Genomic DNA, 57671 nt, shown 5'->3' with positions numbered 1-57671 from the left:
CGCCGCCATCATCGGCGGCGCGATCGGCTGCGCGATCGGCGTCATCCCCGGAACGGCTGCGCTGGTGATTCCGTTCCTGGGCCTCGCGGGGCCGGTGGCCGGGTGCATCGGAGGTGCGCTGATCGTCGCGCCCCTCGTCGCGCTCGCCGGCACCATCGTCGTCGGCGGCGGCGCCCTGGTGGTTCTGGGCATTCAGTACTTCAACACCATCAACAGTCCGTTCGTCGCACCGGAACCCACGGCATGAGCGGCCGCTTCGCACGGAACCTGCGGGCCGTCACCGGAGCAGCGTTCCTCGTCGTCGCGGCCCTCGGGATCTCCGCCGGGACCGCACACACAGCTCCACTGACGCAGCAGGATTCGTCCGACATCGGCTACGAGGCGCACGCCGAGGGGGAGTCCGTCGTCACGTCGATCGACGCGGGCGCCTTCCGGATCACCGACACCCGGGAAGCGATCGAGGTGGTGGACGACAGCGGCACGGTGGTGGCCGCACTGCCGCTCACGATTCGGGTCGGCGACGCCGTCTATCCGATCGACGCCGACCTCGACGGGCGGACGGTGACGCTCACCCCGCAGGTTCCCGCCGACGTCGCGTCGTCCCTGAAATCGGTTGCGCAGGACGGATTCGACACACAGGAAGAGCGTGACGACTCGGCGCTCGCCGACTTCAACAGTTACCTCGGTTACGCGACGCTGATCGGCGGCCTGATCTTCGGTGTGATCTTCGGCGCCGTGGGTCTCGCGGTCGGGTGCGGCCTGTTCGCCGTGACCGTGATCGGCACGCCGGTCGGGTGCCTCGGTGGGCTGCTGGCGGGTTTCGCCGCTGGCGGGCTGGCCGGAACCATCTTCGTGGGCGGCGCCGCACTGGTGATCCTCGGAATCCAGTACCTCGTCACCATCAACACGCCGTTCGTTTCGCCCGCGCCCGAGCCCACCGCCTGATCAGTTCCCGCGCGCTCGGTAGCCGTCGAGGAAGGTCGCGACCCCGTCGGTGACGATGGCCGACACCTCGTTCGCCGAGGGGGACGGCGCCGTGGCGAAGTGGTCCGCGAAGACCTGGGTCGGGATCGTGACCCACTCACGGCCGAGTGCGACGAGGTCCGACTCGAGGTCGTTCACCTCGCCGAGGTGCCGGTCGATCATGTCCGTCTGACTGTCGGCCACCCGCGTCGCGCTGTCCTCGATCACGGCGAAGAACAACTATTCCTTGCCCTCGAAGTGGTTGTAGATCGTGCGCGTGGAGACGTCGGCCTCGGTCCGGGCCCGGGTGGTCCGGCCCAACGCGGCCTGAGTGCGCGTCCGACGACAGCGGCCCGCCTCCCGAATGGGAAGCGGGCCGCTGTCGCAGGTGGAGTGCGTTACGAGGTGCGCACGCGCAGACCCGGGTTCTCGGCCAGCACCTCGTTGATCGGGGTGGCGAACAACTCGGGGCTCTCGCCGAGGACGAACGTGACGACGTCCGCGACCTGGCAGATCGGGTACTGCCCGACGTTGGAGGCGCTCGAAATTCCGAGTGCCAGCGTGCCGGTCACGATCGTGCCGCCGCTGTCGCCCTGCAGGGCGCACATGCTCGTCGAGAAGCTGTCGGCCAGCGTGCGTTCACCGACCGAAACGGTCTGCGCGACGGACGTGACGACACCGCACGTGAAACCGGTGGTCAGACCCGACTTGCACACCGGGGCGCCGACAATCGGGTCGGCCGTACCCGTGATGGCGACCGGTGCTGCGCCGGGAACCCGGACGCCGTTGTTCTCGAAGCGGTGTGCGGCGCTGTCGTCGGCCCGGATGATCGAGTAGTCGTGGATGTCCAGGCTGGTCTTGGCGAAGGTGCCGATCCGCGGACCGGTGCCACCCGGGACCAGGGAGAACGCCTCCGACGCCTCCGAGGTGCCGGCAGCGTCCCGGTTGGGGTCGCAGTGTCCTGCCGTAATGTTCACCGGACCGCCCGAGCTGTCGGTGCCGTTGAAACCGAGCGAGCAGCGCAGTCCGACTCCGCCGCCGAGCGAGCCGTACGCGTCGCCGCCCAGCAGGGCGTCGGCGGGGAGCGGTTCGGCGATGGGGGTGAGGTCGGTGGACGGCAGCGGAGCGGCCGTGGCAGGCGACTGCACGACGCGTGCGCCCTTCAGGAAGTCCGGAAGCTGCAACCCGCCCACGTTGTCCGCACGGAGCACGAGATCGTTGTTCACGATGTCGATGGCCACGCCGCGAACGAGATCCGCGACGGCAGGCGGCTGGGTGTCCAGCCACCCGTCGAGCGACTTCACCTGAGCCTGCAGGCTGCTCTCGCTCTGGGCCACATCCTTGACCTGGAAGCCGGCCTTCTCGGCCGCGGCGACGGCGGCGTCCTTGTCCGCACCGTCGGCGAGCCCGACGATGGGGGTGCCGGCATTGTCGAGCCACGTTCCGGCGAACGCATCCGGGAACTGGGTGCGGGCGATCTTCGCGAACTCGGCCAGCTTCTGGCCCAGTTCGGAGTGCTCCAGGTACTGGTCCGGGCTCAGCGACAGATCACGCTGGATAGCGTCGATCAGTTCCGCGGGAAGCTTGGCGGCCTGGTCGGACACTCCGGGCTCGACCGGATCGGCCTGAGCGGAGGCGGCGACCGGACCTAGGAGCAGCAGCGCGGCGGAGCCGAACACGGCGGCACGACGTGCGATGGAGCTTCGCATGGGGGCCTTTCTGATGTTTGTTTGTTCGCAGTTGCCTCGCGGGCGCATACGAATACGACCCCCCGACAGGTAAGGCCGTACACAGTCGGAGTCGACTATATGGGTTCGCCCCGTCTATTCCCACCTGTAACACTCTCGGTGGACGGCGCAGCAGGACAAAGCGGACACCACCCCTGAATGCACCTGTGCCCGGTGTCCGAGAGCAACGGACACCGGGCACCGGGTGGAGCAAGGGAGAACTAGTCGGAGATGGTGCGCACGCGCATCCCGGATCCGATGGTGTCCACGATGTCCGCGACCGGGATGCCCAGGCTGGCGGTGCCACCCTCCGGTGCCAGCACCAGGTTCGCCTCCGTGCAGTTGGGGGCGCCACTGGCGTTGGAACCACTGGTGATACCCAGCGCGAGGGTTCCGGTGACGATGGCGCCGCCGCTGTCACCCGCGAGAGTGCAGGCCGTGCCGGCGAAACCGTTGACCACGCGGCTCGAACCGTCGGCGACGAACAGCTGCGTCTCGACGTGATCGGCTGCCACCACGCCACACGTGAACGACGACGTCTGACCCGACTTGCAGATCGGGGCGCCGACGACGGGCCGGGCGGTGCCGGTGATCTCCAGCGTGGTGCCGTTCGCGCCGCGAACCGCGGGACGGTCCAGACCGGCCTTGACGCCCGCCTCGTTGAGCTTGATCACCGAGTAGTCCAGCTTGTCGGCCGGGTTGCCCACCGACGACTTCGAGAACGCGCCGATCTGCTGGCTGTCGTCGACGTTCTGGTGGTTGGGGAGGAACACCGGCGACGGCTGACCCTCGGCGGGGTTGCAGTGTCCGGCGCTGATGTTCACGGCCTGGCCGCTGTCGTCCACGGCGTTGAAGCCCAGCGAGCAGACGGAGATCTCCGAGATCGGCGTCTTCGGCAGCTCACCCGCGGTGGTGATGTAGGTGTCACCGGCGAGGGGGCCCCGCTCCACCGGACCGCCGCCGCCGGGGCTCAGCATGACCTTGACGTTGGCGAGCAGCGTCGGCAGGTTCAGCGCCTGGCCGATGGGACTGTTGACGACGTCGATGACGACGCGGTTCTCGAGGACGTCGATCGACGCGGAGTTGACCTGGGAAGCCACGTCCTTCGGCAGTCCCGCGATCCAGCCGTTCACGTCGGAGAGGGTCTTCTCCAGGCCGTTCGCGGACACGGGCGCAATGCGGGTGTCGTACCCGGCCTTGGCTGCGGCGTCGGCGGCCTCGTCCGTGGTGACCGCGACGACGGGCTGACCGTCGAGGCCGATCCAGGCCCCGGCGAAGTCGTCGGGATGCTGCTCCCGGAAGTCCTCGGCGTAACTGCCCAGCTCCTGTGCCTTCGCGGCGCGGTCGAGGTACTCCTGCGGGCTGATCTTCAGGTCGCGGGTGATGGCCTCGACGAGTTCGGCCGGCAACTTGTCGGCGCTCAGCTGAGTGGTGTCGGGCTGCGTAACAGGGTCGGCCTGGGCGGCAGTGGAAAACGGAAAGAGAAGAAGCATTGCCGAGGCGCCTACAACAGCGGCGCGGTGCGCCAGCACGTTACGCATGAAATCCCTTCTGCACGGAATCCGTTCACTGAGGATTCCTTCTGGGGTGGGTATCAGCGCCCCACCTTAAGCTACGGACGGGTCGGCTCGTCGGGGAGGTGTGACCGAAGCCTCACTGACCTGGACTTTTCGCAGCGGGCTTCGCGGGCGTTGTCGTGGTGGTGATCGCGGCCGCGGGTTCCTTCATCGTCGTCGTCGTGGTTGTTGTCGTTGTTGTGGTGGTGGTCGTCTCCGGCGGCGTCGTGGTCGTCGCGGCGGTCGTGGTCGGAGTGGTCTGCGGGACCGTGGTGATCGAGGGGAGGGTGATGACCGGCGTCGTCGAGGGCGGAGGCGGCGGCACGAACACGGGTGTCGTCTCCACCGGTGCAGGCGGGGGAGCGACCGGGACCGGGGCTTCAACCTCCGTCGTCACGGCCACCTCCTGCGTGCTCGCCGTCGGGAAGACCGCGGGTGGAGCCTGCGTGGGTCGTGCGCTGGACGTCGTCACCGACGCGGTCTGGGCGTCCTGGATCGTCGGGACCGCGGTGCTGCCGTTGCCGGTGAGCGCGAACGCGAGCGCCCCACCGGCCACCACCAGTGCGGCCGCGGCGACACCGGCGATGATCAGCGGCCGACGGTTCGTGCGCTTGGCGGGTGGCGTCGGTGTACTCGCGGGAGCGGACGCCTCGGTCTCGGCGGGCGGATACGCGTCGGCGGCAGCGGCCGCGGCTGCGGGCACCGCCGTCACGGCGGAGTACGCGGTGTGCATCGGGGCCTCGACGACCGGAATCGACTCGGTGTCGGCGCTGGTGTCCTCGTCGGTCAGTGCCAGCCCGGCCGCCAGCAGTGCCGCGCCGTGGGCCGGGGATTCCGGTGAAGCGGCGAGCGCCACCGTCTCCGGGATGAGAGTCGCCTCGCCCAGACCCATGTAGTCGAGGGATTCGCGCAGCTTCGTGACGATCTCCGGTGCCCAGTCCGACGGATGGGTCGCGGTGACCTTCACCGTCCCCGACAGTCCGTCTGCGGCCTCCCGGAACAGGCAGAACATCGCCGTCGCGACGAGGTCCTCGGCGCGGGTCAACGAACCCGCGTACTCGATTCCCGCGGGCTCACCGACGCGGACGAGGAAGTCGCGGACGGCGCCGGTCGATTCCGTGCCGGGGTCGCCGAGCTGAACCGTGCCGTCCGGGGCCGTGAACAGGACGGACGGGTGTTCGATCGTCCTCACATCGGTTCCGGAAGCGGTCACCACCGCTGTGGAAACCGAATCGCCGACGGTGAGTCCGACTCCGGTGGTCATGAAAGATCCTTACTGGCACGGTTCGAGGGAGTGCGTCATCGCACCATGCACAGTGTGTCGCCTGTCGCAGTCGAATGGTTACACGGGGCGCTGCTGCGCCTTCGGCGCCCGTGAGTACTTATCAACCACCCGCGGTTAATAAGTACTCACGGGTCAGGAGTCGGCGGAATACCCGTGGCCCATCGCACGCAGCATCGACAGCAGCTCCGACCGCGACCCGGCGCCCAGCCGCCGCCGGATCCGGGCCACATGGTGCTCGATCGTCTTGGCGGAGATGTAGAGGCGTGACCCGATCTCCCGGTACGTCAGCCCCTGGACGAGCAATTCGGCCACCTCGGCCTCGCGGTCGGTGAGCGATCCCGGCGTGCTCGGACTCGACACGACCGCGGAGTCGGTGCCGTTGCCCGCGGACGTCGGCTGTCGCAGGGCCCTCGCGACCTGCAGGAGAGTGGTCGCGACCCTCGTGTCGGACGCGCGCAGCGCGGCTTCACCCGCGAGGCGCGCACCGTCCCACGGCAGGCCGATCCGGTCGAGGGTGCGGGCCGCGTCCTCGACGGATGCGGCGTCGATGTCGCCCTGCAGCACACGCAGCCAGGCGCGACCGGCGGTGGCGAGCCCGGACGCGTACGTGCTGACCTGGGCGGCCTCGCCGAGCGCGCGGGCGTGGGGCATCAGGTCTGTGGGGCATTCGGCGAGGATCGAGGCCTGCACGCCGTACCAGTGCAGCGCCGATCCCCACATCGCCGGCTCGCCGAGCGTCCGCAGCAACGACTGCGCGTCCTCGACGAGGTGGGTGATCCGGGCGGGTTCGCCGACCCGGATCGACGTCAGCCACAGTTCGCCGAGCGGCAGCAGACTCAGCAGGTCCACCGAGTACTCGGCGAGCACGCCCTGCGCGCCCGCCCAGGCCTGGAGCAGTGCCGCGTTGTCGCCGGTGCGCCGGGCCAGCCCGACCCGCAGACCGTGGACGAACAGCAGATCGCGCTGCCGCATCGACGCGGCGTCGAGACCGTCGAGCCGGGACTGCGCCGCGGCGAGGTCGCCGCGGACCATGGACGTCCAGGCGGTAAGCAGCTGATGCCGGTTCGCGGTGACACTGCCGGGCTGTTCGGCTTCCCGTGCCCGGGCGAGGACGGCGTCCGCGTGGGCGAGTTCGCCGCAGTGGAGCGCGGCGAGGGCGGTGATCGCGGCGGGCGAGTCGGGCAGCACCCGTGGCCGGGACGCGCGACCGGGCAGCGACAGCGCACGCGTCAGTGAGTTCAGTGCCGCGTTTGCGGACGCGGTCACCGACTGGACGAGTCCGGTCGCGACGAGTGCGGCGCCGGCGGTGGCGGCAGTGGGGGGTGCGCCCGCGCTCGTCGCGAGGACGGCTTCGGCGTCGTCGAGTCGCCCCGCGACCACCAGGACGGAGGCGGCGAGGGAGGCGTCGGCGCCGGCCCGGTCCGCGCCGAGCCAGGCGTACAGTTCGGCGCTGCGATCGATCATGCCGCAGAACGCGGCGCCGGCGGCCGAAATCCTGACCGCCGCAGCGAGTTCCGCATCGTCGACGGTGCCGGACCGTTCGAGGACCGAATCGGCCAGCCCGACCGCGGTGTCGAGGTCGCCGTTCAGGGCGCAGGCCTCGGCGTATGCGACGATGGCGGTGTCGCCGAGCCTGCCGGCCCGGCCGGCTTCGGCATACAGCGCGACGGCGGTGGCCGGCTCGGCGAGTCCGGCCTGGGCGCAGAGGAATCGGCTCAGTTCGTCACTCGGTATGCTGGTCGCGGCGACCGCGCGGGCGACGGGCAGCGTGAGCGTTCCGCTGTCGACGTGATGGGTGAGCAGGCGGCGAGCGAGCGTGTTCAGCCGGTTCTCGCCGAGCGTCTTCGTGAGATGCGTGCGGTCCGCGTGAACCAGCGTGTCCCGTTCGTCGACCCAGCCGTCCGCGCGGAGCGCGTCCACGGCGGCACGGGCACTAGCGGGTTCGATGTCGAGTACTCGGGCGACCACGATCTCGTCGAGGTCGCTGCCGAGCAGAACCAGTGCGAGAGCGGACAGTTGGGGGCCGTCGAGCTCCGCGAGTTCCGTGGGAGGAAGCGGTGAGGGCAGCGTGGACACCGGCGCCCTATCCGCCGTTACCGAGGACGCCGGGCACCAGGCCGGTGACTCCGCCGACGACGCCGCCGACCGTGTCGCCCACTCCGTTGACGGTGTCACCCACCGCGCCGGCTCCGCCGACGATGGTGTTGGCGATCGCGGCGCCGCCGTCGGTCTGGGGAACGCTCGGGGCCGGAGCGGGGGCCGGGGCGGGTGCGGGAGCAGGGGCCGGGGCGGGTGCGGGTGCTTCGGCCGCGGGAGCCGGTGCGGTACCGGGAGCTGCGGCAACCGGTGCGGCGACGGCCGGTCCCACGGTGCCGGGTGGGACGGTGCCGGGGGCGGCGACCGGGGTGGCGACGCCGGCGGCGGTGCCGGGGACACCGGTCGCGGCGGCGATGCCCGCCGCCTCGGTGCCGGGAGTGGTGGCGCCCGTCGCGGCGGCCTCGGCAGGAACACCGGACGTGGACGCCGCGCCCGCCGACGTGCTCGACGACTGCGAGGTGGTGGAACCCGAGCCGGACGACGGTGCGATGTCGAGGGCGGTGCCGAGCGACAGCCCACCCGCGGCGAGCAGGGCGATGGCCGCGGCGGAGGCGGTGATGATCCCGGCCTTCTTCTTCCGCGACATGCCGGTGGCGGCGGGCTCGGTGAGGGTCGGTGCGGGGGTGCGGGCGGCGAAGACGACGGTCTCGTCGTCCGGCTCGACGGTCGGGGCGGCGGCGGGCGCTGCCGTCACCGGTGCCGCGGTGGGCACGACGACCGGCATCCGCGCGACGGTCGGGGCGGCGGCGCGTCCCGCATCGTTGTCGGCGGCGAGCAGGGCTGCGCCCAGGGCCGCGGTATGGCCCGGACGTTCGGCGGCGACGACGGGTACCCGCAGTTCCGCCGACAGGAGTTCGGCGACCAGCGGGATGGCGGCGCTTCCGCCGGTGAGCACCACCTGGGTGACGTCGCTGGATTCGAGGCCGGCGGCGTGGATGCTCTCGCGCACCAGCGTCACCGATTCCTGCAGGGACTCGCGGATCAGGTCTTCGAGTTCCGAGCGCACGAGCCGCACGTCGGTGGAGATGCCGGGCAGCTCGATGCCGATCGTGGCCTCGGTGTCGGAGGACAGGGCCTCCTTCGCCGTAGTGCAGCGGGTCCGCAGCCGGGTCAGGGCGGCGACCGTGTCGGGGGCGAACGGGTCGATGTCGCCGAACTCCTCGGCGACGTTGCCGAGGACGTACTGCATGGTGGCGTGGTCGAAGTGGGCGCCACCGAAGTCCTCGGACCGCACCGGCTTGCCGAGGACGCCGGTCTCCGTGCCGTGTGCGTCCGAACGGAAGAGGGTGATGTCGAGCGAGGTGCCGCCGAGGTCGTAGATGACGGTCAACGCGTCGCCGAGGGTGCCGCGGGTCCGTTCGAGCCACGTCATCACCGCCTGCGCCTCCGAGACCAGGGTGGCACCCGTGACGCCGGCCTGCGCGAGCGCGTCGGCGAGGACACCGACGGTGTACGGCGGCCAGACGGTCGGGTGGGCGACGACGGTGGTCGGGAGGCCGTGGCGGCCCGACGCGGCCTCGTGCACGATGCAGCTCACGGCGGTGGCCACGAGGTCTTCACCGGAGTAGGTCGAGCCGTCGTCGGTGAGGATCCCGACCGGGTCGCCCACGCGGTTCGCGAAGTCGGACACCGTCACCGCGTCCGGTTCGCTCGTGTCGTCGCCGAGGACGGGAGCGCGATCGGGGGAGAGGTGGAGAACACTTGCGCGGGACAGGACGGTGAGGTCGGCGGCATCCGTCACGCTCGCCCCGTCCGTGTCGACGGCGGCCACCGTATTGACCGATCCGACACCGATGCCGAGCGCTGCAGCCATGTTCCACTCCTGTGGTCCGGGCGGGCGTCACGCCGCCTGCGTCAGGCGGACGGTGCCGCCGTCGTATGTAACGGCCGAAGCCGTCGTGGTCACTCGAATTGTCGCGTGGAGCGGCCGTTTCGTTACGCCGACGCCGCTGGTCGACGGCAGTTACGGGGCCGATCCCCTAATGGCCCCCTATCCCCTAACGGGGAGGCCCCGACCCCCGATGGGAGATCCCCGATACCGGGGTCCCCGAGTAGGGGGCGCCGCCCCGTTGGGAAGGGGGCCGCCGATCCATAACGTGTATTTCACTCGCCGTCACAGCAGTTGTGGTGGCCACCCGAACTCCCCGAACCTCGACTACAGGAGAGCTGCCATGGCTACCAACGCCGTCCTCGACTTCATCCTCGGACTTCTTCGCGACGAGCAGGCTGCGGCTGCCTACTGCGCCAACCCGACCGAGGCGCTGTGCGCCGCCGGCCTGCAGGGTGTGAGCCACGCGGACATCGTCTCCGTCGCTCCCCTCGTCGCGGAGTCGGGACTGTTCGCAGGCGGCGGGGCCGACCTGGCTGCGATCGTCAACGCCGGTGCCGACGTCGCCGGTGACGTCGCGGGCGGTATCGGCGCAGGTGTCGGTGGCGGACTGGGCGGCGGCCTCGGTCTCGGCGGCGGTCTCGGCGGTGCGGTCGGTATCGGTGCCGGTGCAGGCCTCGGTCTGGGTGCCGGCCTGGGCGGCGACTTCGACTTCGCCGCGGAACTGGCTGCTGGCCTGAGCGCCGCGCTCGGTGCTGCCCTGGAGATCGGCGGCGAGATCGGTGCGCAGCTCGGCGCCGCGCTGGGTGCGGCCCTCGACGCAGCACTCTCCCTCACCGGTGGTCTCGACCTCGGTAGCGCCCTCGACATCGGCGCCGCGATCAGCGGAGCCCTCGGAGGTGCCCTCGGACTGGGCGCCGACCTGACCGCACAGCTCGCCACCACCCTCACCGCGGCGATCACGGCCCTGCCGGTGGTCGACGTGGCCGGTGGTCTCACCGGGATCCTCGCCCCCGCACTGTCGATCGGCGGCGACCTGGGCGCCGAGCTGGGTGCGGCCCTCGGTGCCGCCCTCGGAAGCGTCGTCGACCTCGGTGGCAGCCTGGACGGTGACATCCTCGCCGGCCTCGGTGGCGGCCTCGACCTCGGTGGCGTGCTCGGAACGACCCTCGGCGGCGTGCTCGGGGTCGACGCCGGTCTCGGCGGCGCGCTGGGCGGTGCCCTCGACGCGGCGATCGGCGCCGGTGGCGGACTGGGTGCGACCCTCGAAGGCCTGCTCGGCGGTGAACTGCTCGGTGACGTCGCCGGCTCGCTCGGCGGAGTCCTCGGCACCGACCTCGGCGCGGTCCTCGGTGGCGCTCTCGGTGGTGTCCTCGGTGCGGGCGGCGACCTGAGCGCAGACCTCGGTGGCGCACTCGGCGCGACCCTCGGTTCGATCGCGGACCTGGGCGGCGGATTGGACCTCGACGCGATCCTCGGTGCGGGCGGCAGCCTCGGCGGTGCGCTGAGCGGACTGCTCGGCGGTGAACTCGGAGTCGGCGGCGACCTCACTGCCGGTCTGGGTACCGCACTGGACGCCGTTCTCGGTGCCGGTGGCGGCCTCGACCTCGGTGCCGTTCTCGGTGCCGACGGCGACCTCGGTGGCGCGCTGAGCGGCATCCTCGGCGGCGTCCTCGGCGCGGGCGGTGATGTCAGCGGCGATCTCGGCGGAGCCCTGGGTGGTCTGCTCGGCGGCGCCCTCGATCTGGAGGGTGGCCTCGGCGGCGCCCTGTCCGGCGCACTCGACAGCGGACTGGGATTGGACGCCGCACTCGGCACGGTCCTCGGCGGAGCCCTCGGCCTGGACGGCGGCCTGGCCGCGGAACTGGGCAGCACCCTCGACGCCGTGCTCGGCGCAGGCGGCGTGACGGACATCGACCTGGGCGGTCTGCTGGACGGCGGACTGGGCGCCGACCTCGGTCTCGGCGGAGAACTGACGTCGGAGCTGACGACGGCGCTGAGCGGAGCCCTCGGGCTGGGTGGCGAGGCAGGCGCGAACCTGGGCACGGTCCTGGGCGGCGCCCTGGAGAGCGGCCTCGGGCTGGGCGGTGTCCTCGACACCGGCGCCGACCTGGGAACCACCATCAGCGGCGCGCTCGGCGGAGTGCTCGGAGTCGACGGTGACGCCACCGCCGGTCTGGGTGCGGCCCTCGACGCGGTGCTCGGCGCGGACGGCGGAGTCGACCTCGGCGGCGTGACCGACCTGGGCGGCCTGCTCGGCGGTGCGTTCGGTGTCGGTGGCGGCGCGGGCGCCGACCTCGGAGCGGCCCTGGGCGGAGTGCTCGGCGGCGCGCTGGAGACCGGCGGCGCCCTCGACCTCGACAGCGTTCTCGGCGCGGAGGGCAGCATCGGCAGCACGCTGGGCACCGCGCTCGGCGGCGTCCTCGGAGCCGACGGCGATCTCAGCGCGACCCTCGGTTCCGCACTGGAGACGGCGCTGGAGGCCGGTGGCGGACTCGATCTCGACTCCGCTCTGGACGCCGACCTCGGACTCGGCGCCGCAGCCGGCGTGGGCGGCGCCCTGGACGGTGCGCTCGACGCGGGCACCGATCTCGCGGGTGGCCTGACGGGCGGCATCGACGGCGCACTCGGCGGACTGCTCGACGTGGGCAGTGACGTCACGGGCAACGTGGGCGGCGCGGTCGGTGGCGGCGTCGCGGGCGGCGCGGACGCCGCGGCAGGCATCGGTGCCGGTGTCGCGGCGGGTGTCGGTGCGGTTGCCGACGCCGGAGCGGATCTGGGCGGCAGCCTCGGAACCAACCTGGTCGGCGGACTGGACACGGCCGGTGGCCTGGGCGCCGGTCTGACCAGCGGCCTCACCGGTGGTCTCGGTGGAATCTTCGGAACCGGTGCGGGCCTCGGCTCCGCACTGACCGGCAGCGTCGGCGGTGCCGTCGACGCGGTGGGCGAGGCAGGCGCCTCGGTCGGCGCGGTCGCCGACGCCGGTGCGAACGTGGACGCGAACCTCGGTGGCGCCCTGGACGCGGCGGCCGATCTGGGTGGCACGGTCGGTGGCGCGCTGGACACGGCCGCGAATCTCGGCGGAAGCCTCGGTGGCACGGTGGATGCCGCGGCCGGAGTCGGCGGTGACGTGGCCGGTGGAATCGAAGGCGGCCTGGACAGCGCGGTCGACGCCACTGCCGGTCTGACCGGTGGCCTCGATGCCACCACCGACGCGGTCACCGGTCTCGGCGCCGGATTGTCCGGCGGCGTGGGTGGCCTCGGATCGCTCGGCACCTCGGTCGGAGGCGCCCTCGACGGTGCGGTCGGCGGAGCGGTCGACGGTGGAGCCGCAGTGGGCGGTGCCGTCGACGGCGGAGCGTCCGCCGGTGGTTCGGTCGACGGTGGAGCGTCGGCCGGCGGTTCCGCCGACGCGGACGCGACCACGGACGGTGCGGCCGACCTCGGTGCGGTCGGCGGGGTCGTGGCCGACACCACCGGGTCGATCGCAGGCGGACTGGGGTCCACCCTGGGCGGTGCCGTCGACACCGGCGCCGACACCTGGTCGTCGATCGACGCGGACAACGCGTTCGGCGCCGACTCGGGCCTGCACGCGGACACCGACGGCTCGCTGTTCGGTGACACCGACTCCTCGGTGGCCACGACGCACGACGTCACGGACGTGGTCGATCACCTCGAGCCGTGATGAGACGGCGGTTCCGGCATCCCCCAGACGGGGCGGCCGGAACCGCCGTACGATGTAACGAAATCAGCCCCGGACGCGTTATGCGTGCGGGGCTGTTTCAGACAGTCGGGTGTCGGTGCACCGAACAGGTGTCCGCGCAGAGGTCGGAAGAATTGCGGGTCAACGAAGCTCATGGACAGTGCAGCCGCCGAGAAGAGCCCAGCCGGGTCCCAGTCGATGACGGCGTTGCTCGAGCAGGCCCTGGACGTGGCGAAGAGGTTCGGTCGCGGCGACCTGGCGCAGCGCCTCGACTCGGCCCGGACCCGGGTGCAGGACCCGCGGATGCGGATCGTGGTGGTCGGACCGCTCAAGCAGGGCAAGAGCCAGTTCGTGAACTCCCTCCTCAACCTCACCGTGTGCTCGGTGGGCGACGACGAGACCACCGCGATCCCCACCGTCGTCCAGAACGCCGACACGGCCTCGGCGGAGCTGGTACTCGCCGATCCGGGCGCCGACCCGATCCGGGTTCCTCTTCCGCTCGACGAGCTGAACGGCATCACGCCGGCCTCGCCCCGCGCCGAGGGCCGGGAGGTGCTGCGGGTGGAGGTCAACGTCCCGAGTCCGCTTCTCGCGGACGGTCTGGTCCTGGTCGACACCCCCGGCGTGGGCGGTGCCGGCAACCCGCACGCCGCGAGCACACTCGGGCTGATTCCGGCGTCGGACGCCGTGTTCGTTCTCTCCGACGCCAGCCAGGAATTCACCGAACCGGAGCTCGGTTTCATCCGTCAGGTCACGAGCCTGTGCCCGTCGGTGGCGTGCCTGATCAGCAAGACGGACCTGTACCCGCACTGGCGCGAGATCGTCGAGGCCGACCGCGGGCACCTCGCGCGCGCCGGTCTCGACGTTCCCCTGATCCCGATCTCCTCGGTGCTGCGTTCGCACGCGCTGCGACTGCAGGACGAGGAACTCAACACCGAATCCGGTTTCGTCGACCTGTACGCGTTCCTGCGCGAACGGGTGGTGGCGCGGGCGGAGGCGAACACGCGGCGGGCCGTGTCGCTGGACGTGTCCTCCGCGGCCGAGCATCTCACCCTGGGGATCGGCAGTGAGCTTGCCGCCCTGCGTGATCCGGCGAAGGGCGTGGCCGCGGTCGCCGAACTGCAGAAGGCGAAGGCCGCCGCCGAGGAGCTGCACAAGAAGACGTCGCTGTGGCAGCAGACGCTGGGCGACGGCATCGCCGACCTGGCCGCGGACATCGACCACGACCTCCGGGACCGGTTGCGCCGCGTCAGCCGGGAGGCGGAGGAGACCGTCGACGAGGGCGACCCCGGCAAGGACTGGGACGCGCTCGGTCAGTGGCTCGAGCAGGAATTCGCCACCGCGATCGGCGACAACTTCGTGTGGGCCCACGACCGCGCGCTGTGGCTGGCCGAGGTGGTGGCGCAGCACTTCGCCGAGACGGGTGCCGTCGAACTGCCGCACCTGGACGTCGCGAACGTCGACGGTGTCCTCGAACCGGTGGCCTCGCTCGCGGACCTCGAGGCCGGACGCATCGGCATCACCCAGAAGGTTCTCGTCGGGATGCGCGGATCGTACGGCGGCGTCCTCATGTTCGGTCTGATCACCACGATGATGGGGATGGCCCTGGTCAATCCGATCTCGATCGGCGCCGGAGTCCTCCTCGGCACCAAGGCGTACCGGGAAGACAAGGAGAGCCGGATCCTGAAGCGGCGTGCGGAGGCGAAGGCCGCGATCCGCCGGTTCGCCGACGACGCCAGCTTCCAGGTGGGCAAGGAGTCGAAGGATCGGCTCCGGTCGATCCAGCGCTTGCTGCGCGATCATTTCAGCGCGATCGCCGAGCAGGCGCTGCGGTCGATCAACGACTCGCTGCGCGGCGCGCAGGAGGCGGCGAACCTCGAGTCCACCGAACGGACCCGCCGGATCGCGCAGCTCGAGAAGGATCTCCATGTCGCATCCGAACTGAAACAGCAAGCCGCGCAACTCGTCGCAGGCGACGCGGGAGCGGTCACGGCATGACGGCCGCTCCACTTCACGAAGCCCGGGCACTCATCGCGTCCGCCCGGCAGCTGTACGCGGGCAGACCCGAGATTCGGGATCAGCTGACCGAATGTGCCCGGCGACTGGAACAACCGCTGCGCGTGGCCCTGGCCGGTTCGCTGAAGGCCGGCAAGTCCACTCTGCTCAATTCCCTGGTGGGGCAGGATATCGCGCCCACCGACGCGACCGAGTGCACCCGCGTCGTCACCTGGTATCGGAGCGGGTCGACGCCCACCGTGACGGCCTGGTATCAGCCGGACAACGGCAGCGGCGCTCAGCGTTCCGCCAACGTCCCGGTGCTGCGCCGGGACGGACATCTCACGTTCGACCTCGGCCACCTCACCGCCGACCGGGTGGACCGCCTCGACGTGGAGTGGCCGTCGTCCGCCCTGGCGCACACGACGATCATCGACACCCCGGGCACGTCCTCGCTGTCGCGTGACGTCTCGGCCCGCACCCTCGAGATGCTCACACCCGACAACGAGGCGTCCGGCGCCGACGCCGTGGTCTACCTGCTGCGCACGCTCAACGCGACCGACGTCCAGTTCCTCGGTCAGATCGGCGACCACGTGGGCGACGAATCGGGACCGCTCGGGGTGGTCGGTGTCGTGTCGCGGGCCGACGAGCTGGGGGCGGGACGCCTGGACGCCATGATGTCCGCGAAGGAGGTGGCGTCCCGGTTCGCGGGCGAGCTCGAGCGCACCGGGCTGTGTCAGGCCGTCGTCCCCGTCGCGGGTCTGCTGGCGCTCGGCGCGCGCACGATGCGTCAGGCGGAGTTCACCGCGTTCCAGCATCTGGCCGAGGTCCCGGTGGACGATCTGAACCTGGCGATGCTGTCGGCCGACCGGTTCGCGCGTGAGGACAGTCCGCTTCCCGTGGACGCCCGGATGCGGGCTCAGTTGGCAGACCGCTTCGGGCTCTTCGGGATCCGGATGGCGGTGACCCTGATCCGGTTGGGCACCAAGGACTCGCCGACGCTTTCGGCGGAACTGGTGGAACGCAGCGGTCTCGACGAATTGCGTCAGGTGATCGACATCCAGTTCGGGCAGCGGACCGATCAGTTGAAGACCCATTCGGCACTCGTGGCACTCAAGCGGGTGCTCACGGCACATCCGGTGCAGGGTGCGGGTGAGATCCTGATGTCGGCCGAACGGCTGCTCTCCGACGTGCACGGTTTCCAGGAACTGCGGCTGCTCGGGCGGCTGCGGTCCACCGACGTGGGGTTGCCCGCCGACGACGTGGCCGAGTTGCAACGCCTGATCGGCGGATTCGGGATCCAGATCGCCGAACGATTGGGCACCGACGGCGACGACTCCGTGGAGTTGCAGCGGATGCGGGCCCTCGCCGCGGTCCGGAAGTGGCGCGAACGGGCGCGCCACCCGTTGCTCGACCAGTTCACCGCGAGGGCCTGCACCGTCGCGGCCCGCAGCGCGGAAGGTGTTCTGGAGGAACTGAACACCGTCCGTCTGTAGTTCGGCTACGTCGCGGAGACGCCCGCGATCTCGCCCTCCCGGAAGGCGTTCACGAACAGCTGGTGATCCTTGCGGCTCACCTCGGCGTACGCGATGCCGAAGTCGATGATCTCGCCGACGAACTCGTCCAGCCTGCCGTCGACCACGTTCTGGATGGCGTCCTCGGTCTGGAACGTGACCAGGGTCTGGTCGCTGTCCTCGTCGGAGACGCAATGCACCTTCGCCGTCGCCCGGCCGAGGTCCTCGAGCACCGGCGCGATGTCCTCCGGTTCGGTGAGATCCGACCAGTCGAGGTCCAGTTCGTACGGGGAGAGTTCGGCGACCACGAAACCGGTGCCGCCGATCTCCGTGTAGCCGAGCAGCGGATCCGTGTGGACCTGCAACGCGCGCTGACTCACCACCGTGCGGTGGCCTTCGTGCTCGAAGTAGTCGCGGACCCGGGGTTCGTCGACGATGCGGCTCGGTGCGGCGACGTTGCCCTGCTTGAGGGAGAGCACGATGTCGTTCTCGAGCGCCTGGGTCGCCCCTTCGATGAGCACGTTGTACGCCGGGAGGCCGGCGCTGCCGATCCCGAAACCCTTCCGCCCGACCACGTCCTTGATCCGGTAGAACACAGGTCGCGCGGATCGCTTGCTGCGGGGCACCCTCTCGATGTACGTGTCCAGCGCCTCGCACACGGTCCTGCGTTCCTTCTCGTCGAGTTCGCGGACACCGCGGCCCCGCCGGAAACGCCGGTCGTAGTCCTCGATCACCGTGACGGACTCGAGCAGGTCCACCCGGGTGGCGAGGCGCGCGCTCAGCAGCAGGTCCTGGATGGCACCGCGCGAATTGTCCAGGCGCAGCGCGTACGCCTCGTCCGCCTCCCGCTGCACGTAGTGCAGGACGTGCTCGACATAGCTGCGCAGGTACGTGTCGGCGAGTGCCCGGACATCGCTCTCGGGGAGGGCCTTCTGCCAGCCCATCAGTGCGAGACTCGCGACGAACCGACGAAGATCCCAGCTGAACGGCCCCACGTACGCCTCGTCGAAATCGTTGACGTCGAAGACGAGGGTGCCCTCCGAGTTCATGTACGTGCCGAAATTCTCCAGATGCAGATCGCCGTGAATCCACACCCGGCCGGTGCGCTCGTCCGCCCACGGATCGTCGAAGTCACGCAGATCGTCGTAGAAGAGGCAGGCGCTGCCCCGGAAGAAGGCGAACGGATCGGCGGCCATCTTCCGGAACTTCGTGCGAAACGCGCTCGGGTCCGCCTCCATCAGATCGGCGAAGGCCTCGACGAGGACCTCCACGATCCGGCCCTGCCTCGTGGAATCGGCGACGTCCACACCAGCCTCCTTCTCGCGGTCCACGGGGCGCCACACGCCTCGTCACGACCGCACTGCACCACGGTAGCGTTCCCGCGCGCCCAGCGACTGCAGATACGTCCACGCATCGGCCACGATCTCATCGAGGTCCGGGTGTCGCGGCCGCCAGCCCAGTTCGGCCTGCACACGTGCGCCGGACGCGACGAGCACCGCCGGGTCGCCGGCGCGCCGCAGGGCGTCCCGGGTGGCGATGGTTCGGCCCGTCACGCGTTCGCAGGACGAGATCACCTCCCGCACACTGAACCCGGTGCCGGTGCCGAGGTTGTAGACGCGGTGCGTTCCGGGCCGGGTCGATTCGAGCGCGAGGATATGCGCCTCTGCCAGGTCGCGGATGTGGATGTAGTCGCGGACGGCGGTGCCGTCCGGGGTGGGCCAGTCGGTGCCGAACACCGAGATCTCGTCCCGTCGCCCGGCCGCGACCTGCAGCACCAGCGGGATCAGGTGTGTTTCCACGAGACGGTTCTCGCCGAGCCCGGCGTACGCGCCCGCGACGTTGAAGTAGCGCAGGCTGCACGCCGCCAGCCCGTGCGCGACCGCGTACGACGTGATCGCGTGGTCGATCGCCAGTTTGGTGGCACCGTACGGGTTGGTCGGCCGGGTCGGTGCGTCCTCGGTGATCGGCACGGACTCCGGAGAGCCGTACGTCGCTGCGGTGGAGGAGAACACCAGCCGGCCGGTACCGGACGAGCGCATCGCCTCGAGCAGGGTCAGGGTCTTGACGACGTTGGCGTTCCAGTACGTCTCCGGCGTCACCACCGACTCGCCGACGAGGGAGCGGGCGGCGAAATGCAGCACGCCGTCGAACTCCGCGCCGCCGAGAAGCCGTTCGGCTGCGCTCGCGACGTCCTCCTCGACGAACTCCGCTCCTGCCGGCACCGCGTCGGCGTTGCCGGTCGACAGGTCGTCGACGATCACGACCGTGTGGCCGCACTTGAGCAGCCGCTGGGCGCAGACGCTGCCGACGTAACCGGCGCCGCCGGTGACGAGAAGTTTCACTGTTGTTCCTTCGGTTCGGCGGTGGGGGCTCGGTTCGCTCAGTCGCCGAGTCGCGCACCTGTCGTCGGGGAGAAGTAGTGCAGGCGAGCCCGGTCCGGTGCCAGCCGGATCACCTCGCCCTTGGCCGGGGAGACGGAGTCGCCGACGCGCGCGACGATGTCGTGTCCGCCGAGTTCGCCGTCGCGGACGATGCGCCCGTAGATGTAGGCGTCCGCGCCGAGTTCCTCGACCACATCGACCTTCACCGTGGTGCCCTGGTCGGACACGGTCCACGCCTCCGGGCGGACACCGACGACGACCCGGCCGGTGTGCAGGGCGCCCAGCACCGACCGCTCGATCGGCGTCGACAGCGAACCGATCCGGGCGTCGCCGCCCTCGACGTCGACCTCGAACAGGTTCATGGCCGGCGACCCGATGAACCCGGCGACGAAGCTGTTGACCGGCTTCTCGTACAGCGTCTTCGGGCTCGCGCACTGCTGCAGGATGCCCGCTTTCATGACGGCCACACGGTCGCCCATGGTCATGGCCTCCACCTGGTCGTGGGTGACGTACACGGTGGTGGTGGCCAGCCGGCGCTGCAACAGCGAGATCTGGGTGCGGGTCTGCACCCGCAGTTTCGCGTCGAGGTTCGACAGCGGTTCGTCCATGAGGAACACCTGCGGGTCGCGGACGATCGCCCGGCCCATCGCGACACGCTGGCGCTGCCCACCGGAGAGTGCCTTCGGCTTGCGGTTCAGGTAGTCGCCGAGATCGAGGATCTTCGCGGCCTCCTCGACGCGGCGGCCGATCTCACTCTTGTCCATGCCGGCGATCTCGAGGGCGAAGCCCATGTTCTTCGCGACCGTCATGTGGGGGTACAGCGCGTAGTTCTGGAACACCATCGCGATGTCCCGTTCCTTCGGTGCGAGGGCGGTGACGTCGCGTTCGCCGATGCGGATGGCACCGTAGTCGACGTCCTCGAGACCAGCCAGCATCCGCAGCGACGTCGACTTGCCGCACCCGGAGGGGCCGACGAGGACGAGGAATTCGCCGTCCTCGATGTCGAGGTTCAGCGAATCGACGGCCGGCACATCGGAACCGGGGTACATCTTGGTGGCTGCGTCGTACGTGACTCGTGCCATGGTGTTCTCCTGGTCGTGGAAGGGGATCTCAGAGTCGGTGTGCCGAGCCCGACGGCTCGGCGTGCAGGAACTGGGGGACCGGCAGGCCGGCGGTGTCGGCGCGTCGGGCGACGTTCTCGACGACGGCATCGATCCGGTCGGCCGGAACGAGGGTGATCGCGGAGCCGCCGAAGCCGCCACCGGTCATCCGCGCACCCCAGGCGCCGGCCTCGAGGGCGGCCTCGACGGCGGAGTCGAGTTCGACGGAGCTGACCTCGTAGTCGTCGCGCAACGAGGCGTGCGAGCGGTTCAGGGCGTCGCCGATGTCGGTGATCCGGCCGCGGTCGAGCAGGTCGGCGACCTCCCGGACGCGACGGATCTCGCCGAGCACGTGCCGGACCCGCTGCGCTGCCGGGGAACTCAGCGCCGCGACGGCCGCGTCGACGTCGGCGACGTCGCGCAGGGTGGCGACGCCGAGGTCGGCGCAGGCCTTCTCGACGGTGGCGCGCCGGTTGCCGTACTGGCCGTCGACCAGCCGGTGCGGCGCGTTGGTGTCGATGACGACCAGTCGGGCGCCTGCGGCGTCGAAGTCGAGTGGAACGTGCCGGGTCGCGCCGCCGCGGCAGTCGAGGAGCAGGGCGTGGCCGGGGCGGGCGAGCATCGCGACCGACTGGTCCATGCCGCCGGTGGACGCGCCGGCGATCTCGTTCTCCGCGAGGATGGACGCGGTGATCAGTTGTCGGCGGCCGGAGTCGTCCGTGGGCAGGCCGGCGAGGTCGGCGACGGCGAGCGCGAACGCGCACTCGAGCGCGGCCGAACTCGACAGCCCGGAGCCGACGGGGACCGTCGAATGCACCGCCACGTCGAAACCGGTTCCCGCCGTGAGATGTCCGGATCGGCGTAGCGCCCACACCACCCCGGCGACGTACGCGGCCCAGCCGGCCGGGTGGCCCGGGGCGACGTCGTCGAGCGGACCGTGCCAGGACTCGCCGGTGTGCGTGGACACGGCGTGCAGGATCCCGTCGTCGCGTACTCGGACGGCGACGACGGTCACGTAGGGGAGGGCGAACGGCAGGACCAGTCCGCCGGCGTAGTCGACGTGCTCACCGATGAGGTTGACCCGGCCGGGTGCAGTCCAGACGCCGTCCGCGGCGCCGCCGAACGTGCTGCGGAACATCGCCTCGGCGGTACCTGCGACCGCGTCGGGGTCGACGGGGGTGACCCACTGCGGCGCACTCACGACGCCACCTCCCGCAGCCGGTCGGCGATGCGCTCGGGGGTGGTGTCGTTGACCCACGCCCCCATCCCGGACTCGGATCCCGCCAGGTACTTCATCCGGCCGGGGGAACGCATCATCGAGAACAGTTGCAGGTGCAGGCGTCCGAGCGGGCGGTCCTCGCCGACGGGCGCCTGGTGCCACGCGGCGATGTAGGGCACGGCGTCGACGCCGTCGAAGAACCGGTCGACCCGGCGCAGCAGTTCGAGATAGACGTGGGCGAGTTCGTCGCGCTCGTCGTCGGACAGTTCGGTGAGGTCACGGACGTCGCGGTGCGGTGCGAGATGCACCTCCAGCGGCCAGCGCGAGGCGGCGGGAACGTATGCGGTCCAGTGCTCGGCGGCCAGGACCACGCGCCTGCCGGATCGTGTTTCGGCGTCGAGGACATCGGCGAGCAGTAGTCGCCCGGTGCTCTCGAAGTGCTCGCGGGAGCGCCGGATCAGCGCGTCCGTGCGGGGCGGCAGGTACGGGTAGGCGTAGATCTGCCCGTGCGGATGGGTCAGGGTGACGCCGATTTCCTTGCCCCGGTTCTCGAAGCAGAACACCTGCCGGACCCCCGGCAGCGCCGACAGGTCGGCGGTGCGGTCGGCCCAGACGTCGACGACGGTGCGGACCCGGTCGACGTTCAGGGTGGAGAACGCGGCATCCGGGTTGCTGGTGAAGCACACGACCTCGCACCTGCCCGCCCCCGGTGCCAACGGCCACAACGCTTCTCCGTCGACGCAGTCCGGAAGGTCCTGCTCGGCGGCGCCCGTCGCCAGCGACGGGAAGCGGTTCTCGAACACCACCACGTCGTAGTCGTCGGCCGGAATCTCCGTGGGCGCCTTGCCCGGCATGCTCGGGGCGAGCGGCGACGCGTCCGGCGGCGGCAGGAACGTGCGGTCCATCCGCTGGGCGGCGATGACCACCCACTCCCCGGTGAGCACGTCGAAGCGCATCTGCGACTGCGACACCGCCGGCGGCAGCGGCCGTGAATCCACCAACTCGCGGGTGGCGCCGCCCGACACATACGGCTCGGAGTCGTCGAAGTAGATCAGTTCGCGGCCGTCCGCGAGGGTCGTCCGGGTCTTGCGCATCCGGAGCCGTGTGCCGGTCTCCCGCGCCTCCTGTTCGTCACGCACGGTCATCGACGAGTCCTTCCCGGTTCTCCCGTGTCACCACGAGATCGCCGACGTGGTCGGCAAGAGATTCCTGGGCGGCGCGCTCGAGCCCGGCGTCGGTGATGAGGATGTCGACGTCGGACAGCGGGATCGTGTTCGCCAACGCGGTCACACCCCACTTCGTGTGGTCGGCGAGCACCACGACCCGCCGCGACGACGCGACGAGCGCCTGATTGGTCTGTGCTTCCATCAAATTGGGGCAGGTAAGTCCCGAGTCGATCCCCATCCCGTGCGTCCCCAGGAACAGCATGTCGACGTGGATGCCGCGGAGTGCGGCGACCGTGAGCGGCCCGACCAGAGCGAAGGACGGCGTGCGCTGACCACCGGTCAGGAGGATGGTCTGGTCGTCGCGGCCACCCTCGTGGAACGCGTCGGCGACGGGCAGCGAATTGGTGACGACGGTGATGTCGGGGACGTCGAGGAGTTCGCGGGCGAGGGCGTGCGTGGTGGTGCCGCCGGAGATGCCCACCGACGTGCCCGGGCGCACCAGCCGGGCGGCGGCGCGGGCGATGGCCCGCTTGGCCTCGCGGTCGAGTTCGGACTTCGCCGAGAACCCCGGTTCGTGCACACTCGCCGACCGCGGCAGGGTGACCCCGCCGTGCACCCGCTCGACGAGACCCTGCTCGACGAGTTCGTTGATGTCGCGCCGGATGGTCATGTCGGAGACCCCGAGCGTCGCGCCGAGGTCGACGACCTTCACCGCACCGTGCGCGGTGACCTCGTCGAGGATCACCTGCTGGCGCTGACGAGCGAGCATCATGCGTCCGCCTTTCGGGTCCGGGCGCCGGTGTCGGCGCTGTCTTCGCGAATCACAGCACAGCTGCCGGGTTCCAGCGTGAGCGGTCCGTCGACCACCCGTTCGGTGACGAGGTCGGTGCCGGACACCTCGACGGTCACCTTCTCGGTCGTGTGGTTGAGGACGAACAGCCACGACCCGTTCTCGCCCCGCCTGCGCACGATCTCCACGTCGGCGTGCTGCCCAGCGTGGAGGTCGAGACCGGCTGCGGCGCAGATCGCCTCGGCGATCCTCGTCCAGCCCTGCGTGTCGGGGACGGTGGCGAGATACCAGGCGGCGCCGTCGCCGACCGGACGCCGGGTGAGGGCGGGCACACCCTGGAGGTGCCCCTCGGTGTGGCGGGCGAGAACCTCCACGTCCTCGGACACCGTCAGATACTCGGTCCAGATGCGGGCCGCAGTGCCGTCGTCGAGGGCGACGGTCTCGTCCGCGCCGAGCGGGAAGAACTCCTCGGTGCGGACACCCAGCAGGTCGCGGAACGCCCCGGGGTAGCCGCCGAGCCGGATGTGATCGTCGCGGTCCGCGATCCCGGAGAATGCGGTGACCAGCACCTGGGCGCCGGCGCGGGCCGCGGCCTCGATGCGCGCGGCGTCCTTGTCGCTGCACAGGTACACGGCCGGAACGACCACCACGGCGTACCGGCTCAGGTCGGCGTCCGCGGGGATCACGTCACACGTGACGCCGGAGAAGGCGTGGTGGGCGCGTTCGGCGATCGCCATGGGCTGCATCAACCGGGACGGGTGCCCGTCCTGCTCGCACGCCCACTGCGACTCCCAGTCGAACAACACACCCACCGGGGCCTCGACGCGGCTGCCTGCCACCGGTTCGAGGCGGCGCAGCACGGCGCCGAGCTGGACGACTTCTCGCCATCGCGCGGAGTCGGTGCCCGCGTGCGGAACCAGGGCGGAATGGAACTTCTCCGCACCCGCGTCGGATGCGCGGAACTGGAAGAAGGCGATGCCGTCCGCTCCGCGGGCGACGTGGGCGAGAGAGTTGCGCAGCATCTCTCCGGGTGCCTTCGCCCGGTTGACCGGCTGCCAGTTGACGGCGCTCGTCGAATGTTCCATCAGCAGCCACGGCCGTGAGCCGGCGATACCGCGCGTCAGGTCGGCCGAGAACGACAGCCGGTGGTGGGCGGCGCCGTCGCCCGTCGCCGGCCCCACCAGGTAGTGGTCGGTGGACACCAGGTCCTGTTCGGGGGCCCACTGCGCGTAGTTCATGTCGCCGGCGAGCGACTGCGGTGAGCCCATGCCCACCATGAAGTTGGTGGTGACCGGGATGTCGGGGGTGATGCGCCGCAGCACCTCCCGCTCGGCGAGGTACTGGTCGAGGAGGGCGTCCGAGCAGAACCGGCGCCAGTCCAGCAGATGCGTGGGATTGCCGAACGTCGTGCTCGCGGCGGGCGGCACCACTTCGTTCCAGTCGCTGTAGTGCTGGCTCCAGAACGTCGTGCCCCACGCCCGGTTGAGTTCGGTGAGGTCGCCGTAGCGACGTTGCAGCCACCGCCGGAACGCCCGCGCGCTGTCGGGGGAGTAGCAGCGTGAGTTGTGGCAGCCGAGTTCGTTCGACACGTGCCAGAGCGCGAGTGCGGGGTGGCCGCCGTATCGGGTGGCCATCTTCTCGACGAGGACGAGGGAGCGGTCGCGGTAGATCGGGGAACTCGGGCTCCACGTCTGCCTGCTGCCGATCTCGTACCGGTAGCCACGCTCGTCCACGGGCCGGACCTCGGGATGCGCGGTCGTGAGCCACGGCGGTGGGGACGCGGTCGCGGTGGCCAGGTCGACGCGGACGCCGCCGTCGTGCAGGAGGTCGAGGACGCGGTCGAGCCAGCCGAAATCCCACGTGTCCGGAGTGGGCTGGAGCCGGGCCCAGGAGAAGACGCCGACGGTGGCGAAGTCGACACAAGCCTCGCGCATGAGTTCGACGTCGCGTTGCCAGACCTCTTCCGGCCACTGCTCGGGGTTGTAGTCACCGCCGAAGGAAATGCCCCGGGTCGGCCACCGCAGGTGCCGCCCGCCGGAATCGCTCGCTGTGTGCATACTCACAATCTGTCCGATCCCTGTTCAAAAGTCAACACGAATGAACATTTCTGCACTTACGCAGGTGAAAGCGCTTCTGGTTGGTTGACAATGCGCGGTGCGGCGTGATTTTGTAACCTGCATCACGTAAGTGCGTGAGGCGACAGCACCCGAAAGTGATCGAAGTTGTTCGATTTTCGATCAGGTGGTGAGCGACTCCGACCACCCCGGTACTCAATCGAAAAGGGCACCATGAACCGAAACGAGCTGCCGCACCCGTGGCAACCCTCCCGGCGCACCTTTCTCAAGGCCGCGCTCGGCGCCGCGGGCGCCCTGTCGACGGCGGGCCTGCTGTCCGGGTGCACGAGCGGTGTCGACCCCCACGTGATCACCCTCGGATCGCGGCTGTCGGACAAGAACGCCAAACTCGGCGTCCAGGACGTCGTCGGGATGTTCCAGCAGCAAACCGGCGGCGCCGTGCGGATCAACTCCGTCGACTCCACCTCGTTCCAGGAGAACGTCAACAACTACCTGCAGGGAACGCCGGACGACGTCTTCACCTGGATGTCGGGGTACCGCATGAAGTACTTCGCCGACAAGGGACTCGTCGACGACGTCAGCTCGGTGTGGCAAGCGCACGGCAGCGGCTTCAGCAACAGTTTCCGCGAGGCGTCCACCGGAACCGACGGCCGGCAGTACCTGATCCCGTTCTTCTACTACCCGTGGGCCGTGTTCTACCGTCCCAGCCTCTGGCAGCAGCGCGGCTACGCGCCGCCGAAGACGTTCGACGAATGGGTGACCCTGTCCAAGCGCATGCAGGCCGACGGACTCACCCCGATCGGATTCGGCGTCCGCGACGGCTGGCCGCCGTTCGGCACGTTCGACTACCTCGACCTGCGCCTCAACGGTGTCGACTTCCACCGCTCCCTCCTCGCGGGCGACGTGAGCTGGACCGACAACCGCGTCCGGTCGGTGTTCGACACGTGGCGCGAGATCCTGCCGTTCCACCAGCCGCAACCGCTGGGCCGCAAGATGTCCGAGGCGCAGCAGGCACTCCTCAACAAGGAGGTCGGCATGCTGGTGGCCGGCATGTTCGTCGCACAGAGCTTCCCCGCGGGGCCAGACCGCGAGGATCTGGACTTCTTCGCGTTCCCCGAACTCGACTCCGCCGTCGGCACTTCGGCGGTGGAGGCGCCCATGGACGGATTCATGATGCGCAAGGACCCGCGCAACCTCGGTGGCGCGCAGCAGTTCCTCTCCTTCCTCACCAGCGCCGACGCCGCGGTCGCGTACGCGAAGCAGGACCCTCAGGCGATACCCGCGCACCGTGACGCCGATCTGTCGAGTTTCCCTCCGCTCGTGCAGAAGTCGGCCGCCCTCGTCCAGGGTGCGGGGTCCATCACCCAGTTCCTCGACCGGGACACCCGCCCCGACTTCGCGTCCGTCGTGATGATTCCGGCGATGCAGCAGTTCCTGGGCAACCCGAACGACGTCGACGGCCTGGTCCGCAGCATCGAGCGTCAGAAGGCGGCGGTGTTCGGGCAATGAGAGCACACGAGAAGACAACGACCACCATCACGGTCCCGACAGGTCAGGTGAATTCATGACCAGCACAGTTCCTCCCCAAGCCGGAACCGAACCCAGGATCCCGGCGCCGAAGGTCCGGCGCAGCCGGGGTGACCGGTGGACCATCGCCGTCATGCTCGGGCTGCCCGCCGCGATCGTGATCGGGCTGGTGTGGATTCCCACCGTGTTCACGGTGATCCTGTCGTTCGCACGCTGGGACGGCATCGGCGGCACGTCCACCATCGAGTGGATCGGCGCGCAGAACTACGTCGACGCCGTCCAGGCGTACCCCCCGTTCCAGCAGGCCCTCCACAACAACGTCCTCTGGCTGGCGTTCCTGTTCGTCTTCCCGACGATCCTCGGCATCTTCCTCGCCGTCCTGCTCGACCGGGGCCTGAAGGGAAGCCGGCTGTACCAGAGCATCTTCTACATCCCCGTGGTGTTGTCGATGGCACTGGTCGGATTCGTGTGGCAGCTGATCTACGCCACCGACGGCGGCGTACTCAACACCATCCTGGGTACGGACGTCGACTGGCTCGGCAACCCCGACGTCAACATCTGGGCCGTCATGGTCGCCGCGAGCTGGCGGCACACCGGCTACATCATGTTGCTGTACTTGGCCGGTCTCAAGGCCATCGACCCGTCGGTGCGCGAAGCGGCCCTCATGGACGGCGCCGGCCCGATCCGCACGTTCTTCCGGATCGTGTTCCCCCTGATGAAGCCGACCAACCTGCTGATCATCGTCATCACCGTCATCGAGGCCCTGCGCGCCTTCGACCTCGTGTGGGTGATCAACAAGGGCCGCAACGGACTCGAACTCATCTCCGCCCTCGTCACCGCCAACGTCGTGGGCGAAGCGGGCCGGGTCGGATTCGGTTCGGCCCTGGCGACGATCATGCTCGTGATCTCGCTGGTGTTCATTGCCCTCTATCTCTGGATCGTGATGCGGAGCGACGACTGATGACCATGACGACACCCCTCGCCGACCACAGTGCGCCCGTCGACCGGCCCGGGCCCCGCAACAAGGCCGCGGTGGCCAACCGGCGCCGGCTGAGTACCGCGCACGCGGCGATATATCTCCTTCTCACGGCGCTGGCGTTGCTGTGGATCTTCCCGCTGCTGTGGGCGCTCTACAACTCGTTCCGCGACTACGACTACGTCCTCACCCACGGCTACCTGTCGGTCGGCGGTTTCACGCTCAGCAATTACACCGAGTCGTGGGAGATCGGCGGAATCCCGCACTACTTCCTCAACTCGATGCTCATCACCATCCCGGCGGTGCTGCTGATCCTGTTCATCGGGTCGATGGCGGCGTTCGTGCTCGCCCGGTTCCCGTGGAAGTTCAACGTGATCATGCTGGCGGTGTTCATCGCGGGCAATCTGCTGCCGCAGCAGACGCTGCTGACCCCGTTGTTCCGGCTGTACAACGCGATTCCGTTGCCGTACTGGATGAGTTCGTCGGGCTCGCTCTACGACAGCTACTGGGGACTGATCCTGGTGCACGTCGCGTTCCAGACCGGGTTCTGCGTGTTCGTGCTGAGCAACTACATGAAGACGGTCCCGCCGGAACTGCTCGAGGCGGCGACGGTGGACGGCGCCGGGCTGTTCCGCCAGTACTGGCAGGTGGTGCTCCCACTGTGCCGTCCGGCCCTGGCCGCGCTCGCGACGCTCATGATCACCTGGATTTACAACGACTTCTTCTGGGCACTGGCGCTGATGGTCAGCGGCGACAAGCTGCCGGTCACCACCGCGCTGCAGAATCTGCAGGGCAGCTTCTTCACCGACACCAACCTGCTCGCCGCCGGATCGGTGCTCGTCGCATTGCCGACGGTGCTCGTATTCGTGGCGCTGCAGCGGCATTTCGTTTCCGGACTGACGATGGGAGCCAACAAGTGAGTGCAACTCCACCGCACGGGTACGTCCACCTCACCGCAGGCGGCGTGTCCGTCGTGCTCGACCTCACCGGGGGACGGTTGCCGGCGATCGTGCACTGGGGTGCGGCGCTCGGCGACCTCGCCCTCGCCGACGTCGAAGCCCTGGCGCAGGCGAACATCGAGCCCCCGGCGGGCAACGTAGTCGATCTCCCGGTGCGGCTGTCGATACTCCCCGAACACCACACCGGGTGGGTGGGGAAGCCCGGGATCGCGGGGCACCGGGACGGCGCGGACTGGTCGCCGCTGTTCACGACCACCACGCTCACGGTCGACGGAGCCGAGCACCGATCGGGACTCGTCGCGGTCGGTGCCGGCGCGGTCCGGGTCGCCGCGCACGACACGGCCGCCGATCTCGGTCTGGTCCTCGACATCGAACTGCTGCCGAGCGGCCTCCTGAGGACGCGCGCCGAGGTCACGAACGAGGGCGACTCCTTCTACGTCCTCGACGACCTCCAGCTCGCGTTCCCGGTCCCACCGCAGGCCCGCGAGATCCTCGACTTCGCGGGCCGGTGGGGGAAGGAACGGATCCCGCAGCGCCGTGAACTGACCGTCGGCATCCACGAACGCGAAGGACGGAAGGGACGCACCGGCCCGGACGCCGCGACGGTGCTCTCCGTCGGCGTGCCCGGATTCGGGTTCGGCCGCGGCGAAGTGTGGGGCACCCACGTCGCGTTCAGCGGCAACCACCGGCACTACGCCGAGCGTCTCTTCACCGGTTTCCAGGTGGTCGGCGGCGGAGAACTACTCCTGCCGGGCGAGGTACGGCTCGCGGACGGCGAGAGCTACGAAACGCCCTGGGTCTACGGCGCCTACGGCGACGGCCTCGACGACCAGGCGCATCGCTTCCACGACTACCTCCGGTCCCGCCCCACGCACCCGCGGCGCGCGCGCCCGGTCACGATCAACGTGTGGGAGGCCGTCTACTTCGACCACGACCTGGCCCGGTTGACGGACCTGGCGGATCGCGCGGCGAAGCTCGGCGTCGAGCGTTACGTGCTCGACGACGGCTGGTTCAGGTACCGGCGCAACGATCTGGCGGGCCTCGGGGACTGGCACGTCGACGAAACGGTGTGGCCGAACGGCCTGCATCCGCTCGTCGATCACGTGCGTTCCCTCGGCATGGAGTTCGGCCTGTGGTTCGAACCGGAGATGATCAACCTCGATTCCGACCTCGCCCGGGAGCATCCCGAGTGGGTCATGGCGACCGGCGGGCGCACGCCCGTGCCGTCGCGGAACCAGCAGGTGCTCAATCTGGGGATCCCCGAGGCGTACGACCACATCCTCGAGCGGATGTCCGCGATTCTCGCCGAGTACGACATCGCCTACATCAAGTGGGACCACAACCGCGACCTGATCGACGCCGGTACCGCACCGCACGGCCGCGCCGGCGTCCACGACCAGACCCTTGCGACGTACCGGCTGATGGACGAACTGAAGCGCCGCTTCCCCGGACTGGAGATCGAATCCTGCTCGTCGGGCGGAGCGCGGGTGGACCTCGGCATCCTCGAGCGCACCGACCGCGTCTGGGTCTCGGACTGCATCGATCCGCTCGAGCGTCAGCAGATGAACCGGTGGACGATGCAGCTGCTTCCCCCCGAACTGCTGGGCTCGCACATCGCGTCCGGAATCTCCCATACGACGGGCCGGTACCACCGCCTGTCGTTCCGGGCGGGGACGGCGCTGTACGGGCACCTCGGGATCGAGTGGGATCTCGCGACCGCCACCGACGACGAGAACGCACAGCTCGCGGTGTGGATCGACCTGTACAAGCGGCACCGGGAACTCCTGCACACCGGGACGATGGTGCGGGCCGACGAGATCGACCCGACCCTGCTCGTCTACGGTGCGGTCGCAGCGGACCGGGCGGAGGCGCTGTTCTTCCTCGCGTACGTGGGGCGCTCCGAGGTGTCACCGCGGGGCAGGTTCACGCTGCCCGGGCTCGACCCCGACCGGCGTTATCGGGTGCGTCCCGTCTTCGCCGGTGCACCGGACGAGGGCCTGAAACCGCCCGCGTGGTTCGACGTACAGCCACCGGGTGGACGAGCCGACGGACTGTCCGCGGGGAGCGAGGTACTCGGCGTCTCGATGACGGGCCGGGCCCTCGCGGTCGTGGGTCTGCAGACACCCGCGTCCTTCCCCGACGACGTGGTCGTGCTCTCGGTCACCGCGGAGGCGTAGCCGCAGCACCAGGTGGGCAACATTCACCCTGGGGTAGGTAGCCGGTGCCCCCGCAGCGCGGCACCATGGTCTTCACCAGTCGGCAAAAGTTGAACCGCAGGAGGTAAGTCAACACTCGAAAACGCCACATGAAGAGAACACCTCACCGGAACCCGAACCCGGTGAGGTGTTTTCGTCTGTACCGCCGGGCGGGTCAGAACTCCATGCCCGCGTCGGCGCCCATCTGCATGGTGGTGTTTCCGCCGTCGAGGGATTCCCGGATGATGTCGGCGTGACCGGAATGGTGGCCGGTCTCCCGGATGATGTGGAGCAGGGTGCGGCGGATCGTCCACCACTGCCGCTCGGGTGCCCAGGGTGCGGTGGGCAGTGGGACGAGCACGTCCAGGTCGTCGAGGCCGGCCACGGCGGCCTCCGTCGCGCGGGCCACCTCGGCGTACTCGGCGAGCAGTCCCTCGAGGGTTTCGTCGTCGCGCATGTAGTACTTCTCCATCGCCCACTCCATGTCGAACTCGGCGTTCTCGTCGGGTTCGAGAATGGTTTCGACCCAGTGCTTTTCCGTGTGGGACACGTGCTTGATCAGTCCGCCGAGCGTCAGGTCGCTGACGGTCGAGCGCTGCCGTGCCTGTTCGTCGTCGATGCCGCGGACGGTGATCAACAGGGTGGCTCGCTGCTCCTGCAGGATCTGGAGGAGGTCGGCGCGCTCACCGGTGGCGGGGGACTTCTGCGAAGTGGTCATGAGAAGAAGAGTAGAAGCGATTGAGGTCAGAAACGGTCCTCATTAGGAAGGCCTTCTCAGGGTTTTTCTCGGGGTCCAAGTTGGGTGCCTTCCTGGATGTGTGGAAAGCGCGCGCCGCGAAGGATTCTCGGTATGAACTTCGACTCTCCGGGACCGGCACCCCGGCCCTCCCGCCGACGCGTATGGCTTCGCGTTCTCGGGGGCATGGTGTCGCCCGTCCTCGTCGCCGTCACGGTGGGAGTCGGCACGTTCGCGTACGCCTCGACCGCCGCCGAGAGCGACACCGGCGGGCAGATGGAATTCCGGCGAGCCCTGACGATTCCGCCGCTCGCGCCGGGTGTCGCGCGCCCCGAATTGGGTACCCCCACGGTGACGCGTCACGCCGATGTCGCCGGGTCGAGCCGGATCGGCGCGGGCGAACCCGCGATGCCCCACCAGCCCGCACACGGGTGACCCCGCTCGGTTCTCTCTTCTGGGTCCGCCCAGCCCACCGATGATCAGCCCACCGATGAAAGGAATCATCATGATCCGCACGACGATGACCGCACTGGCAGCCGTGGCTCTCGTGTTCGGCGCCGCGTCCGTGACCCAGACCGCTGCCGCCCACCCGGCCTGCAACTCCTCCTACGAGGGCACGACCAACGACGAGTACGACCCGGACCCCGACTTCACGGGGACGACCAACGACGAGTACGACCCCGATCCCGAGTATTCGGGCACGTCCAACCGAGAATACGACCCCGACCCGGAGTTCCACGGCAGCACCGATCCGTGCCAGGTGTGAGTCCGGTCAGCGGTTCCGGCGCAGCCACGGAGACACACCGGGGGCGAACAGGGCGAGCACTCCCACCGCGACGAGGGCGCTGTAGGCGAGCGGCGCCCATTGCAGCACACCGGCGGTCGCGTCACCGGCGTCGGACAGCAGGGTCCACAGGCCCACCCCGCCGGCGGCGCTGAGGACGCCGACGACGGCGAGGGTGATCTGGCCCGCCGGTTTCCGGGCGCGCAGAAGTTGTATCCCCAGCAGTCCGAGGAGGATCAGGACGACGGCGATGGCGCCGCTGCCGATCAGCGTCAGGTTCACCGTGTCGGTGATGTCCGTCGCGGAGTCCCCGGGATTGTCCGCGGCGACCGAGGCCTCGAGGGCGTCGCGGACCGCGCCGAGGTCGAGCGCGATGGCCCCGGCGATTCCGGCGAGAACGACGAACGATCCCACCCAGGCGGACAGTGACACCGCGACCGCCTTCGGGGTGGCATCGGTGGGGGTGGCGCGCAGCGGGGTGACCGCGAACTCCGGACGCGGCGGTACGGGTCGCGGCGGTTCCGGCCGGCGTCGCGGCTGTTCGGGTGTCGTCACGCTGCGATCCTATCGACCTGCCGTACCGTGGCGGGCCGACGCGCGGGTCCGTGTCGGCGGCCCCGAAGCACGCCGCCGAAACACGGCGCCCGAACAAAATGTGGGCATCCGGGAACAAATCTCCGCACCCCTCCGTTGAGCCTTACGACAACATGAGCGTGCAAGACTCAAGTTCGAATTGACTCCCGACGGTGTCGGAGTGCAAACTTGAGCGGAGGGCGCTCACTAAGCGCCAACATCGCAGTTCAGTAATGAAAACCTGCCCACAGGACTGCAAAACGAAAGTGAGGAACACTATGGCTCGTGCCGTCGGTATCGACCTCGGTACAACGAACTCGGTCGTGTCTGTGCTGGAAGGCGGCGAGCCCGTAGTGGTCGCCAACGCCGAAGGTTCACGCACCACCCCGTCGATCGTCGCCTTCGCCAAGAACGGTGAGGTGCTGGTCGGCCAGCCCGCCAAGAACCAGGCCGTCACCAACGTCGATCGCACCATCCGCTCCGTCAAGCGCCACATCGGCACCGACTGGAACGTGGAGATCGACGGCAAGAAGTACACGCCCCAGGAGATCAGCGCGCGCACGCTCATGAAGCTGAAGCGCGACGCCGAGGCGTACCTGGGTGAGGACATCACCGACGCCGTGATCACCGTCCCCGCGTACTTCGAGGACGCCCAGCGTCAGGCCACGAAGGAAGCCGGCCAGATCGCCGGTCTCAACGTCCTGCGCATCGTCAACGAGCCCACCGCGGCCGCACTGGCCTACGGCCTGGACAAGGGCGACAAGGAACAGACCATCCTGGTCTTCGACCTCGGTGGCGGCACCTTCGACGTCTCGCTGCTCGAAATCGGCGACGGCGTCGTCGAGGTTCGCGCCACGTCCGGCGACAACCACCTCGGTGGTGACGACTGGGACGAGCGCATCGTCACGTGGCTCGTCGACAAGTTCAAGGCTCAGAACGGCATCGATCTGACCAAGGACAAGATGGCTCTGCAGCGTCTCCGCGAGGCCGCCGAGAAGGCCAAGATCGAACTGAGCTCCTCGCAGAGCACGTCGATCAACCTGCCCTACATCACCGTCGACGCGGACAAGAACCCGCTGTTCCTCGACGAGCAGCTGTCTCGCAGCGAGTTCCAGAAGATCACGTCCGATCTCCTCGACCGCACCCGCGCGCCGTTCCAGGCCGTGATCAAGGACAGCGGCATCGCCGTCAAGGACATCGACCACGTCGTGCTCGTCGGTGGTTCCACCCGTATGCCCGCCGTCTCCGATCTGGTGCGCGAGCTGACCGGTGGCCGTGAGCCCAACAAGGGCGTCAACCCGGACGAGGTCGTCGCCGTCGGCGCCGCCCTGCAGGCCGGCGTCCTCAAGGGCGAGGTCAAGGACGTGCTGCTCCTCGACGTCACCCCGCTGTCCCTCGGCATCGAGACCAAGGGTGGCGTGATGACCAAGCTCATCGAGCGCAACACCACCATCCCGACCAAGCGTTCCGAGACCTTCACCACCGCTGACGACAACCAGCCCTCGGTGCAGATCCAGGTGTTCCAGGGTGAGCGCGAAATCGCCTCGCACAACAAGCTGCTCGGCTCGTTCGAGCTGGCCGACCTGCCGCCCGCCCCGCGTGGCGTGCCGCAGATCGAGGTCACCTTCGACATCGACGCCAACGGCATCGTGCACGTGACCGCCAAGGACAAGGGCACCGGCAAGGAGAACACGATCAAGATCCAGGACGGCTCCGGTCTGTCCAAGGAAGAGATCGAGCGGATGGTCAAGGACGCCGAGGCTCACGCCGAGGAAGACAAGGCCCGCCGCGAGGAGGCCGAGGTGCGCAACCAGGCCGAGTCGCTCGTGCACCAGACCGAGAAGTTCATCAAGGACAACGAGGACAAGGTGCCCGCCGACGTCAAGGAGAAGGTCGAGGCTGCCATCAAGGAAGCCAACGACGCTCTCGCAGGCACCGACATCGCGGCCGTCAAGACCGCGGTCGAGAAGCTGGCCACCGAGTCGCAGGCCCTCGGCCAGGCGATCTACGAGGCCAGTGCCGCCGAGGAAGCCGCCAACACCGACGGTTCCGGCGCGAGTGGTGCCGACGACGTCGTCGACGCCGAGGTCGTGGACGAGCCGTCCGACTCGGAGAAGAAGTGACGTCCGACAACACCGAGCAGGAACCGGTCACTTTCGTGGACAAGCGGAAGATCGACCCCGAGACCGGTCGGACACGGGACGCGGAGCCGGTAGTGGAGCCCCTCGCGGGCACCGCTGCCGCCCCGCAGCCCGGCTCGGTGGACGAAGGGGACCTGCCGGACACGGCAGCTCCGGAGACGGACGAGTTGGCGGAGCGCACCGCTGACCTGCAGCGACTGCAGGCGGAATACGCCAATTACCGCCGCCGCGTCCAGCGCGACAAGCAGGCCGACATCGCGAACGCCAAGGCGTCCGTCGTCGGTGAACTCATCGCGGTGCTGGACGACCTCGACCGTGCACGCAGCCACGGCGACCTCGACTCGGGGCCGCTGAAGGGTGTGGCAGACAAGCTCACCGGCACCCTCACCTCGCTCGGGCTGAGCGAGTTCGGTGCCGAGGGCGACGCATTCGATCCGGCGCTGCACGAGGCAGTGCAGCACGAGGGCGAGGGTCACGACCCCGTTCTCGGCACGGTGATGCGAAAGGGCTACAAATTCGGTGATCGCGTCCTGCGGCATGCGATGGTAGCTGTGATCGATCGCGCCGGCGATGCCGGCGCGAACACCTCCGACGAGGCGGCGAAGCCCGCCGAGTCGGAACAAGAGTAAGAGCGAGAGGAGGAGACGCCCAGTGAGCCAACGGGAGTGGATCGAAAAGGACTTCTACAAGGAGCTGGGCGTCTCGTCCCACGCATCCGCGGACGAGATCAAGAAGGCGTACCGCAAACTCGCCCGCGACCTTCACCCCGACGCGAACCCCGGCGACACGAAGGCCGAGGAGCGTTTCAAGTCCGTCAGCGAAGCACACGCCGTGCTCTCGGACCCTGCCAAGCGCAAGGAATACGACGAGGCCCGGCGACTGTTCGCGAGCGGCGGTTTCGGTCAGGGCGGCGGCGGATTCAACCCCGGAGCCGGCGGTTTCGGCCAGGGCGGATTCGACATCAACGACCTGTTCGGTGGCGGCGGCGCGGCGGCCGGTGACGGCGGCCTCGGCGACATCTTCGGTGGCCTGTTCAATCGCGGCGCCGGTGGTGGCGGCGCGACCCGCACGACCAACCGTCCCCGTCGTGGCAGCGACGTCGAGACGGAGACGACCCTCGAATTCCGTGAAGCCACGCTGGGCGTCACCGTTCCGCTGCGGCTGACCAGTCCGTCGCCGTGCACCACCTGCCACGGCAGCGGTGCCAAGCCGGGAACCAGCCCGCGAGTCTGCCCGCGCTGCAACGGGACCGGAATCGTCAGCCGAAACCAGGGCGCGTTCGGGTTCAGTGAGCCGTGCGACGACTGCCGCGGTACCGGCTCGATCATCGACTCGCCGTGCGAGGTGTGCCACGGCAACGGCGTCACCAACCGGACCCGCACCATCACCGTCCGCGTTCCCGCAGGTGTCAGCGACGGACAGAAGATCCGGCTGGCAGGCCAGGGGGAGGCGGGCCTGCGCGGCGCGCCGTCCGGCGACCTGTTCGTCACGGTCCGGGTGCGTCCCGACAAGGTGTTCGGCCGCAACGGCGACGACCTCACCCTCGTCGTCCCCGTCAGCTACGGTGAGCTCGTGCTCGGAACCACGGTCTCCGTCCCCACGTTGGAGGGGCGCGTCGGTGTGAAGATTCCGGCGGGCACAGCCGACGGCCGGGTTCTGCGGGTACGCGGCCGAGGCGTTCCCAAGCGCGCGGGTGGCGCCGGTGACCTGCTGGTCACGGTCAAGGTCGCCGTTCCGCAGAAGCTCGACGACCCCGCCACCGAAGCACTGAAGACCTATCTGGAAGCAGAGAAGGCCAGCGGATTCGATCCCAGGGCCGGGTGGGCAGGTGCCTGATGAGCGATACGACCCAGGATCCACGCGAGACCGCCGTTGATCCGGACGCCCAGATCTTCGTGATCTCGGTGGCCGCGGAACTCGCCGGCATGCACGCCCAGACGTTGCGCAACTACGACCGGCTCGGTCTCGTCACCCCGCACCGCACGTCCGGTGGCGGGCGACGGTACTCGCCGCGGGATGTGGCGCTGCTCCGTGAGGTGCAGCGCCTCTCGCAGGACGAGGGCGTCAACCTCGCCGGGATCAAGCGGATCATCGAACTCACCAACCAGGTGGAGGCTCTACAGCACCGGGTTCGCGAGCTGGCCGAGGAGATCGCCAAGATTCACGCCGGCTACCGGCGCGACCTGGTGCCGATCCCGCGGAGCAATGCGCTCGTCGTGTGGAAGCCGCGACACCAGCGCTGACCCGGCGATCTCTCGGGTGAACCGAACCGATGTCGCACTGGTCCTGTCGGAGTGAACCAGTGCGACATCGGGCCCCAACCCCCGGCTCATCGGTCGCGGTTGCCCCAGCGGGGCCCGCGGCGGGTGCGTGATCGCGGAATGTTCATCTCCTCGAGACGTGCCTTGATCTCCTCGGTGGTCCACATCGTGCGGGAGACGGTGGGGGTGGGGGTCTCGGTGACGTGCATGATCATGTTCTCCGGCTTTCTTCGAGTGTTCGGTGGATGGTCGGGATCGTCTGTCAGGGGTGTCCGTACAGGTGGTAGCCGGCGTTCATGTTCGGGTAGCCCGAGTCGATCCAGCTGCTGATACCGTAGGCGTGGCCGTAGTCGGCGTCGACGCGGGTGCCGTCCACGTCGGTGGTGTTGCTGTAGTTGTCGGCGCGGAACACGGCCTGGGCACCACCGGGGAGCGAGTAGGTGGCGTCCACCTCGACGCCGTTCGGATCGGTGGAGAATGCCTTCACGATCTGGCTGCTGTGCGGGGCGAGGTAGTCCGACGGCGCCTGAATCCACTGCCCGTAGGGGTTCGACGAGCCCGCGAGGACCATCGGCAGGTCGGTGTCGTTGCTGATCGTCATCGCGATCGTGGGTCCCGATGTCGACATCGTGCCCGCGGTGGCAACACCGGCTGCGGCGATGGCGAATCCGGTGACGGCCACTGCGGTGGCGGGCAGTGCGATGAAGAGTGCGACGCGGCGGCGGGCGAGGGTGCGCATGATGGCTTCTCCTGAGTTGTGACACTTCGGGGGGAACGTCTGGGGCCGTGGGGGTTTCGGTTTCCGATCTCCCCGTTTTCCGGTGTGCACCAACTATGTCGCGAATGTGCGCCGTCGTCTGTCCACCGACAGGACCGAGGGCGGGATGAATTCGGTGTCCACCGATCGGGGGACACCGGCGCCGCGAAGTGCTCCGCGCGGGCCTGCTCTCGTGAGAAAGTGAGCAATGGACTTCGCCGGAGTCGCTTCGCATCGGGCCGCGCCGTGAGCGCCGTGCGTGTGGTGGTGGGCGACGACCACCCGATCTTTCGGGACGGTGTCGTCCGTGCGCTCCTGGCGAGTGGCGACATCGAGGTGGTCGGCGAGGCGGACGACGGTGCGGCGGCGCTCGCCCTGATCCGCGAACTCGCCCCCGACGTCGCACTGCTCGACTATCGGATGCCGGAGCTGGACGGTTCCCAGGTGGCGGCGGCCGTCCGGCGAGCCGAACTCGCCACGCGGGTGTTGCTGCTGTCGGCGCACGACGAGTCCGCGATCGTCTACCACGCGTTGCAGGAGGGGGCGGCGGGGTTCCTGCCCAAGGAGTCCACTCGGGCGGAGATCGTGAAAGCCGTCCTGGACTGCGCTCAGGGCCGCGACGTCCTCCCCGCCTCCCTCGCCGTCGGACTGGCCGGCGAGGTGCGTCGTCGCAGTGAACCGGTCGGGCCGGCGCTGAGCGGCCGGGAGAAGGAAGTGCTGGCGCTCATTGCGCGCGGCCAGAGCATTCCCACGATCGCCGGTGAGCTGTATCTGGCACCGTCGACGGTCAAGACCCATGTCCAGCGCCTCTACGAGAAGCTCGGGGTGAGCGACCGCGCGGCCGCGGTGGCCGAGGCGATGCGACGCGGCTTGCTGGAGTGACGTGCCGCTTCCGTCCCAGAGTCGCGTAGTCCGTCGCTACAGCACCGAGGCCGTCCGGGTGACCGCCATTCTCCGGTTACCGCTGATCGGGCTGATGGCGCTGCTCGGGCCGGTGATCCGCGTGGTGCACTGGAAACCCGACGTCTTCGCCGGGCTGCTGATCGGGTATGCGGCTCTGGCGCTCGGCTGGCTGATCTTCGTTCTGGTGCGGGACGTCGGACCGTGGGCGGGCTGGGTGTCCACCGCGGCGGACGTCACCGCGGTGGTGGCGTTGTGTATCGCCTCGGGCGGCGCGACGTCGGTGCTGCTGCCGGTGTTCTTCCTGCTGCCGATCTCGGTGGCGTTCCAGTACCGGCCGCGTCTGACGGCGATCGTCGGGGTTTGTACCGCCGTCGGGTACCAGGTGGTGTGGATCATCTACTCCAAGCGCGACGACGCAGTCGGTTTCCCCGACGAGGTGTACCTCTACTTCGGGTTTCTGTTGTGGCTCGCGGCCGCGACGACGGCGTTGTCGTACGTGCTGGTCCGGCGCTCTGCGACGGTGATCTCGCTGATGGATGTGCGCAGGCAGCTGATCGCCGAATCGATGGGCGCCGAGGAACGCGAGCGACGGCAACTGGCCGAAGACCTTCACGACGGGCCCCTGCAGAATGTCCTGGCCGCCCGGCTGGACGTGGAGGAGGCCCTGGAGCGAAACCCGGACGACATGCTCGTCGCCGCCGAGTCCGCCCTCCGCGAGACCGCGGCGCAACTGCGGTCCACGGTCACCACACTGCATCCGCAGGTCCTCGCGCAGCTGGGCCTCACCGCGGCGCTGCTCGAGCTCACCGATCTCTACGCCCGGCGGGGGTTCGAGATGTCGGTGAGCCTCGACGACGTCGGTCACCCCGACTGCCAGGAGCTGCTCTACCGGGTGGCGCGGGAACTGCTCACCAACGTGACCAGACACGCCCGTGCCACGACGATCGAATTCGCACTCACCCGCGCCGACGGGCGGACCACGCTGACGGTCGCCGACGACGGCGCCGGTTTCGATCCGGCCGTCGTCCCGGAACGGGTGGCGCAGGGGCACATCGGGCTGGCGTCGCACATCGTGCGGGTCGAAAACCTCGGCGGCACCTTCGACGTCACGTCCTCACCCGGATCGGGCACCCGCGTGGTGGTGACGGTGCCGGACTCCCGCTGACGGCGCTGGGCGGTTGACGTGTTCGCTGACGGGTAATCGGGGACCAGTCGATCGCGAAGGAAGGGCAGAGCAATGGGTACGCGCGAGTCATCCCGGACGAAGTCGCCGGTTCAGATCGCCGCGCTCGTCGTGGGTGCGGTATTCCTCCTGGTCGGGATCCTGGGCTTCGTTCCCGGCATCACGACCGACTACGATCTGCTCGGCGGCGCCGGGCACCATTCGGGTGCGAAACTGCTGGGAATATTCCAGGTTTCGGTGCTGCACAACCTCGTTCACCTGATTTTCGGCGTCGCCGGCATCGCATTCGCCCGGACCGTACAGACTGCGCGCCTGTACCTGATCGTCGGCGGTGTGGTCTATCTCGTTCTGTGGATCTACGGACTGGTGATCGACCAGGCCAGTGCGGCGAACTTCGTGCCGGTCAACACGGCCGACAATTGGCTGCACTTCGCACTCGGCGCCGGAATGGTCGCGCTCGGATTCTTCACGGCGCGGGTCGGGTCGACGCCCGCAACGGACCCGACCCGACCACACTCGCCGATGGACTAGTCACTGCGGGTGACGGCCCTCGGCGAATTCCTCGACGATCTTCGCGCAGAACGCGGGCAGGTCGTCGGGGTTGCGGCTCGACACCAATCCGTTGTCGACCACCACTTCCTCGTCGACCACGGTTCCGCCGGCGTTGCGGATGTCGGTGCGCACGCTCGGATACGACGTGAGAGTGCGGCCGCGGACGACGTCGGCCTCGACCAACGTCCACGGTCCGTGGCAGATCACGCCCACCGGTTTGCCCGAAGCGACGAAGTCGCGGACGAAGGCGACGGCCGACTCGTCCATCCGAAGGTGGTCGGGGTTCGTGGTGCCGCCGGGCAGGATCAGTGCGTCGAAGTCGGCGACCGACACGTCGCCGACCACGGCGTCGACGGCGTAGGTGCCTGCCGCGTTCACGTCCGCGTTCATGGCCTGGATCTTGCCGGGGGACAACGAGATCAGCCGAACCTCCGCGCCGGCGTCCTCCACGGCCTTTCGTGGCTCGACGAGTTCGACTTCCTCGACCCCGTCGGTGGCCAGGATCGCGACCTTCCGGCCGCGCAGTGTGTCTGCCGATGTCATGGGCACTTCCTTCCTCTGGTGAACACAAGCGACGGGTACCCGGTCGGCCCGAAGCCAATCGGGTGGGAATCAGAGTCGTCGGAGATCGGTGGTTGCGGGGCCCTCGAGAAGTGTTCCGCCGGCAGTGAATCGGGACCCGTGCAGCGGGCAGTCCCACGAAGCCTCCGCATCGTTCCAGCGGAGCACGCCACCGAGGTGCGGGCAGACGGCGCAGACACGCTCGGTGTGACCGTCCGAGGTGTATTCGCCGACGGGCAGCAGTCCCTCTCGCACGATGCGTGCCCGGCCCTGCCCGCGTTGCCGCCCCACGAGCGCGTCACCCCAGCCCGCGACCATCTCCACCGCCACCTCGCCGTTCGCCTTCACCGCCGCCGGAAGGTCGAAAAGCTGCGTCGGCGAATAGCTCTGGAATGCCTCACCCCACCGCATGTGGCCACCCAGAATGCGTCCGGCGAGCACGAGACCGGCGGCGACGCCGTTCGAGAGACCCCACTTGCCGTAGCCCGTGGCGACGAGAATGCCGTCACTGCCGGGAACCAGTGGGCCGACGTAGGGGAGCGCGTTCAGCGAGGAGTAGTCCTGCGCCGACCAGCGGTGGGTCGGCGTCGCCCCGGGAAAGTGACGGCCGGTCCAGGCCAGTAGATCGTCGACCGCTGCCTGCGGCGACGTGCTTCGCCCGACGTCGTGACCGTTGCCGCCGACGACCAGAACACGACCGGCCTCGGCTGGGCGCAGCGACCGGGTGGGCTGATCGGCGGTCAGGTACATGCCCCCGGGTGCACCGCCCGGCACCCGGAACGCCGCCGCATACGATCGTTCCGCCTTCAGCCGGGCGAAGAATCCTCCGCGGTCGAGGATCGGAGTTCCCGTCGCGAGAACCACGCGGCGGGCTTCGATGTCGCCGTCCGGCGTCGACAGGACGTGGAATCGCACCAGCGTCCGGACCGACGTCACACGACGGTGCTCGAACACGTCGCCGCCGTGTGTGATCAGGTCGCGGGCCACCGCATGGAGAACGGGCATCGGGTCCAGGAACGCCTGGTCGTCGAGTGTGACGGCGTCGACGTGGGGCACCGGTATCTCGAGTTCGGGCACGAGTCGCACGGGCAGGCCCGCCGATCGCGCGGCCGTGTACTGGGCGCGCACCGCGTCGACGCCGGACTCGGTCTGCGCGAACGTGAAATCCGGTGCCGTGCCGACGGGAATCTCGCGGTCGTGGCAGTACCGGAGCAGCCACTGCTGGCCTTCCAGGTTTCCCTCGACATACGAGCGCAGGATGTGCGACGCGTGGCGTCGGCCGATCTCGGCGAGCCGGGTACCTTGTAGCACACTGACCTTGCCCGTGGTGTTCCCTGTCGTGACGGCCCCGATGGTTCGCGCTTCGACGACGGCGACGTGCTGTCCCGCACGGGCGAGCAGTAACCCGGTGATCAGCCCGGTCACCCCCGCGCCCACCACCACGGTGTCGTACCGTCCGCGTTCGTCCCACGATCGCCCCGTTACCGCGCCGCGGTGACCGGCGACGTGATCGAGCCAGAGGGAAGACATCACGGCTTCAGGAGAATCTTCACAGCGCCGTCTTCCTTCTTCTGGAAGATCTCGTACGCGTGCGGCGCGTGGTCCAGTGGCAGTTCGTGAGTGGCGAACGTGTCGACACCCAGGGGGTCGGCGTCGGTGAGCAACGGCAGGATGTCCGGCACCCACCGCTTCACGTTGGCTTGCCCCATCCGCAGCTGAATCTGCTTGTCGAACAGGGTGAGCATCGGTATCGGGTCCGCCATTCCTCCGTACACCCCGATGAGCGAGAGGGTGCCGCCGCGCCGCACGATGTCGATGGCCGAGTACAGCGCGTGCAGCCGGTCGATTCCCGCCGTCGACATCAACGGGGCCGCGATGGCATCGGGCAGGTACGACGTGATCTGCTGCAGGAGTTTCGCGCCGGGGGAGCCGTGCGCTTCCATGCCGACGGCGTCGATGACGGAATCGGGTCCGCGGCCGTCGGTCATCTCCCGGATCACGTCGCCGAGTTCGCCCTCGGCGTCGTTCAGGTCGACCGTCTCGATCTGCCGCGCCCGCGCTCGGGCGAGCCGCTCGGGCACGAGATCGACGCCGATGACCCGAAAACCCTTGTGCGTGGCGATGCGTGCCGCCATGTCGCCGATCGGTCCGAGCCCGAGAACGACGACGGAACCGCCGTCGGGTATCTCCGCGTACTCGACGGCCTGCCATGCCGTCGGCAGCACGTCGGACAGATACACGAAGCGCGAATCCGGTGGACCCTCCGGAACCGTGATGTGGGTGTTCTTCACGTGCGGCACCCGAAGATACTCGGCCTGGCCGCCGGGAACGCTCCCGTACAGTTTCGAATAGCCGAACAGCGCCGCGCCCATGCCCTCGTCCCGGATCTGGGTGATCTCGCACTGGGTGAACAGCTTCCGATCGCACATGTGGCAGCTGCCGCAGGATATCTGGAACGGGATGACCACCCGGTCGCCGACCTTCACGTCGGTCACCTCGGACCCCACCTCGCGGACGATGCCCATCGGTTCGTGGCCGAGGATGTCGCCCTCGTTCATGAACGCACCGAGCAGTTCGTACAGGTGCAGGTCGGAGCCGCAGATGTTGGTGGTGGTGATCTCGACGACAGCGTCGGTCTTCTGTTCGATCACCGGGTCGGGAACGGTGTCGACGCTGACCTTCCGTTTGCCCTGCCACGTCACGGCTCTCATCGGGCTCTCCGGTTCGCCTTCTCGATCGCGTCGACGAGTTCGTCCTTGGTCATGGTGGACCGGCCGTGTATGTCGAGTCGCTGCGCGATGTGCATGAGGTGGTCCTTGCTCGCGTTGGCGTCGACGCCCTCTGCCGTCTCACCGGACGCGTTCGGGCCGCCGCTCTTCGCGCGCTCGTCCGAGGGGCCCTTCTCGTCCTTGGCCTCCCAGTGGTCCCCGACCTTCTCGTAGCTGTGTTTGAGGGCGTCGTACGCGACGCGATGCGCCCGTTCCTCGTCCCCGTACTGGTCCATTGCGGAGTCGTACACCTTGGCGAACGTGCGCTGCGCCTTCTCGGACGACTTCTTCAGCGTCCCGGGGAGCTCGCGCTTCTTCGGCTTGCCGCTGTCGGTGGTCTTCGGCACGGAAATCCTCCTCGGGTGTAGAGGTGCCCGCACGGACGATTACCCGACTCTCGGAGATCTATGCGAGAGGGGGAGGAACTCGACCGGGCGCGGAGGTCAGCGCCTGCTCGAGCAGTTCCAGGGCACGGTCGGTCGTTGCGGTCACGACGTCCTGCGGTTCACCGTCGAATCGGTGCATCTCGGTGTCGATGCGGCCGTGGGTGAAGAGTCCGAACCAGACGGTCCCCGGCGGTTGCCCGTCCTGGGGGTCGGGGCCGCCCGCACCGGTCACTGCGACGGCGATGTCGGCTCCGAGCAGTTCCGCGACCGCACTTGCCATCGCGCGGGCACTGGCCTCACTGACGACGGGACCGTCCGGCACCTTCAGCACCCGGTGTTTCACTTCGCTGGAATACGCGACCACGCTGCCCCGGTACCAGTCGGAGGACGCGGGCGCGGCGCCGAGAATGCATGAGATCTGCCCGCCGGTGAGGGATTCCGCCGTGGCGAGGAAGACGTGCGCGCTCTGCGCCGCGGTCGAGATCCGTTCTGCGATTCGGTCCTGCGGACTCATGGACCTCACGATATCGGACGTGTTCCGGCGCGGAGTTGCCGTCGCCACCCGCGAGCCAGGTGGAACAGGTTTCAGTTTTTCCGGTTTCCGGTTAGGGTGTCGGTGACCCAGGACACAGGAAATCCAGGCCGCCGGACCAATGCGCCTCGGCGTCGCGGGAGTAGAAGGATTACAGATGACCGACGAGTTCGCAGATCTGCATCGACCCGCCTTCGCTGCAGACCTCCTCATCACTGCACTGGAACGCAACTCCGACAAGCCGGCGCTCTACCTCGGCGACGTCGTCCTCACCGGCGGTGAGATGCGCGATCAGATCAGTTGCTTTGCGCAGGCACTGGCTTCACTCGGAATCGGTAAAGGCACGAGCACCGCCATGCTGTCCAAGAACAGGCCCGAAGTGCTCATCAGCATGGGCGCCACCATGATCTCCGGATGCCGCGCCAGCGCGCTGAACCCGATGGGCTCGCTCGACGACCATCTGTACATCGTTGGGGACGCCGAGATTCAGACGTTGATCTTCGATCCCACCGCCTTCGAGGAGCGCGCCGCCGAACTGGTGGCGCAGTCGCCGTCGATCGAGAACGTGTTGTCGTTGGGGCCGTCCGAAGTGGGTACCGACATTCTCGCCCTCGCCGAGAACTTCACCCCGCAACGCCTGCGGGCGGCGGACGTGGCCGCCGACGACAACAGCAGCATGGTCTACACCGGCGGCACCACCGGCAAGCCGAAGGGCGTCGTCGGCTCCTACCAGTCCGGCGCGACGCTCAACCAGATTCAGATGGCCGAGTGGCAGTGGCCCGACGAACCGCGTTTCCTCATCTGCACGCCGCTGTCGCACGCCGGCGCCGCCTTCTTCATCCCGACCCTGCTGCGTGGCGGCGCGCTGATCGTGTTGCCCGCGTTCGAGCCCGGTGCCGTCCTCGAGGCGATCGAGAAGCACAAGATCTCGGCCACGATGCTCGTCCCCACCATGATCTACCTGCTGATGGATCACCCCGACCTGCCGAAGCGGGACGTGTCCAGCCTGCAGACCCTTTTCTACGGCGCCTCGGCGATGTCGCCGGCCCGGTTGAAGGAGGGCATCGAGAAGTTCGGCCAGATCTTCTTCCAATTCTACGGCCAGACCGAATGCGGAATGACCATCGCGGTGCTGCGGAAGGAAGAGCACCTGGCGGACGATCCCAGCCGGCTCGCGACGTGCGGGCGTCCCGTGCCCTGGCTGAACGTCGCCCTGCTCGACGACGACCTGAACGAGGTCCCCCAGGGTGAGCTCGGTGAGATCTGCGTCCGCGGCCCGCTGGTCATGAAGGGGTACTGGAAGAAGCCCGCCGAGACCGCCGAGGCCTTCCGCGGGGGATGGCTGCACACAGGCGACGTCGCACGCAAGGACAAAGACGGATTCATGACGATCGTCGACCGAAAGAAGGACATGATCGTCACCGGCGGATTCAACGTGTTCCCCCGGGAGATCGAGGACGTCATCTCGGCGCATCCGGCCGTCGGCTCGGTCGCGGTGGTCGGCGTTCCGGACGAGAAGTGGGGCGAGGCCGTGAAGGCGTGCGTGGTATTGCGGGCCGGGCAGACGGTCGACGCCGCCGAACTCGTCGAACGGGTGCGGGCCGCGAAGGGATCGGTGCACGCCCCCAAATCGATCGACTTCGTCGACACGCTGCCGCTCACCCCGCTCGGCAAACTCGACAAGAAGGCGCTGCGCTCCCGGTACTGGGAAAGTGCAGACCGAGCGGTCGGATAGCACGACCAGGGCGGAAAACAAGGGACCTGGTCTGCGGCGTGGCGCCCGCGCCTATAGTCTGCCCAAGTACTTCGCGGCGAGGCCGCGTTCAGTCGGTGACGAGGATGCGCGGTGGATTCACAGGCAATATCGCTGGTCCGGTCGAGTTTCAAGGCTATCGCGGCGGTGCCGGACGGGCCCCAGACTCTGTCGCGGTCCTTCTATGCCCTGCTGTTCGCGCGGTATCCCGACGCCCGGGACTTCTTCCCCGCGGCCATGGACGTGCAACGCGACCGGTTGATCTCCGCCGTCCAGTACGTGATCGAACGGCTCGAGGAGGAATCCGGGCAGATCCTCGCCTACCTCGCCCAGCTCGGCCGCGACCACCGTAAGTACGGAATCGAGGACGCGCACTACGTCGCCGTCGGCAACTCCCTGATCGCCGCAGTGGAGCAGTTCCCCTCGACCGAGCCGTGGACCGACGAACTCGAGCAGGCCTGGCGCGACGTCCTCTCGGTCGTCGCCGCCACCATGATGGATGCGGCCAACGCCGCAAGCGGCCCGCCGGCGTGGGGCGCGACCGTGATCGAGCACCTCCAGGTCCGCAAGGACGTGTCGATCGTCCGCCTGCAACTCGACGAGCCGATGACCTACACCGCCGGTCAGTACGTGAGCGTGCAGGTGCCGTCGCGTCCCCGGATGTGGCGGTACCTGTCGCCGGCGAACCCCGCCAACGACCAGGGCGTCATCGAGTTCCATGTCCGACGGGTGTCGGGCGGCTGGGTCAGCCCCGCCATCGTCAGCCAGACACTCGTGGGCGAGCGGTGGGTGATCGGGTCCCCGCTCGGCGACCTGGGAGTCCGCTACGACAACGGTCGCGACATCCTCATGATCGGATCGGGGACGGGAATCGCGCCGCTCCGCGCGCAAATCCTGCAGATGTCGCAGCGCGGCCAGGACCGCCGCGTCCACGTCTTCTTCGCCGGGCGGTACCCCTGCGACCTCTACGACCTGGGCACCCTGTGGGCACTCGCGGAGCAGAATCCGTGGCTGACCGTCGTCCCGGTCACCGAGGAGGACGAGGACCCGTGGTGGTACACCGGCCCGAGCAGCGCCGCGTTGCCCGGCATGCACCGCCGGTTGACCGGCAAGGTCGGGCAGGTCGTCGCCGACTTCGGGACGTGGGCCGAGCGCGACATCCAGCTCGTCGGCTCCGAGGCGATGATCAACACCACCAAGTTCCGGCTGCACGCGGCGGGCACTCCGCCGGAGAACATCCGGCACGACCCGTCCTACTGATCCGAACGGCTCAGTACGGGTCGAACTGAATGTTCTCCGTGGGGGTCCCGGTGTCCCGGAGACGGTCGAGGGTGGCGCGGACCATCGCCGCCGAACCGCACACCAGCACCTGGTGCTCGGTGAACGCGCCGTAGGACGTCACGACGTCGGGTAGCGAGCCCTCGATGAGGTCGTCCTCGGTGAACCCCACGTCCACTCTGGTGCGCTCGTACCATTCGTCGGTCCAGTCCGGATTCACGACGTTCTCCACCACCGGAATGACGGTGAGCCACGGCAGATCCTGCAGCAGCAGGTAGAGCATGTCGGACGCATACAGATCGCGCGGAGTCCGATCGCCCGTGAACAGGAACACCCGCGGCGGATTCGGCTTGCGCGACAGGTCCAGCAGGATCGACCGGAACGGGGCCAGGCCGGTGCCGCCGGCGACCATGATGACATCCGGCCCGTCCTCGTCGACGGACATCGTGCCGCGCGGTTCGAGAATCTGCCACTGGTCGCCGGGCGAGGTCCCCGTGACGATGTCACCGCTGACCCAGCCACCGGGCACCGTCCGGACGTGGAATTCAAGCTTGCCGTCCAGTGACGGCGGCAGGGCGGGGGAGAGTCTGCGCAGCAGCCGCGGGTTCTGGGGCACGCTCACGTCCACGTATTGCCCCGGCGCGAACGGGACGTAGTCACCGACGAGGCGGACCACGGCGAGGTCGTGCCGCAGGCGGTGATGTTCGACGACAGTGCTGGTCCAGGTGGTCTGCGTGGCTTGCATGGCGTGATGCTCTCCCGACGGTCGAACCGGATAGCGGATGGGCAGGGACGGGCTGCGCGACTAGATCAGGGGGTCGTGCCGGATCAGTTCGGGCGGTGTACCGCCGCGCTGCAACGCGTACACGGTGGTCTTGATCATCGCCGGAGAACCGGAGATCTGGATCTGCCGGTCCGCCCACGACCCGAACCGGGCGACGACGCGGCCGAGCTGCCCCTGGAGTCGTTGATGCAATCCCGGCGGCGCCTCCGGGGCGGGAATCGTGTGCCACCACGGGTCCTCGTCCTCCTCGGACACGGGAACCACGGTCAGCCACGGATTGCTCAGCGACAGGTGCCACAGAGTCTCGATGTCGTACAGATCGCACGGATACTTGCCGCCCACGAACATGTGGACCCGCGGATTGTTCGACCGCATCGCCATTTCCATCACCTGGGCGCGCAGCGGCGCGATGCCGGTCCCCGAACCGATCATCAGGACGTCCTGCCCGCTGTCGCGGTCGACCTCGAGACCGCCCAGCGGGGAGCTGAGCAGCCAGCGGTCGCCCACTTGCGTCTCGTTCACGATGGCGGGGCTCACCCACCCACCCGACACGCGGCGGACGTGGAACTCGAGCTGGCCGTACGGGTTGGCGGGGATGGCAGCCGACAGGTACCGCCACATCCGGGGTCGCTGCGGGATCTGGACGCTGAGGTACTGGCCCGCACCGTAGGGGATGGGGGAGTCGGTCTCGAGACGGACGATCGCGAGGTCGTCGAGGCGGCGTTCGTGATCGACCACGGTGGCGCCCCACGCGGCGGGCAGGTCGTCGGTGTCCGCGGCGTCGGCCATCGTGTGGAGGAGGAGGTCGAGCAGTTCCGTCCAGGCCGCGGTCAGCGAGGGCGTCCAGATGGCCTGGGTGAAGGAACTCTGCACGGCGACCAGCAGCGCATTGCCCGACGCGAAGTAGTGCCTGCCCTCGACGCCGTACTTGCGGTGGTCGCGGCCGAGCTGGCTGAGGAAACCGAGGACCCGGCCCTCGTCGTCGAGGTTGTCGATGACGAACTGCAGTGCCTGGAACAGGCGGTGACCCTGCTGATCCAGCGCAGGCGGGAAGAGCGCGCGGAATTCGGGGTGTTCGGCGAACAGGGTGGCGTAGAACGTGGTGGTGAGCCGGTTGCGTCCGTGTTCGGTGGACACGATCGACGAAAAGCTGGCGCGCAGACGCGAAATCACGAGCGGATCGAGGCAATCTCGTGTCAAGCCGTCCCCTGCCTCCGTGCCTGCTGATTCGAACACCCGCATTCTAGCCGTCCCGCGGGCGGACCCCGGGTTACGGCAACGGCCGGTTCGGCGTGTGCCCCCGGTATTTCGGTGGGTCGCTATTGAGCTGTGACCACCGGCAAGGCACGATGCATCCAGTTAACAGGCAGTGTTACCGAGGGGGGCCCATGAGAGTTGGCGGTGCGCGGGATCGGGGTCGGTTTCGTCCGGGGATGCCCAGTTCGGCCCGGGTTCGCCGAGCCGCCGCTGTCGTGGCGGCCGTGACGCTGACGGCGATCGGCGGCGGAGGCGTCGTCTCCGCCGAACCCCGGACGACGATCGAGTCGATCTCGGCCGACGAGGCGCCCGACGGTTCGCGGTTGGTCGAGGTCACCACGGTGGGCGAATCGCAGATGAATTTCACCGTCCACTCGACCGCCATGGACAAGGACATCACCGTCCGGGTCATCCGGGCCGCGTCGGAGAAGCGTCCCACCGTCTACATGCTCGGCGGCGTCGAGGGGAACTCCGAGCAGTTCGGCTGGGAGCAGAAGGCGGACGTCGAGAAGTTCTTCTCCGACAAGGACGTCAACGTGGTCATCCCGTTCGGTGGCCAGTCCAGTTACTACGCGGACTGGAAGCAGGACGACCCCGAGCTCGGGCGGAACAAGTGGCAGACGTTCCTGACGAAGGAACTGTCACCCATCGTCGATTCCGCGCTCGAGACGACCGGGAAGAACGCCATCGCCGGGCTGTCCATGTCGGCCACCAGCGTCCTCAACCTCGCGATCTCCAAGCCGGGGCTGTATCAGAGCGTCGGGGCGTACAGCGGGTGCGCGATGACGAGCGACCCGGTGGCGCGGCGGTTCGTCGAGATCACGGTGTCGGACTTCGGCGGCAACCCCGAGAACATGTGGGGTGCGGCCAACGATCCGCTGTGGGCCGCGAACGATCCGTACGTCAACGCGGAGAAGCTCCGGGGGACCACCCTCTACATCTCCAATGGCAGCGGGCTGCCGGGACCGTACGACACCCTCGACGCCCGGACCGTCGGCGGCGACCGTCGCAACCTCGCGACGCAGGTCGTGGTGGGTGGTGTCATCGAGGCCGTCACCAACGACTGCACGATACGGCTGGCGGAGAAACTCCGCGCCCTGGACATTCCGGCCACGGTCGATCTCCGGCCGGTCGGCACACACTCGTGGGGGTACTGGCGCGACGACCTGTCCGCATCCTGGCCGACGATGGCGGCCGCGATCGGGGCCTGACATCTCGCCCCGCGAACCGTCGCGGGGCGAGAGAATGGGTGTAGCGGAAAATTTCCAAAGTTGAGCGGAACAGACTCAACCCTTCGCGCGTTAAGAAGATGACAGCGTCGCCACGTGCCACTCGGCCCCGGGCGGCGGACCGCTCTACAACGCCAGAAGAGGTGAACAGTGGACTCGTTCAATCCGACCACCAAGACCCAGGCCGCGATGACCGCTGCGCTCCAGTCGGCGTCGTCGGCCGGTAATCCCGACATCAGGCCCGCGCATCTGCTCGTGGCCCTGCTCGACCAGACCGACGGCATCGCCGCCCCGCTGCTCAAGGCGATCGGCGTCGATCCCACCGTGGTCCATCGTGAAGCGCAGGATCTCGTCGACCGGCTCCCCAAGACGACGGGCGCCACGACCACACCGCAGCTCGGCCGCGAGGCCCTCGCCGCACTCACCGCAGCACAGCACCTCGCCACCGAACTCGACGACGAGTACGTGTCGACGGAACACCTGATGGTCGGACTCGCCTCGGGTGAGTCGGACGTGACCGGACTGCTGAAGCGGCACGGCGCCACCCCCGAGGCGCTGCGTGACGCGTTCACCACCGTCCGCGGCAGTGCGCGCGTCACCAGCCCGGACCCGGAAGGGACGTACCAGGCGCTCGAGAAGTACTCCACCGATCTCACCGCGGCGGCCCGCAACGGCAAGCTCGACCCGGTGATCGGCCGCGACATCGAGATCCGCCGCGTCGTGCAGGTACTCAGCCGCCGGACCAAGAACAACCCGGTGCTGATCGGTGAGCCCGGCGTCGGCAAGACCGCCATTGTCGAGGGGCTCGCTCAGCGCATCGTTGCAGGCGACGTTCCCGAATCGCTGCGCGGCAAGTCGGTGATCTCCCTCGACCTCGGATCGATGGTCGCGGGCGCCAAGTACCGCGGCGAGTTCGAGGAGCGACTCAAGGCCGTCCTCGACGACATCAAGAACTCGGCCGGTCAGGTCATCACGTTCATCGACGAGCTCCACACCATCGTCGGTGCGGGTGCCACCGGTGAGTCCGCGATGGACGCGGGCAACATGATCAAGCCGATGCTCGCCCGCGGCGAGCTGCGGCTCGTCGGCGCGACCACGCTCGACGAGTACCGCAAGTACATCGAGAAGGACGCGGCCCTCGAACGCCGCTTCCAGCAGGTGCTGGTGGGGGAACCCTCCGTCGAGGACACCGTCGGCATCCTGCGCGGGCTCAAGGAGCGGTACGAGGTGCACCACGGCGTGCGCATCACCGACTCCGCGCTCGTCGCCGCCGCCACGCTCAGCGACCGGTACATCACGTCCCGGTTCCTCCCGGACAAGGCGATCGACCTCGTGGACGAGGCCGCGTCCCGGCTGCGGATGGAGATCGACTCGCGACCCGAGGAGATCGACTCCGTCGAACGCATCGTCCGCCGCCTCGAGATCGAGGAGATGGCGCTGCAGAAGGAATCCGACGCGGCGTCGAAGGACCGGCTCGAGAAGCTGCGTCAGGAACTGGCGGACGAACGGGAGAAGCTCAATCAGCTGACCACCCGCTGGCAGAACGAGAAGCAGGCCATCGACTCCGTGCGCGGGGTCAAGGAACAGCTCGAGACGCTGCGCGGCGAGGAGGAACGCGCCGAACGCGACGGCGACCTCGGCCGGGCCGCGGAGCTGCGGTACGGCCGCATCCCGCAGCTCGAGAAGGAACTCGAGCAGGCGGCCCGCGAGTCCGGTGCCGCCGCCGACGGCGACGTCATGCTCAAGGAGGAAGTGGGTCCCGACGACGTCGCAGACGTGGTCGCAGCATGGACCGGCATCCCCGCCGGCCGCATGATGGAGGGCGAGACCGCCAAGCTGCTGCGGATGGAGTCCGAACTCGGCAAGCGGGTCGTCGGCCAGGAAGCGGCCGTCGTCGCCGTCTCGGATGCGGTTCGCCGCGCCCGCGCCGGAGTCGCCGACCCCAACCGGCCCACCGGGTCGTTCCTGTTCCTCGGACCGACCGGCGTCGGTAAGACGGAGCTCGCGAAGTCCCTCGCGGACTTCCTGTTCGACGACGAGCGCGCCATGGTCCGCATCGACATGTCCGAGTACAGCGAGAAGCATTCGGTGGCCCGGCTCGTCGGCGCCCCGCCCGGATACGTCGGGTACGAGGCGGGCGGCCAGCTCACCGAGGCCGTGCGGCGGCGTCCGTACACGGTCGTGCTGTTCGACGAGGTGGAGAAGGCGCACCCCGACGTGTTCGACATCCTGCTCGCCGTCCTCGACGAAGGCAGGCTGACGGACGGTCAGGGACGCACGGTCGACTTCCGCAACACCATCCTGATCCTCACGTCCAATCTCGGTGCGGGTGGATCACGGGAGCAGGTGATGGATGCGGTCCGGCACGCGTTCAAGCCGGAGTTCATCAACCGGCTCGACGACGTCGTGATCTTCGAGTCGCTCACGGAAGGGCAGCTCGAGTCCATCGTCGACATCCAGCTCACCCAGCTGTCCCGCCGGCTCGCGGCGCGGCGACTGACGCTGGACGTGTCCGAGTCGGCCCGCTTCTGGCTGGCCGTCCGCGGCTACGACCCCATGTACGGGGCCAGGCCGCTGCGCCGGCTGATCCAGCAGGCCATCGGCGACCAGCTCGCGAAGCTGCTCCTCGCCGGTGACGTCAAGGACGGTGACACCGTCCCCGTGAAGGTTTCCGAGACCGGGGACGCGCTCGTCCTCGGCTGACCCCTCGGGTGAGTGGCACGGTGTGCTCCCGCACGCCGTGCCACTCACCTGTGTTTTCACAGCGACGTCTTAAGTTTCGTCGTTACCCTGGACCGTCCGTAGCCGCAGGACACCGGCCGGACGAACCCGAGGGAGGGGCCGATCATGACGAACCCCGACGACCCGCGCACCCCGCAGGAACGCGCGTACGACGGAACGGAGTCGTGGACCACCGACGATTCCGCGTCGAGGGCTGGTGACGAGGACCCCACCCAGGCGTGGTCGCGGCGGGACCAGCCGACCGAGCATCTCGGATCGCCCGAGCAGCGCACCGAGCACATGGGCCCCGCAGGCACACCGACCGAGCAGTTCTACACGTCCGATCCGACCGCGGCGTACGGGCGGAACCAGCCCAATCCGACGCAGGCCTACCCGACCTACGATCCGCGGTACGACCCGCAGGCTCCGCCGCCGAACGCCACACAGGCGTATCCGACGTACGACGCCCAGCAGTACCAGGGCGGGTATCCGACGGGGCAGTACCCGAACGCCCAGTACCCGCCGGGTCAGTACCCGGGCTCGCAGTACCAGGCGCCGGTCGCGGAGAGCCCCGAGGAGAAGAAACCCCGCCGGATCGGCACGTGGATCGCCGCGACCGCGGCCGCGCTGCTGCTGATCGCCGTCATCGGCTTCGGTGTCGCCCTCTTCACATCCGCGCCGAACAATTCCTCGAGCACCACGGCGGCGGGCCCCACCACGTCCCGTCCGCCCGCCACCGCGCCGCCGAAGACGACGACCCCGCCGCCGTCCACCACGTCGGAGTCGCCGCTCGATCAACTCCCCGGCGGAATCGGCGAGGCCATCGGCGCTGCCGGCGCCGCGTTCGGAACGATCAGCGCCAACGACGGCTCCACTCTGACCCTCGACGCCCTCGGCGGTTCCCAGTTGACGGTCCAGACCAACGCGCAGACCAATGTGATCGCACTCGACGGCACCACGGTCGCCGATCTGAAGCCCGGGTTCACCGTGATGGTGCAGGGAACGAAGGTCGAGAACGGCACGATGATGGCCGAGACGATCATCAGCACCGAGCTGCCGAAGCTCGGCGGTAACTGAGACGATGGGTCCGGGCAAAACCGACACGGGGTGTCCGGGTACCGCTTCGCCTCGTAACGGCGTCGACTCGCTAGGCTGATCACCGATGACGGGAATGTGGTTCGTACTGGCGTTGATCGCACTCGCAGGCGCGTGCGCGCTGCTCTATTTCGATCGCTCGCGTCGTGATCAGACGGGTCGTGTGCGGCAGATCTGGGCCAAGGCCCAGGGCTACACGTACGACAACGTCGAAGAGAAGCTGCCCGGCCAGTTCCATCGGGCCGCGCTGGCCAAGCAGGAGTACCTCAGCGCCATCGATGTGGTGAAGGGCGAACGCCGGGGCGAGTCGTTCATTCTGTTCGACCTCGAGGAGACCGCGACCATCGTCGCCGTGCGCCGACGGGTGGGCTCGGACGTCGACATCGACCTGCGCCTCAAGTCGACCCCGCCGCCGAAGGATTCGGATCTCGAACTCCTCGGTGCCATCGGACCGCGAGTCGTGTTCGCCACCGACCTCGAAATCGCCCGCAGGGTCTGCGATCAGCGCATGGTGGCGTTCACCGAGTCGGTGCCGCCGCATGTGAACATGCTGTGGAGCGAAGGCGAGTGGACCCTCGGTTCGCTGCCCATCGGCAGCAGCGGCCGTGAATGGGATTCGGCCATCGAGGCCGTCGCCCGGCTGTCCGGCATCCTGCACGTCCTGCCCCCGGTCACCGAACCGCGCGGACTCGACCGCGGCCACCACGACCCGAGCCGCCCGCGACTACGCGAAGGCGCTCCCGCCGAGGCGCGTCCCGAGCGTCCGACGTCTCCCCGACCGCCGGCTCCCGGCGCTCCCCGGCAGCAGACCTCCGGCGTTCCCCGCCCGCCGGCCCCCGGCGCTCCCCGGCCGCCGGCCCCCGGCGCTCCGCGCCCGTGAGTGCGTGACGAGTCCTGGGACTCGCTAACCGCGCACAGGCGCGCAGCGCCTTGCTACCGTCACCGGTATGTCGACGCCCTCCAGTTCCGCCCGACCCGTTGCTCTCGTCACCGGCCCGACGTCGGGGCTCGGTGCCGGTTTCGCGAGGAAATTCGCGTCTCTCGGTTACGACCTCGTGGTCGCGCGTGACGAAACCCGCTTGCAGGCCCTCGCCGACGAGATGAAGGCGTTGTTCGACACCGAGTCCGAGATCCTGCAGGCCGATCTGGCCACGGCATCCGGGCGCGAGGAAGTGGCGCAGCGCCTCGGGAAGGGTGTCGAGGTGCTGGTCAACAACGCCGGATTCGGCACTTCGGGCGAATTCTGGACGGCGACGCCGGAGCTGTTGCAGTCCCAGCTGGACGTGAACGTCACCGCCGTCATGCAACTGACCCGCGCGGCGTTGCCCACCATGATCGCGTCGGCGAACGGCACCGTCATCAACGTGGCGAGCGTCGCCGGCCTGCTGTCCGGGCGCGGATCGACCTATTCGGCGAGCAAGGCGTATGTCATCTCGTTCTCCGAGGGACTGGCGAACGGGCTGGGCGGCACGGGTGTGCGGATCCAGGCGCTGTGCCCGGGCTTCATCCGCACCGAGTTCCACGAGCGCGCGGGCATCGAGATGAGTTCGATTCCGAAGCCGATGTGGTTGAGCGTCGACCAGGTGGTCGCGGCGTCGCTGTCCGATCTCGAGGACGGCAAGGTCGTGAGCATTCCCGGACTTCAGTACAAGGTACTGACCACGGCCGGTCGCCTCGTCCCGAAGAGTCTGGTCCGGCGGCTGACCAACGTGTTCGGCCGGGGGCGTGCTCGCACGTAGAGGTGGGTAGGGTTTCGGGCATGAGCGATCGCGAGGATCTGGCCGCGTTGGTGCGTGAGCTGGCAGTTGTGCACGGCAAGGTGACGTTGTCTTCGGGCAAGGAAGCCGACTACTACGTGGACCTTCGCCGCGCCACGCTGCATCACGAGGCGGGCCCGCTCATCGGGAAGTTGCTGCGTGAGCTGGTGGCGGACTGGGATTTCGACGCCGTCGGCGGACTGACGATGGGCGCCGACCCGGTGGCGATGGCCGTGATGCACGCCCCGGGCAGGCCGATCGATTCGTTCGTGGTGCGCAAGGCCGCGAAGGCGCACGGCATGCAGCGGCAGATCGAGGGACCGGACGTCGTCGGCAAGCGTGTCCTCGTCGTCGAGGACACCACCACCACGGGCAACTCTCCGCTCACCGCGGTGAAGGCGTTGCGCGACGTCGGGGCGATCGTCGTCGGTGTCGCGACCGTCGTCGACCGCGCGACCGGTGCCGACGAGGTGATCGCGGCCGAGGGTCTCGAGTACCGTTCGCTCCTCGGCCTCCCCGACCTGAACCTCTGACCGCACATGTGAGTGGCGGAGTGGGGGGGGGGGCCCCTCCGCCCGGCCCGGGGGGGGGGGGGTCGGCGGGG

General features: G+C 68.9%; 50 protein-coding genes (1 of these 50 cut by a window edge). 26 read left to right on the top strand and 24 right to left on the bottom strand.

Annotated features, from left to right (window positions below):
* Both QM806_RS27345 and QM806_RS27340 read left to right on the top strand, forming a co-directional pair.
* Positions 1 to 247 carry the final stretch of a DUF8020 domain-containing protein gene (locus QM806_RS27345; protein WP_054248450.1) on the top strand. Its footprint begins 494 nt before the window's first position, so the window shows 247 of its 741 coding nt (coding positions 495-741); its start codon lies off the left edge, out of view; it ends in the stop codon at positions 245 to 247.
* Positions 244 to 945 carry a DUF8020 domain-containing protein gene (locus QM806_RS27340; protein WP_054248449.1) on the top strand — a complete coding sequence of 234 codons (702 nt, stop codon included), beginning with the start codon at positions 244 to 246 and terminating at the stop codon, positions 943 to 945. Before QM806_RS27345 ends, QM806_RS27340 begins: the two co-directional genes overlap by 4 nt.
* Here QM806_RS27340 and QM806_RS27335 read toward each other — a convergent pair whose 3' ends face one another.
* The 6 genes from QM806_RS27335 to QM806_RS27310 form a co-directional block, all read right to left on the bottom strand.
* Positions 946 to 1203, bottom strand: coding sequence for a hypothetical protein (locus QM806_RS27335; protein WP_054248448.1), 258 nt, complete (start codon positions 1201 to 1203; stop codon positions 946 to 948). It abuts the gene before it with no gap.
* Positions 1204 to 1361: 158 nt separating this feature from the next.
* Complete coding sequence (locus tag QM806_RS27330) at positions 1362 to 2672, bottom strand: S1 family peptidase (protein ID WP_005571025.1); 1311 nt, start codon at positions 2670 to 2672, stop codon at positions 1362 to 1364.
* A 239-nt stretch (positions 2673 to 2911) separates the two neighbouring features.
* Positions 2912 to 4231: a S1 family peptidase gene (locus tag QM806_RS27325; RefSeq protein WP_005238294.1), complete on the bottom strand. Its 1320-nt coding sequence runs from the start codon at positions 4229 to 4231 to the stop codon at positions 2912 to 2914.
* A 112-nt stretch (positions 4232 to 4343) separates the two neighbouring features.
* Positions 4344 to 5510 (bottom strand): hypothetical protein, encoded by a 1167-nt coding sequence (locus QM806_RS27320; protein ID WP_283293377.1) that lies wholly within the window; start codon positions 5508 to 5510, stop codon positions 4344 to 4346.
* Positions 5511 to 5663: 153 nt separating this feature from the next.
* Positions 5664 to 7607, bottom strand: a complete 1944-nt coding sequence (locus QM806_RS27315) for a LuxR C-terminal-related transcriptional regulator (RefSeq protein WP_283293376.1) — start codon at positions 7605 to 7607, stop codon at positions 5664 to 5666.
* Positions 7608 to 7614: 7 nt separating this feature from the next.
* Positions 7615 to 9441: an Hsp70 family protein gene (locus QM806_RS27310; protein ID WP_283293375.1), complete on the bottom strand. Its 1827-nt coding sequence runs from the start codon at positions 9439 to 9441 to the stop codon at positions 7615 to 7617.
* Between the two features lie 358 nt (positions 9442 to 9799).
* On the opposite strand from QM806_RS27310, the gene QM806_RS27305 reads away from it, so the two are divergent.
* The 3 genes from QM806_RS27305 (at position 9800) to QM806_RS27295 (ending at position 16650) form a co-directional block, all read left to right on the top strand.
* Positions 9800 to 13141 carry an IniB N-terminal domain-containing protein gene (locus QM806_RS27305; protein WP_283293374.1) on the top strand — a complete coding sequence of 1114 codons (3342 nt, stop codon included), beginning with the start codon at positions 9800 to 9802 and terminating at the stop codon, positions 13139 to 13141.
* A 171-nt stretch (positions 13142 to 13312) separates the two neighbouring features.
* Positions 13313 to 15157: a dynamin family protein gene (locus QM806_RS27300; RefSeq protein WP_283293373.1), complete on the top strand. Its 1845-nt coding sequence runs from the start codon at positions 13313 to 13315 to the stop codon at positions 15155 to 15157.
* Positions 15154 to 16650 carry a dynamin family protein gene (locus tag QM806_RS27295; protein WP_283293372.1) on the top strand — a complete coding sequence of 499 codons (1497 nt, stop codon included), beginning with the start codon at positions 15154 to 15156 and terminating at the stop codon, positions 16648 to 16650. The genes QM806_RS27300 and QM806_RS27295 overlap by 4 nt, the downstream gene beginning before the upstream one ends.
* 5 nt (positions 16651 to 16655) lie before the next feature.
* Here the strand turns inward: QM806_RS27295 and QM806_RS27290 are convergent, their stop codons facing one another.
* Genes QM806_RS27290 through QM806_RS27260 form a run of 7 tightly spaced genes read right to left on the bottom strand, consistent with a single transcriptional unit; the run spans position 16656 to position 25381 of the window.
* A complete protein-coding gene (locus QM806_RS27290) occupies positions 16656 to 17975 on the bottom strand; it encodes a DUF2252 domain-containing protein (protein ID WP_167116787.1) in 1320 nt (439 codons plus the stop codon).
* A gap of 42 nt (positions 17976 to 18017) precedes the next feature.
* Positions 18018 to 19010 (bottom strand): UDP-glucose 4-epimerase GalE, encoded by a 993-nt coding sequence (gene galE, locus QM806_RS27285; RefSeq protein ID WP_283293371.1) that lies wholly within the window; start codon positions 19008 to 19010, stop codon positions 18018 to 18020.
* 38 nt (positions 19011 to 19048) lie between these two features.
* The gene (locus QM806_RS27280) at positions 19049 to 20131 is read right to left on the bottom strand and encodes an ABC transporter ATP-binding protein (protein ID WP_283293370.1); all 1083 of its coding nucleotides are present in this window, start codon (positions 20129 to 20131) and stop codon (positions 19049 to 19051) included.
* A gap of 28 nt (positions 20132 to 20159) precedes the next feature.
* A complete protein-coding gene (gene galK, locus QM806_RS27275) occupies positions 20160 to 21350 on the bottom strand; it encodes a galactokinase (protein ID WP_283293369.1) in 1191 nt (396 codons plus the stop codon).
* Positions 21347 to 22513, bottom strand: coding sequence for a galactose-1-phosphate uridylyltransferase (galT, locus tag QM806_RS27270; protein WP_005256763.1), 1167 nt, complete (start codon positions 22511 to 22513; stop codon positions 21347 to 21349). Before galT ends, galK begins: the two co-directional genes overlap by 4 nt.
* Positions 22500 to 23306: a DeoR/GlpR family DNA-binding transcription regulator gene (locus QM806_RS27265; protein WP_081315292.1), complete on the bottom strand. Its 807-nt coding sequence runs from the start codon at positions 23304 to 23306 to the stop codon at positions 22500 to 22502. The genes galT and QM806_RS27265 overlap by 14 nt, the downstream gene beginning before the upstream one ends.
* On the bottom strand, positions 23303 to 25381 hold the full coding sequence (locus tag QM806_RS27260; RefSeq protein WP_054248080.1) for a beta-galactosidase: 2079 nt from the start codon (positions 25379 to 25381) through the stop codon (positions 23303 to 23305). Before QM806_RS27260 ends, QM806_RS27265 begins: the two co-directional genes overlap by 4 nt.
* Positions 25382 to 25612: 231 nt before the next feature.
* Here QM806_RS27260 and QM806_RS27255 point away from each other — a divergent pair, with 231 nt between their 5' ends.
* The 4 genes from QM806_RS27255 to QM806_RS27240 are packed head-to-tail and all read left to right on the top strand — an operon-like array spanning position 25613 to position 31038.
* On the top strand, positions 25613 to 26908 hold the full coding sequence (locus QM806_RS27255; protein ID WP_167116800.1) for an ABC transporter substrate-binding protein: 1296 nt from the start codon (positions 25613 to 25615) through the stop codon (positions 26906 to 26908).
* Positions 26909 to 26963: 55 nt separating this feature from the next.
* Positions 26964 to 27887, top strand: a complete 924-nt coding sequence (locus QM806_RS27250; protein WP_133986323.1) for a carbohydrate ABC transporter permease — start codon at positions 26964 to 26966, stop codon at positions 27885 to 27887.
* On the top strand, positions 27887 to 28822 hold the full coding sequence (locus tag QM806_RS27245) for a carbohydrate ABC transporter permease (RefSeq protein WP_169693135.1): 936 nt from the start codon (positions 27887 to 27889) through the stop codon (positions 28820 to 28822). Before QM806_RS27250 ends, QM806_RS27245 begins: the two co-directional genes overlap by 1 nt.
* Positions 28819 to 31038, top strand: coding sequence for an alpha-galactosidase (locus QM806_RS27240; RefSeq protein WP_283293368.1), 2220 nt, complete (start codon positions 28819 to 28821; stop codon positions 31036 to 31038). Before QM806_RS27245 ends, QM806_RS27240 begins: the two co-directional genes overlap by 4 nt.
* 193 nt (positions 31039 to 31231) lie before the next feature.
* On the opposite strand, the gene QM806_RS27235 is transcribed toward QM806_RS27240, so the two are convergent.
* Positions 31232 to 31774: a DinB family protein gene (locus QM806_RS27235; RefSeq protein WP_005256776.1), complete on the bottom strand. Its 543-nt coding sequence runs from the start codon at positions 31772 to 31774 to the stop codon at positions 31232 to 31234.
* A gap of 132 nt (positions 31775 to 31906) precedes the next feature.
* On the opposite strand from QM806_RS27235, the gene QM806_RS27230 reads away from it, so the two are divergent.
* Together QM806_RS27230 and QM806_RS27225 are read left to right on the top strand one after the other, a co-directional pair.
* Entirely contained in the window at positions 31907 to 32227 is a 321-nt protein-coding gene (locus tag QM806_RS27230; RefSeq protein WP_240960663.1) for a hypothetical protein, read from the top strand.
* A 70-nt stretch (positions 32228 to 32297) separates the two neighbouring features.
* Positions 32298 to 32558 carry a hypothetical protein gene (locus QM806_RS27225; protein WP_005238337.1) on the top strand — a complete coding sequence of 87 codons (261 nt, stop codon included), beginning with the start codon at positions 32298 to 32300 and terminating at the stop codon, positions 32556 to 32558.
* 6 nt (positions 32559 to 32564) lie between these two features.
* Here QM806_RS27225 and QM806_RS27220 read toward each other — a convergent pair whose 3' ends face one another.
* Positions 32565 to 33131 (bottom strand): hypothetical protein, encoded by a 567-nt coding sequence (locus QM806_RS27220; protein WP_005574325.1) that lies wholly within the window; start codon positions 33129 to 33131, stop codon positions 32565 to 32567.
* Between the two features lie 296 nt (positions 33132 to 33427).
* Here QM806_RS27220 and dnaK point away from each other — a divergent pair, with 296 nt between their 5' ends.
* From dnaK to QM806_RS27200, 4 genes are read left to right on the top strand one after another with little or no spacing between them, the layout of a single operon-like run.
* The gene (gene dnaK / locus QM806_RS27215) at positions 33428 to 35272 is read left to right on the top strand and encodes a molecular chaperone DnaK (protein ID WP_037243515.1); all 1845 of its coding nucleotides are present in this window, start codon (positions 33428 to 33430) and stop codon (positions 35270 to 35272) included.
* Entirely contained in the window at positions 35269 to 35919 is a 651-nt protein-coding gene (gene grpE / locus QM806_RS27210) for a nucleotide exchange factor GrpE (protein ID WP_005256786.1), read from the top strand. The genes dnaK and grpE overlap by 4 nt, the downstream gene beginning before the upstream one ends.
* A 22-nt stretch (positions 35920 to 35941) precedes the next feature.
* Positions 35942 to 37126 carry a molecular chaperone DnaJ gene (gene dnaJ / locus QM806_RS27205; protein ID WP_005238348.1) on the top strand — a complete coding sequence of 395 codons (1185 nt, stop codon included), beginning with the start codon at positions 35942 to 35944 and terminating at the stop codon, positions 37124 to 37126.
* The gene (locus QM806_RS27200) at positions 37126 to 37533 is read left to right on the top strand and encodes a heat shock protein transcriptional repressor HspR (RefSeq protein ID WP_005238357.1); all 408 of its coding nucleotides are present in this window, start codon (positions 37126 to 37128) and stop codon (positions 37531 to 37533) included. The genes dnaJ and QM806_RS27200 overlap by 1 nt, the downstream gene beginning before the upstream one ends.
* Before the next feature lie 86 nt (positions 37534 to 37619).
* Here the strand turns inward: QM806_RS27200 and QM806_RS27195 are convergent, their stop codons facing one another.
* Positions 37620 to 37766, bottom strand: a complete 147-nt coding sequence (locus QM806_RS27195; protein ID WP_009478761.1) for a hypothetical protein — start codon at positions 37764 to 37766, stop codon at positions 37620 to 37622.
* Between the two features lie 47 nt (positions 37767 to 37813).
* On the bottom strand, positions 37814 to 38290 hold the full coding sequence (locus tag QM806_RS27190; RefSeq protein WP_283293367.1) for a hypothetical protein: 477 nt from the start codon (positions 38288 to 38290) through the stop codon (positions 37814 to 37816).
* A gap of 273 nt (positions 38291 to 38563) precedes the next feature.
* On the opposite strand from QM806_RS27190, the gene QM806_RS27185 reads away from it, so the two are divergent.
* The 3 genes from QM806_RS27185 (at position 38564) to QM806_RS27175 (ending at position 40925) form a co-directional block, all read left to right on the top strand.
* Entirely contained in the window at positions 38564 to 39190 is a 627-nt protein-coding gene (locus QM806_RS27185; RefSeq protein WP_025432069.1) for a response regulator, read from the top strand.
* A gap of 1 nt (position 39191) precedes the next feature.
* Positions 39192 to 40376, top strand: coding sequence for a sensor histidine kinase (locus tag QM806_RS27180; protein WP_043794002.1), 1185 nt, complete (start codon positions 39192 to 39194; stop codon positions 40374 to 40376).
* Positions 40377 to 40448: 72 nt separating this feature from the next.
* Positions 40449 to 40925: a DUF4383 domain-containing protein gene (locus QM806_RS27175; protein WP_005574686.1), complete on the top strand. Its 477-nt coding sequence runs from the start codon at positions 40449 to 40451 to the stop codon at positions 40923 to 40925.
* On the opposite strand, the gene QM806_RS27170 is transcribed toward QM806_RS27175, so the two are convergent.
* The 5 genes from QM806_RS27170 to QM806_RS27150 form a co-directional block, all read right to left on the bottom strand.
* The gene (locus QM806_RS27170) at positions 40926 to 41489 is read right to left on the bottom strand and encodes a type 1 glutamine amidotransferase domain-containing protein (protein ID WP_005256793.1); all 564 of its coding nucleotides are present in this window, start codon (positions 41487 to 41489) and stop codon (positions 40926 to 40928) included.
* Between the two features lie 69 nt (positions 41490 to 41558).
* The gene (locus tag QM806_RS27165) at positions 41559 to 43037 is read right to left on the bottom strand and encodes an FAD-dependent oxidoreductase (RefSeq protein WP_283293366.1); all 1479 of its coding nucleotides are present in this window, start codon (positions 43035 to 43037) and stop codon (positions 41559 to 41561) included.
* Positions 43037 to 44218: a zinc-dependent alcohol dehydrogenase gene (locus tag QM806_RS27160; RefSeq protein ID WP_005256795.1), complete on the bottom strand. Its 1182-nt coding sequence runs from the start codon at positions 44216 to 44218 to the stop codon at positions 43037 to 43039. Before QM806_RS27160 ends, QM806_RS27165 begins: the two co-directional genes overlap by 1 nt.
* Positions 44215 to 44622 (bottom strand): ChaB family protein, encoded by a 408-nt coding sequence (locus QM806_RS27155; protein ID WP_054248076.1) that lies wholly within the window; start codon positions 44620 to 44622, stop codon positions 44215 to 44217. The genes QM806_RS27160 and QM806_RS27155 overlap by 4 nt, the downstream gene beginning before the upstream one ends.
* A 58-nt stretch (positions 44623 to 44680) precedes the next feature.
* The gene (locus QM806_RS27150) at positions 44681 to 45175 is read right to left on the bottom strand and encodes a CinA family protein (protein ID WP_005256797.1); all 495 of its coding nucleotides are present in this window, start codon (positions 45173 to 45175) and stop codon (positions 44681 to 44683) included.
* 175 nt (positions 45176 to 45350) lie between these two features.
* On the opposite strand from QM806_RS27150, the gene QM806_RS27145 reads away from it, so the two are divergent.
* Positions 45351 to 46928 carry an AMP-binding protein gene (locus QM806_RS27145; protein ID WP_005574696.1) on the top strand — a complete coding sequence of 526 codons (1578 nt, stop codon included), beginning with the start codon at positions 45351 to 45353 and terminating at the stop codon, positions 46926 to 46928.
* Positions 46929 to 47039: 111 nt separating this feature from the next.
* Complete coding sequence (locus QM806_RS27140) at positions 47040 to 48206, top strand: FAD-binding oxidoreductase (RefSeq protein ID WP_065489904.1); 1167 nt, start codon at positions 47040 to 47042, stop codon at positions 48204 to 48206.
* Between the two features lie 10 nt (positions 48207 to 48216).
* On the opposite strand, the gene QM806_RS27135 is transcribed toward QM806_RS27140, so the two are convergent.
* Together QM806_RS27135 and QM806_RS27130 are read right to left on the bottom strand one after the other, a co-directional pair.
* Positions 48217 to 48969 (bottom strand): FAD-binding oxidoreductase, encoded by a 753-nt coding sequence (locus tag QM806_RS27135; RefSeq protein ID WP_007299771.1) that lies wholly within the window; start codon positions 48967 to 48969, stop codon positions 48217 to 48219.
* A 60-nt stretch (positions 48970 to 49029) separates the two neighbouring features.
* Positions 49030 to 50250, bottom strand: a complete 1221-nt coding sequence (locus QM806_RS27130) for a globin domain-containing protein (RefSeq protein ID WP_050998683.1) — start codon at positions 50248 to 50250, stop codon at positions 49030 to 49032.
* A gap of 191 nt (positions 50251 to 50441) precedes the next feature.
* Here QM806_RS27130 and QM806_RS27125 point away from each other — a divergent pair, with 191 nt between their 5' ends.
* The 6 genes from QM806_RS27125 (at position 50442) to pyrE (ending at position 57600) form a co-directional block, all read left to right on the top strand.
* Positions 50442 to 51476: an alpha/beta hydrolase gene (locus QM806_RS27125; RefSeq protein WP_005256809.1), complete on the top strand. Its 1035-nt coding sequence runs from the start codon at positions 50442 to 50444 to the stop codon at positions 51474 to 51476.
* A gap of 168 nt (positions 51477 to 51644) precedes the next feature.
* The gene (gene clpB, locus QM806_RS27120; RefSeq protein WP_283293365.1) at positions 51645 to 54197 is read left to right on the top strand and encodes an ATP-dependent chaperone ClpB; all 2553 of its coding nucleotides are present in this window, start codon (positions 51645 to 51647) and stop codon (positions 54195 to 54197) included.
* A gap of 144 nt (positions 54198 to 54341) precedes the next feature.
* The gene (locus tag QM806_RS27115; RefSeq protein WP_169693139.1) at positions 54342 to 55292 is read left to right on the top strand and encodes a DUF5666 domain-containing protein; all 951 of its coding nucleotides are present in this window, start codon (positions 54342 to 54344) and stop codon (positions 55290 to 55292) included.
* A gap of 94 nt (positions 55293 to 55386) precedes the next feature.
* Positions 55387 to 56190: a TtfA family protein gene (locus tag QM806_RS27110; RefSeq protein ID WP_168442982.1), complete on the top strand. Its 804-nt coding sequence runs from the start codon at positions 55387 to 55389 to the stop codon at positions 56188 to 56190.
* A gap of 67 nt (positions 56191 to 56257) precedes the next feature.
* Positions 56258 to 57049 (top strand): SDR family NAD(P)-dependent oxidoreductase, encoded by a 792-nt coding sequence (locus tag QM806_RS27105; protein WP_283293364.1) that lies wholly within the window; start codon positions 56258 to 56260, stop codon positions 57047 to 57049.
* Between the two features lie 20 nt (positions 57050 to 57069).
* Positions 57070 to 57600: an orotate phosphoribosyltransferase gene (pyrE, locus tag QM806_RS27100; protein ID WP_005238397.1), complete on the top strand. Its 531-nt coding sequence runs from the start codon at positions 57070 to 57072 to the stop codon at positions 57598 to 57600.
* Positions 57601 to 57671: the final 71 nt, after the last annotated feature.

The sequence above is a fragment of the Rhodococcus sp. IEGM 1351 genome, from assembly GCF_030056875.1.
GTDB lineage: Bacteria > Actinomycetota > Actinomycetes > Mycobacteriales > Mycobacteriaceae > Rhodococcus_F > Rhodococcus_F opacus.
Note: the sequence above shows the minus strand (reverse complement) of the source record. Positions and strands in the feature narration are given on the sequence as shown.

Excerpts from the sequence above, each read along its gene's own strand:
- QM806_RS27340 (WP_054248449.1), top strand. The coding sequence starts at position 244 with ATGAGCGGCCGCTTCGCACGGAACCTGCGGGCCGTCACCGGAGCAGCG.
- QM806_RS27330 (WP_005571025.1), bottom strand. The coding sequence starts at position 2,672 with ATGCGAAGCTCCATCGCACGTCGTGCCGCCGTGTTCGGCTCCGCCGCG.
- QM806_RS27325 (WP_005238294.1), bottom strand. The coding sequence starts at position 4,231 with ATGCGTAACGTGCTGGCGCACCGCGCCGCTGTTGTAGGCGCCTCGGCA.
- QM806_RS27320 (WP_283293377.1), bottom strand. The coding sequence starts at position 5,510 with ATGACCACCGGAGTCGGACTCACCGTCGGCGATTCGGTTTCCACAGCG.
- QM806_RS27310 (WP_283293375.1), bottom strand. The coding sequence starts at position 9,441 with ATGGCTGCAGCGCTCGGCATCGGTGTCGGATCGGTCAATACGGTGGCC.
- QM806_RS27305 (WP_283293374.1), top strand. The coding sequence starts at position 9,800 with ATGGCTACCAACGCCGTCCTCGACTTCATCCTCGGACTTCTTCGCGAC.
- QM806_RS27300 (WP_283293373.1), top strand. The coding sequence starts at position 13,313 with ATGGACAGTGCAGCCGCCGAGAAGAGCCCAGCCGGGTCCCAGTCGATG.
- QM806_RS27295 (WP_283293372.1), top strand. The coding sequence starts at position 15,154 with ATGACGGCCGCTCCACTTCACGAAGCCCGGGCACTCATCGCGTCCGCC.
- QM806_RS27280 (WP_283293370.1), bottom strand. The coding sequence starts at position 20,131 with ATGGCACGAGTCACGTACGACGCAGCCACCAAGATGTACCCCGGTTCC.
- galT (WP_005256763.1), bottom strand. The coding sequence starts at position 22,513 with ATGACCGTGCGTGACGAACAGGAGGCGCGGGAGACCGGCACACGGCTC.
- QM806_RS27265 (WP_081315292.1), bottom strand. The coding sequence starts at position 23,306 with ATGATGCTCGCTCGTCAGCGCCAGCAGGTGATCCTCGACGAGGTCACC.
- QM806_RS27260 (WP_054248080.1), bottom strand. The coding sequence starts at position 25,381 with ATGCACACAGCGAGCGATTCCGGCGGGCGGCACCTGCGGTGGCCGACC.
- QM806_RS27255 (WP_167116800.1), top strand. The coding sequence starts at position 25,613 with ATGAACCGAAACGAGCTGCCGCACCCGTGGCAACCCTCCCGGCGCACC.
- QM806_RS27250 (WP_133986323.1), top strand. The coding sequence starts at position 26,964 with ATGACCAGCACAGTTCCTCCCCAAGCCGGAACCGAACCCAGGATCCCG.
- QM806_RS27245 (WP_169693135.1), top strand. The coding sequence starts at position 27,887 with ATGACCATGACGACACCCCTCGCCGACCACAGTGCGCCCGTCGACCGG.
- QM806_RS27235 (WP_005256776.1), bottom strand. The coding sequence starts at position 31,774 with ATGACCACTTCGCAGAAGTCCCCCGCCACCGGTGAGCGCGCCGACCTC.
- QM806_RS27230 (WP_240960663.1), top strand. The coding sequence starts at position 31,907 with ATGAACTTCGACTCTCCGGGACCGGCACCCCGGCCCTCCCGCCGACGC.
- QM806_RS27225 (WP_005238337.1), top strand. The coding sequence starts at position 32,298 with ATGATCCGCACGACGATGACCGCACTGGCAGCCGTGGCTCTCGTGTTC.
- dnaK (WP_037243515.1), top strand. The coding sequence starts at position 33,428 with ATGGCTCGTGCCGTCGGTATCGACCTCGGTACAACGAACTCGGTCGTG.
- QM806_RS27200 (WP_005238357.1), top strand. The coding sequence starts at position 37,126 with ATGAGCGATACGACCCAGGATCCACGCGAGACCGCCGTTGATCCGGAC.
- QM806_RS27195 (WP_009478761.1), bottom strand. The coding sequence starts at position 37,766 with ATGATCATGCACGTCACCGAGACCCCCACCCCCACCGTCTCCCGCACG.
- QM806_RS27190 (WP_283293367.1), bottom strand. The coding sequence starts at position 38,290 with ATGCGCACCCTCGCCCGCCGCCGCGTCGCACTCTTCATCGCACTGCCC.
- QM806_RS27175 (WP_005574686.1), top strand. The coding sequence starts at position 40,449 with ATGGGTACGCGCGAGTCATCCCGGACGAAGTCGCCGGTTCAGATCGCC.
- QM806_RS27170 (WP_005256793.1), bottom strand. The coding sequence starts at position 41,489 with ATGACATCGGCAGACACACTGCGCGGCCGGAAGGTCGCGATCCTGGCC.
- QM806_RS27165 (WP_283293366.1), bottom strand. The coding sequence starts at position 43,037 with ATGTCTTCCCTCTGGCTCGATCACGTCGCCGGTCACCGCGGCGCGGTA.
- QM806_RS27160 (WP_005256795.1), bottom strand. The coding sequence starts at position 44,218 with ATGAGAGCCGTGACGTGGCAGGGCAAACGGAAGGTCAGCGTCGACACC.
- QM806_RS27150 (WP_005256797.1), bottom strand. The coding sequence starts at position 45,175 with ATGAGTCCGCAGGACCGAATCGCAGAACGGATCTCGACCGCGGCGCAG.
- QM806_RS27145 (WP_005574696.1), top strand. The coding sequence starts at position 45,351 with ATGACCGACGAGTTCGCAGATCTGCATCGACCCGCCTTCGCTGCAGAC.
- QM806_RS27135 (WP_007299771.1), bottom strand. The coding sequence starts at position 48,969 with ATGCAAGCCACGCAGACCACCTGGACCAGCACTGTCGTCGAACATCAC.
- QM806_RS27130 (WP_050998683.1), bottom strand. The coding sequence starts at position 50,250 with ATGCGGGTGTTCGAATCAGCAGGCACGGAGGCAGGGGACGGCTTGACA.
- QM806_RS27125 (WP_005256809.1), top strand. The coding sequence starts at position 50,442 with ATGCCCAGTTCGGCCCGGGTTCGCCGAGCCGCCGCTGTCGTGGCGGCC.
- QM806_RS27115 (WP_169693139.1), top strand. The coding sequence starts at position 54,342 with ATGACGAACCCCGACGACCCGCGCACCCCGCAGGAACGCGCGTACGAC.
- QM806_RS27110 (WP_168442982.1), top strand. The coding sequence starts at position 55,387 with ATGTGGTTCGTACTGGCGTTGATCGCACTCGCAGGCGCGTGCGCGCTG.
- QM806_RS27105 (WP_283293364.1), top strand. The coding sequence starts at position 56,258 with ATGTCGACGCCCTCCAGTTCCGCCCGACCCGTTGCTCTCGTCACCGGC.
- pyrE (WP_005238397.1), top strand. The coding sequence starts at position 57,070 with ATGAGCGATCGCGAGGATCTGGCCGCGTTGGTGCGTGAGCTGGCAGTT.